The sequence below is a fragment of the Solidesulfovibrio aerotolerans genome, assembly GCF_009856865.1.
Taxonomy (GTDB): Bacteria; Desulfobacterota; Desulfovibrionia; order Desulfovibrionales; family Desulfovibrionaceae; genus Solidesulfovibrio; species Solidesulfovibrio aerotolerans.
The window spans coordinates 1-57,671 of sequence record NZ_WVUD01000020.1 but is presented as its reverse complement, the minus strand read 5'-3'; the positions used below and the strand labels follow the sequence as shown (position 1 = coordinate 57,671).

The window sequence follows — 57,671 nt, the reverse complement described above, 5'->3', positions numbered from 1 at the left end:
ACCAGGGCGTGGACAAGGCCGGCAAGCCTGACGCCGCCTACATGCCCGGCATGGACGTGCGGGCCAGATTGACCGTGGTCGGCGACGGACCGGTGGGACCGGTCGGCCGGGCCATCGACGAGGCGCGCGGCCTGCCCATGGGGCACCACCAGCGCGACTACGCCGTGGGCATGAAGTTCGTGGTCGATCTGCCCGGCAACTGCCCCTGGAAGGTCGGCACGGTCATCCACACCATCGGCTACCCCGAGCCTGAGATTTTCGGCTTCCTCTATGTGCTGCCCGGCCATGTGGCCTCCCTGGGCATCTTCGTGCCGAGCTGGTTTGATAATCCCGTGCGCACCGCCTACCGCTACCTCCAGCACTGGATGCAGCATCCCTATCTCTGGAAATACCTCAAAGGCGGCACCATCCGCTCGTTTGGGGCCAAGACGCTCCAGGAATCCGGCAAAAACGGCGAACCCTATCTCGTTGGCGACGGCTACGCCCGCATTGGCGAAGGGTCCGGCACCACCAACGTGCTGACCGGCTCGGGCGTTGACGAGGCCTGGACCTCGGGCGTGCAGCTCGGTCAGGCCGTGGTGGAACTGCTGGAAAAGGGCCTGCCCTTTACCTCGGAAAATCTCGAAAAAACCTACGTCGCCCGCCGCCGGGCCTCCTGGGTCGAGGCCGAGGCCAAAATCGCCGCCCGCTCCCGCGAGGCCTTTGCCTCCGGCTTTATCCCGGGCATCATCGGCATGGCCCTCACTGGCCTCACCAAAGGCGCACTGTGCTGGCCGGCCGATTCCGAACCCGTGCACAAACGCATCCCGTCCATCGAGGAATACTACCACGGCCGTATCTCCTGCGAGGAGATCACGCGCATCCGCCAGGAAGCCACGGCCAAGGGGCTGGCTCTGCACGACGCGCTCATGGACAAGGTCGGTTGGCCGGAAATTGAGTACGACGGCAAGCTGCTCATTTCCCACCAGGACGCACTGCTGCTCGGCGGCAAGGTGCAGGCCGCGCCGGGCTACGCCGATCACGTCACCTTCGAGTGCCCCGACACCTGCCGGGCCTGCGCCGAAAAGACCTGCATCGAAGCCTGCTCCGGTCAGGCCATCACCACCAACCCCGACGACGGCGTGCCGCTTTTCGACCGGGAAAAATGCGTGCATTGCGGTGCCTGCCTGTGGAACTGCTCCAAACCGTCCAAGGCCGATCCCGAACGCACCAACGTCCGCTTCGCCGCCGGTGCCGGCGGCCTGCATTCGGCCGAGAATTAAACCGGGGCGCTGCCCCGGACCCCGGCAGGGCTCTGCCCTGCACCCGCCGGGGGGGATAATCCCCCCCGGACCCCCTTGGGGGGGGTGCAGCAGGGACACGGACGAATGTCCCGATTGCACCCCCGAAAAGGGAAAATAAAGCCAAAGCCTTAAGACTATAAAGAGTTTTTGGGGAAGGTGGGGGTCCGGGGAGGAAACCCTTTTTTGCAAAAAAGGGTTTCCTCCCCCGGTTCCTCCTGCCGCCCAAAGGGAGTGCTTATGTTTCATATCGTCGTATGCGGCGGCATTGTGCCGGACCCGTTGCAGACGTTGGAGCCGGTCAAGGGACCGGCCGGCTGGGGCCTGAAAAACGAATTGATGCTGCCCTCCATTCTGGACCCGTGGGCGTCGCACGCCCTGTACGAGGCGGCGCATCTGGCCAAGGCCGTGCCGGGCAGCAAGGTCTGGCTGGTGTCCCTTGGTCCCAAGGCCAAGTTGCAGCAGGTGATGATGACCGTGGCCCAGAAGGCCCCATTTGAGCTGGTGGTGGCCGACGGTCCGGCCGGCGGCTTTGTGGATTCCTTTGAGGTGGCCGAGGCCCTTTTCGCCGCCATTTCCGGCATCGCCGGCCTGGACGCCTCCAAGCTGCTCCTTTTTGGCGGCTGGCAGTCGGCATCGCGCGGCTCGGGTTCCACCCTGCAGATTTTGGGCGAAAAGCTCGGCATAACAGACCAGTTCCAGGGCGTGGACAAGCTGACCGTCGGCGCTGACGGCAGCCTGGAAGTCATGGAACGCATCGAAGGCGGCGCGTACCAGATTTCCACCTGCACCGGCGCGCCGGCTGCTCTCGGCTGGGCCACGGGTGAACTGCCTGAGCCGCCGAACAATCCGCAAGTGGGCATGGCCAACATGCGCCTGGTCATGCCGGCCCTGCAAAAGGCCAAACCGGCCGCCGTCAACGCCGCTGCCATCGACTATCAGTCGGTGACCCTGCCGGCCCAGAAGCGCGAGACGCGCGTGGTCAAGGACACGCCCGTCGATGTCATCGCCCAGGAAATCATCGACTGGCTGGCCAGCTAGCGACGGAGGTTCACCCATGGAAACCATTCTTTTTTGCGCTCCCGTCGCTGCCGACGGCACCCTCGCCAAAGCGTCCCTTGAAGCCCTGAGCGCCGCCAAAACCCTGGCCGAAGGCCTGGGTGCGACCCTGGCTGTCGGCCTGTTCGGGGCCGACGTCGCCCCGGCCGCTGCTGCGGTTGCCGCCTGCGGCCCGGTGTTCGCCGTCACCGGCGAGGCCTTTGCCGTGGCCCGCTACGCCACCGACGCCGCCGCCCTGGAGGCGCTGGCCAAGGCTGCCTCGGCCACAATCATCATTGCCGCCGACGATTCCCGCGTCTCGCGGGCGCTGCCCGGCGTGGCCGCACGCCTGAATGGCCGCATCGACGCCCATGTGGTCGCCATTGCGGCCAAGGACGGTAAGCCCCTGGTCACGCGCGGCTATTACCGCCAGCGCATGACCGCCGAACTGACCCGGGCCGCCCGGCCTTGGTGCGTCACCGTCTCTGGCGGTTGCTACGCCGCCTACGACGGCGCGCCCGGTCAGGCGAGCCTCACCGACGTTTCCGTGCCCGTCACCGAGGCCATGACCCGCACGACCATAAAGGCTGTCGTCGCCCCTTCGGCCGACGAGCAGACCATCCGTCCCGACGCCAAAATGCTCTTTGTGGCCGGTGCCGGCTGGACCAAAAAACAGGGTGACGGCGCGGCCCATGTGCCCGAGGCCGGCCAGCTCATCCTGGGCTTTCTGGGCAAGGCCAAAGCGTCGCTGGGCAGCAGCAAATCCTTGGTGGATATGGGCGGCGAAGGCGAATCCGTGCTGCCGTTTCTCACCCACCTGCATCAGGTCGGCCAGACCGGCGCCACGCCGCGCCACCAAAAGGGACTGGCCACCTGCTGCCACGGCGAAGAACCCCATGTGGTCGGCTGGCGCTTTATAACGGAGCGCCGGGCCGTCAACCTCGACGCCGCCTGCGGCTGGGCGCAAGGCAAGGCCGATGTGCTCTACGTGGCCGACGCCTTCGAAGTCATGCGCAGGGTGAATGAACTGTTAGGATAGGATAAGATAAGATGCCTCCGGCGGCCGGGGGGGATAATCCCCCCCGGACCCCCTTGATTTAAGAAGTTTTTCAAGGGGTATGGGCGTTGGCTGGTAATCTGGGCCTCTATCTGCTTTACGTTCCTCGCTGATCCCTTTCCCGAATCCTCACTTTCTGGGGCGCGCTTTTTCTTGAGGCCTCGGCCTCAAGAAAAAGCGCGCCCCAGGTAGGGAGGGTCCGGGAGGGGGCTCCCCCCTCCCGGCCGCCGGAGGCACTCTTCATCTTCTTTCTTCCCTCAAACAATAATGACCTGTTTGCCGACCATGGTGCCGCTTTTTTGGCGCAGATGGGCGGCCTGGACGGTTGCGGCGGTCAGCCCCTGGCTGACGGCGCTGGCTGTGGTGCGTAGCGTTCCGGCTTCCACCATCCGGGCCAGACTGTCGAGAATAAGGCCTTGGCGCGGCATGTCGCCGGTGGTGAAAAGCGACCGGGTGAACATGAATTCCCAGCAGATTCGGGCGGATTTCTGCTTGAAAAGGGTGATATCCAGCGGCCCGGTCGGGTCGTCAATTAAGCAGACTGCGCCCTGGGGGGCGAGCACTTTGGCCATGGCTGCCCAGTGTTCTTCCATGTGGGTGGTGCAGTAGATGGCCTCGACGGCAGCGACCCCGGCCCGGGCCAGTTCTTCGGCCACGTCCCCCCGGCCGATGACTGTGGTTGCGCCCAGTTCCCGGCACCAGGCTGCTGATTCGGGCCGCCCGGCCGTGGCCGAGACTGCCAGTCCGGCCCAGGCCCCAAGCTGCACCGCCATGGAACCGACCCCGCCGGCACCGCCGATGACGAGCAGGCGTTTGCCGGCATTGGCTCCGGGGGCCGGTGTGAAGCCCAGGCGGTCAAAGAGGCCTTCCCAGGCGGTCAGGCCCGTCAGCGGCAGGGCGGCGGCCTGCCCCGGGTCCAGATTGGCCGGGGCCAGGGCGGCCAGACGTTCGTCCACGAGTTGGTATTCGGCGTTGCTGCCCGGCCGGATCGGGGTTCCGGCGTAATAGACGGTCTGGCCGACTTCGAAGCAGCGGGCTTTGGGGCCGATACCGGTCACCACGCCGCAGGCGTCAAAACCCAGGATACGTTCCTCGCCCGGGGCCAGCCGGCCAAAGACCTTGGTGTCCACGGGATTGACCCCGGCGGCGGCGATGCGCACCAGGATGTCGCGCTCTTCGGGCCGGGGCATGGGGCGCTCGGCGTCAACGAAGGCTTGGGGCGAGGCGGGATCGTGCCCGCCGACGGCGATGACGGCTTTCATGGGCGTGGCTCCTTGGGTGCAGTCGTACCGTTTACGCGGCAAGGCGTCCCCAGGCTCAGGCCAAAAGGACGGCGGCCTCGGCCATGATGGCGGCGATGCCCAGTCCACGGGGACAGGCGGCTTGGGCGGCAGCGAAATCAACGCTGCCGTCGGTCCGGCGAAGGGCCTCGGGCAGGCTGGCGTAGAGTTCCCGGGCCAGTTCGCGTTCGCCGTAGTCGCGGTAATACATCATGGCCCGCATGACATCGGCCACGGGGAGTCTCCCGCCCGCAGCCGCAGCGCAGACCGTGGCGCAGCCGGCGCAGTAGTCGGAACACGTGTCGGCGGCGTAGCGGGTGAGCGCCTCGACATCTTCGCGGGCCAGGGCGGTCGTGTCGCGGGCGGCGGCCACATTGGCTGAAAGGATGGTGAGATTGGGCATCTGCGAACAGACAGAAGCGATGGCCGGATTGTCCCACACGGCCTTGAGCTTGGCCTGCTTGTCGGTAAAGCCCTTGGCCAGAAAGCGTCCGGCCATGTCCAGTTCGGCCTGGCTGTCGGATTTGACCGGCCCGCCGCCCTGGGTCTTCATGGCCACCACGCCGATGCCGGCCTTGGTGCAGGCGTTCAGCGCCTTGACCATGGCCGGCTCGTGCATGAGCCGGAAATTGTACGAAATCATGACGGCGTCGATGAAATCGAGTTTGGCCGCGCCCTCCAGGCAGGCTTCCATGTTGGAGTGGGTGCTAAAGCCGAAGAATTTGATCTTGCCGGCCTTTTTCTGCTTGGCTGCCCAGTCCCGCCAATGCCCGCCCATCTCGTCGATGCCGGAGATGGCGTGGACGTAGAACAGATCGACGTAATTGGTTTTGAGGCGGGTAAGCGCCTCGTCCAGGCGCTCGTCGAAGCGGCCGGCCTTGGTCGTCAGCTTGGTGGTCAGGATCACCTGGGCGCGGGTTTCGGGATTGCGGGCGAAAAAGCGGCCGAAACCGTCCTCGGACTGGCCGTTGCCGTAGGCCTCGGCCGTGTCCCAGAAATTCACACCCCAGGCCAGGGCCTGTTTGAGCAGGAGCTGGCTGTTGATGGTGTCGAACATGCCGCCGAGGTTTAAGATGGAGACCTCAAGGCCGGTCTTGCCCAGTTTGCGTTTGGGCATGGTTTGCGGTTTGTCCGGGGCCGGGGGTTGCCCTGCCGGGGCCTGGGCCAGGGCAGTGGTCGCGCCAAGGCCGGCCCCGGCAGCGGCCAGACCGCCGAGGGTCAGGGTTTTAAGGGCCGTGCGGCGGGTCAGGCCGGGAAGCTTTTCCTGCGCCATGATCGTCCTCCTTGTCGGGCGGCCTCGGCCAGCATGCGGCCGGGACCGGAACGGGATTCGTTTTCGCTGGTGACGCGGATGGCACGCAGACCCGACACCGGGCATTCGTGCTCGCACATGCCGCAGCCGATGCACTGCGCCGGGTCCACATGGGGCTGTTCCAGGCGCACGACGATTTCGACCTCCCGGCCCGGGGCGGCCTCGGCCAGGGGGGCGGCCAGAGTCAGTTGCGCTGCGGCCCGGCCCAGGATGCGCTGGGGCGTGGCCTGGGGGAGGCCGGCTGGACGCAGGAAAAAGTCGCCGGCCGCCAGATTGCGGCCAACAGCCGGCAGGGCGGCCAGGGTCACGACCGTGCCCCGGCTGTCGGCTACAGCGAGGCGCGGCAGGCGCAGGGGCTCAAAGACCTCGCGCACGGTGATGGCCTTGGGGCTGACCGGGCAGACCTCCTGGCAGACCAGACACGGCCGGCCCATGGCCCAGGGCAGGCAGCGGGAGCGGTCCACAAAGGCCGTGCCCAGGCGCAGGGGACCGGCGGCGGCGAAATCCCCCAGGCCGCGCTTTTCCTCGATGGACAGGGGCCGGATGGCGGCGGTGGGGCAGACCTGGCCGCAGGCGATGCAGTTTGGCAGGCAGCCGGCCCGGCCCAGGCGGTAATCCAGGGCCGGGGTCCACAGTCCGGCCGCTCCGGCCACGGTGACCGCCGGCTGGATGACATTGGCCGGACAGACGCGCATGCACTGGCCGCAGCGGATGCACCGGGCCAGGAACCGGGCTTCGTCCAGGGACCCGGGCGGGCGGATGAGCCCCGGGTTGCGCCCGATCCCGGCCACGCCGCCAACCGACCACAACGGCGCGGCGAGCAGGCCGGCCGTGCCCGAGGCCAGGACGAGCACCGCCCCGCGCCGGGAGAAATCCGGCAGGGGTTGTTCCCCGGCGGCAGACGGGCGGCCGGCAAAGCCGATGCGGCCGGTGGGGCAGCGGTCCAGGCAGTTCAAACACAGCACGCATTCGCTGACGATCAGCTGCCCCGACGGTCGGCAACCGCCCTCGCAATATTCTTCGCATAGCCGGCACGTGCCGCAATTGCCGGTGTCTGCCTTGCCGATACGCCAGGGGGAAAAGCGGGTGAGCAGCCCGAAAAAAGCCCCCAGCGGGCAGAGGTAGCGGCAAAAAAAGCGTGGCCGCAGGGCATTGAGCGCCAGGATCGCGACCAGCAGCAGACCGACTACCCAGGCTCCGTCGTAGTGGCGGGCTTCGGCCTGTCCCAGCCCCTGGCGCGGGTCAAGAAGCGGCAGGACCGCCAGACTGGCCGAGCGGGTGAGCAGGGCCAGGGGATCAAGCAGGCCGGTCTGGACATTGCCGAGCACTGCCGCTGCCAGCAGGAAAGCGAGCAGGGCGTATTTGAGGCCCTGGGCCGGGCTGGGGTGGTTGTCCTCGGCCCGGCCGGCCCGGCCGAGGGTTTTGCGCGTCAAATAGCCGCTTAATTGGTTGAGCGTTCCCAGGGGACAGGCGAAGCCGCAGAAAAACCGGCCCAGAAAAAGGCTGGCGATGACCACGGGTACGGCCCACAGGAGCGGGGCAAAAAGGCTCCCCGTGGCCAGACCGGTGGCCAGGGCGGTCAGCGGAGCCAGGGAGAGCAGCCAGTTGACCGGCCAGCCCCGCAGCTCGAACGCCCCGTCGCCAAGCGTGGTCACCAGGCACAGCCAGCAAAAGACGAGGAGGAAAAAACCTTGGCTCAGGCGTCGGGCGGTGACGATACCCATGGCCTAGCCCGCCGCCGGTTCGACGTTAAGGGTGACGGGATTGAGACTGGTCGCATCGATGCTGCCGACCCCGGCCGCCTGGGCCAGGGCCAGATAGGGCAGATCGGCCGGGGTGAGATTGAGAAGTCCGATGCCCTGGGCGTCGGCGGCCACGGGATCGGTGGACAGGATCATGGTCCCCGTCGCCTTTAAATCCGACAGGGAGCCGCCGGTGGGACCGTTGGTCATCATGGACACAACGCCGTCCAGGACGCACAGGCTGGGGCGCACCAGGCGGCCCAGTTCGGCGATGATGCCGTTTATGTCCTGGTGGAAGATGTTTCGCCGCCCGCCAAGGAGGCCGTAGAGATTTTTGAGTGTTAAGGAGGCCACGGCCCGCTGGTGGTTTTTGACCTGGGAAAGGATGATGCATTTGGTCACGCCGGCAAAGGCCCCGGCCAGCACCGGCCAATCGGTGAGCAGGGCGGCCTTGGGCAGGCTGACGGGGCTAAAAAGGGCTTGCCTGGGCATGAGGATGGCCGCACCGGACTGCCGGGCCGCCCCGGCCAGCCCGGACACCGCAAAGCAACTGTCCGGGTTGTGGATGGGATTGTCGGTGACCAGCACTTTGGCGGCTCCGGCCAGTTTGCAGGCCTCGGCCACGGCGGCCAGCAGTTCGGGATTGGTGGTGGCCGCCAGCAGCGGCGGCGCGGCAATGACGGCATTGACCTTAATAAGCACCACGTCGCCCCGGCGGATAAAGGCCTCCATGCCGCCCAGGGCGTTTATCCCCTGATTGAACATGGCCCGGCGGTCCGTGCCGTGGACCGTGGCCAGCCGGGGCGTGGTCGGCGTTTTCGGGGCCACGGAAAAATCGCCCAGGCCGGTCAGCACCCGCCCGCCCGGGACAGCTTGGGGACCGTGCGGGTCGCGCAGGGCCAGCCCCAGCCCGCCGGCGGTGGCGGCCAGGGCCGAGGCCACGGCCAACCGGCGCAAAAACTGTCGCCGGCTGGGGCTGTCCGGCGCGCCGATGTCCCGGGGCGCGGGCGCTCCGGGCGGGATACGGGGGGGGACGGGCGTCACGGTGTCTCCTGCGCCAAGGCTTTGGCCAGCCCGGCGTCCAGTTCCCGGGCCAATTCCAGGGCGGCTTGCCGGCTGGTCGCGTCGTGGACCCCGGCCAGCATCCGGCCGCGCGTCCACAGGATTTCATACGAGCCGTCGGCAACCAGCAGCACGGCCCCGGCCGGCAGCGGCGGGCCGTTTGGCGGCAGGGGGGCGGCGGCGTAGCCGTTTTGGGTCAAAAAATCGGCAAAGGCCCGGGCCTCGGCCGTAGCCGTGGCCGGGGCGTCGCGCCAGGCGAGCAGGGCCGTGGCCGAGCCGTCGGCCAGGACGTATTCGGCGGTATAGACATTGGAAAACCCGGCCATGCCCATGGCATCGGCAGCGGCCAGCCGCAGGCTGTCGGCGGTGAGCCCGGCGGTGGGGAAGAGCGTTTTTTCGTCCACCACTGTCGGGACAGCCGGCGCGGCAACGGCGGTCGGGCCAGGGGCCGGGGGGGCTGCTGGGCCTGCCGCCGGCATCGGGGCCGGGGTCTGGGTTGGGCTCGCAGCAACAGCGGCCGCCCCGTCAGGCAGGGCGGCATAGAGGCTTGCGGCCAGCCGTTCCAGATCGGCCATGGTTGCGGCGTCGGCCCGGTCGGCCACCAGTTCCACATAGTGGTTGGCCCGGGTGAAATAGAGGGCGTTTTCGGTGGCGTAGGCGTCTGGGGCCAGGGGCAGGGGACGCGAACCGGGGCGGCGTTGGGCGCTTAAGACGGCAAAGGCATCCTTGGGCGCGGCCTGGGCGTACACGGAGGCGTCCACATGGGCACCGTTTGGCAGGATAAAGGCCCGGCAGGACATTTCCTTAAAATTGGCAGCCAGGTACAGCTCGGCCTTGCCGTCGATGCGGTCGGACAGGGTGGCCGGATCGTAGCTTTCCACTGGCGAGGCCGGGGTGACATCCGGCAGGGCTTCCAGGGGCGCAGCCGTGGCCAGGGCGCGTCCCTGGACCCCCTGGGTGGGGCCGGCGGCGGCCATGGAGCCAGTCAGTTGCGGCGGCGACAAAGCCACCAGCACAGCCGGATTGAACCGGGACTGGGTGAGCCCCAGCCAGCAGGCGACGGCGGCCAGACAGGCCAGGACCGTCAGGGCGGCCCGGCGTTGCCCACTTCCCGGGACACCGCGTGCTTTGACCATGAGGCCTCCGGTCAAAAACGGTTACTTCTCACTGCACCGTAGTCGGTGTGCCAGCTGATGGCAAGAATTGGAGCGGGGAATTGGAGCGGGGGACGCCCTGGTGTGGGCCTGCTTTACGCCCGGTGCCGGCCCGGTGTAAGCTGATCGGATAACGGCCGGCCGGGTCCGGCCCTACTGCTGCGGGAGAACACGCCATGACCACACGTTTAGCCACGTTTGAAGCCACCTGCCCGTCCTGCGGCCAGACCGTCACGGTGACGGCCGCCGAAACCGACATCCGGGGCGCGTCGGTGGCGGTTGCGGAGAAATGCCAGCGCTGCCTGAGCCAGTTCGAGGCCATCACCGATCTCGACTGCCTGGAGTGGGACGAGCAGTGTAAAATCGAGGTCGGCCGCCTGGGATAAAGCGGGCACCGAATTAATCCCGACCGGAGGGCGGCCATGGGCTATTGGTTGATCAAGTCCGAACCGGGCTGTTTTTCCATCGACGATCTGGCCGCTGCCCCGCACGGGACAACGGGCTGGGACGGGGTGCGCAACTTCCAGGCCCGCAATTACCTGCGCGACGGCATGCGCCTGGGCGATGGGCTGCTTTTTTATCACAGTGTCACCAACCCGGGCGTGGCCGGACTGGCTGAGGTGGCCCGCGAGGCCTATCCCGACGTGACGGCCCTGGACCCGGCGTGCGACCACTACGACCCCCGGGCCAGTGCTGAAAACCCGTTGTGGTTTATGGTGGACGTGCGCTTTGTGGCCAAATTCCCCCAGCTTGTGCCGCTTAGAGCCTTGCGCGCCGTGCCGGAGCTGGCCGGCATGGAACTGTTGCGCAAAGGGTCACGCCTGTCGGTCATGCCGGTGACCGAGCCGGAATTCGCCTGCATTCGCGCCCTGGGGCTGGCTGGCGGCTAAGGCCGGGCAGGCTGGCGGGCAACCAATACGCACTAGAAGATGCTTCGTGACATTTTCCTGACAAAATGACGACGTTGCCCGCCTCCGGGGATTTTCGGCTATGGCATTGCCATGCGAACGGTATTGCTGGCTTGCTGCTGTCTTATGCTCTTTGGCGCGTTGACGTCGTTTCTCTGTCCGGCCCAGGCCCAAACCCGGGACCGGCTGGGCTTTGGACTTGTGGCCACCTCTGCGCCCGGTGCTGTGCGCGACAGATGGCAACCCCTACTCGACGACATGGCCCAGGCCCTTGGCCTGACGGTGCAACCAACCATTTATGACGATTACGCCGGGGTGATCTGGGCCATGGGCAACGGCGATATCCAGGTCGCCTGTGTCGGCAACAAAGTCGCCATTGAGGCCGTGGACCGGGCCGGGGGCGAAGTCGCCTTCAAGGCCGTGGAGGCCGACGGCCGGGCCGGCTACAATTCCCTGCTCCTCGCCCGGGCCGATTCGGGTCTGCGCACGGTGGAAGACATGTTCGCCCGGGCCGGGGAATTGACCTACGGCGACGGCGACATCAATTCCACCTCGGGCCACGTGATTCCCGGCCACTACCTCTTTGCGCCCCGGGGGCTCGAACCCCGGACCGTGTTTCGCCGGGTGGTCCAAAACAACCATGAGGAAAATTTTCTGGGCGTGGCGGCCGGCCGTCTCGATGTGGCCACAGGCAACAGTCTCAATCTGGCAACCTCCACGGCCCGCCATCCCCAGGCTGCCGCCGCCGTAAAGGTCATCTGGACTTCCCCGCTCATTCCGTCCGATCCCCTCGTCTGGCGGGCCGATCTGGAACCGGCGCGCAAGGCGGCCCTGCGGGCCTTTTTGCTCGACTACGGCCGGCCTGGACCGGACAAGGCCCCCGAGCGCCTCAACCGGGAGCAGGCGGTGCTGCGGGGCATGGCCCGGGCCGGCTTTCAGGCCTGCGACAACAGCCATTTGCTGCCTGTGCGCCGCATGGAGCTTGTGCGCCAGCGCAGCCGCATTCTGGCCGACGCGGCCTTGCCCCAGGCCGAACGCCTGCGCCGGCTGGCCGCAATCGACAAAACATTGCAGGCGCTGCCGGAAGCCGTGGACTGATGCGGTCTTTTTGCGGCTTCCTTGGCCAGGCGGTCGGTCGCTCCAGACAGGGGCTGGCCGCCAAGCTCCTCCTGCCGGCCCTGTCCCTTTCGCTTGGGGTGGGCTTGCTCTTGTTCCTGTTTTTTTCAGAAAAGTTCGCCCGGCAGGCCGAAGAGGATTTGCGCAACCGGCTGGACAGCTTCCTGTCCACCCAGGCGGCGGAACTCGAAGGGCCGGTCTGGGAATTCGACCAGGCAGCCATCGACCGGCTGTTTCGCAGCTACGCCCTGATGCCTGATTTGCAGCGCGTGCGCCTCACCGACAGCCAGGGCGCGACCCTGGCCCTGGCCGGTGCGGACCCGTCCCCCAGCGACCGGACGTTTGCGGCCAGCCGGCGGCTCACGCGGCAGGCCGGCTCGGAAACCTATAACCTGGGTCGGCTGGAGGTTGTCTTTAACGACAGCCGGATACGCCAGGGCCTGGCTGCCAGCCGCAAGGCGGAGCTGCCGGCCGCCCTGGGCCTTGCGGTGTTATTTGCCGGCGTGCTTGTGGTCACGGTGCATTGGCATCTCGGGGTGCCGCTGCGCCGGTTGCGGGAATCCCTGGAACGCAACGCCGCTGCCGGGCTGCGTTCGCCGCTGCCCTGGCAAAGCCGCGACGAGCTGGGGCAGGTGGTGGACGCCTACAATGCCATGCTGGCCGAGGTGAACCAGTACACCGGCTCCCTGGAACTGGCCAACGCCGAGCTGCAGGCCGAAAATCTCCAGCGCCGTCTGGCCGAGACCCGCCTGACCCTGTTTAAGACCATGGTGGAGGCCACGGATACGGCCATGGTCATTACCGACCGTGAACTGCGGGTGCAGGAAACCAACGCCGCCTGCCTGCGCCTCACCGGCTTTGCGGCCGAGGAACTGGCCGGCCGGCCGGTCTGGGAGACGTTCCTGTTTCCCCATGACCGTGATCGGATGGCGGCCGTGCAGCGCTGCCTGGAAGCCAACGCCGCCTGGGCCGGGGAATGGCGGGGGTTGACCAGCCAGGGCGCCCGCCTGCCCCTGCGGGTCACGATCAATGCCCTGCATTTTAGCGGCGACGCCGCTGCCCATCATGTCCTCGTCTTTACCGACATCAGCGAACAAAAGGCCACCCAGAAGCTGCTCAAGAGTTTGGCCTATTCCGACAGCCTGACCGGTCTGCCCAACCGCGCCCTGTTCATGGATCGCCTGGAGCGGGAAATCTGCATCGAAACCCGGCGTGGGCGCGGTTTTGCCCTGCTTTTTGTCGATCTCGACAACTTCAAATGGATCAACGATTCCATGAGCCACGCCGTGGGCGACCGGGTGTTGGCCGCCCTGGCCGGCCGTATGCGCCAATGCTTGCGGGCCGAGGATACCCTGGCCCGGATGGGCGGCGACGAGTTCACGGTGATTTTGCGTGAAACCGGCGATGCCGTGGTGGTCGAACGCGTTGTTGCGGCGCTTTTGGCCCGCATGGCCGAGCCGTTGGAGGTGGACGGGGCCACGCTTGAGATCGGGGCCAGCATCGGCGCGGCCCTGTATCCCAACGACGGTGCCGCTTCCGAAACGCTTATGAAAAACGCCGATACCGCCATGTATGCGGCCAAGGCGGCCGGGGGCAGCCGGCTGCGCTTTTTCGAGCCGGCCATCGCCCAGAAAGCCCAGGCGCGCCTGAACCTTCGCAACAAGCTCAAAAGGGCCATTGCCAGGCGGGAATTCGTTTTGCACTTTCAGCCCATCGTGGCCATGGCCACCGGGGCCCACGTCCACTATGAGGCGCTGGTACGCTGGAATCGGCCCAAGGCGTTGGTGCAGCCGGCCCAGTTTATTGAATTTGCCGAAAACGAAGGACTCATCAATCACATCGGTCGCCAGGTCTTTGATATGGCTTTTGCCCAGTTGCGGGACTGGGCCGGGGAAGGTGTTCCCGCCACCATGGCCGTCAACGTCTCCCGCAGCCAGTTTCTGGAAGAGGATTTCGTCGAGGATCTCCTGGCCCGGGCCACACGCCATGGCGTCGCGCCCAGCCGGATGGTGCTTGAAATCACCGAATCGCTCCTGATCACCGATTCGGCCGCAGCCAAGGTGGTGCTGGCCCGGCTCATCGCCAGCGGCTTTCGCATCGCCGTGGACGACTTTGGCGTGGGGTATTCTTCGCTCAGCGTATTGGTGGAATACCCGGTGCAAATCGTTAAGCTCGACAAGTCGCTCATCCGCCCCCTGGAGTGCGACCCCCGGGCCAGGGCCATGGTGTCGGGCTTTATCGCCCTGTTTCAGAGCCTGGGCCTCGAGGTCGTGGCCGAGGGCGTGGAAACCGCCGTGCAGCATGAGTTCCTGGCCGCCGCCGGCTGCAACCTGGGCCAGGGCTGGCTTTACGGCAAACCGATGCCGGCGACGCCTGCCCTGGCCGCTGCCAGCGCCATGGAGTCGCGTCTGGTTGTCAGCCGCCTGCGCGACAAGGACCGGCCCGTGGCCCAATAGCCACCCCGAAAGACGCGGGTTCCTCTGCCCGGCCACAGGCAGGAGCACACCCTTGGCGGGAACACAATTCATTGACGCTCCACCTCGTCGGTCGTATCAAGGAGTATGCGATGCTATCCTCCAAGCGGCTCGGCTGGGCGATCTAGGACTGTACTGCAGTGCCGGAAAAGGGCGCGGTTGCTTGGCGTAATTGCTTTGTGCCGCTTTGGACCAGGACTGTGTCGGCGACGTTTTCGAGCGTTGTGTCTGGCCCTCTTTCTCCTCATTCCGCTCAGCTGGCCAACAACAGCCGGGGCTGGCACGGCCAAAGATGTTTTGTTGGTCTTGTCCTACGATGTCCAGGATGCCTGGTCTGTTTCAGTGCTCGAAGGCTTGCGCGCCTCTTTGGAGCAAGCCGAGGCCACGTTGCATGTGGAATGGCTCGACGCCAGACGCAAGGAAGGTGTTGGGAGCGTCGCAGCCTTTGAACGCTTTTTGTTGGAAAAATACGGCCGCAGCCACCTGGATATGCTGGTGGCGGCGGACAATGCGGCCTTTGACTCCCTGCGCCGTTTCCGGGCCGCCCTCGATCCGGCCTTGCCGCTGGTCTTTTGCGGCGTCAACAACGCCACCCCGGCCATGTTGGCCGGCGAGTCCGACCTTGTCGGCGTGAGCGAGACCGTGGACATTACGGCCACGGTCAACCTGGGCCTGGGTCTTTTCCCAAAAACATCCCATCTGGCCGTCATCGCCGATTCGACCCGCGGCGGCCTGGCCAATCTCGACGTCCTGCGCCAGGTAACGCCCGGTTTTCCCCGGTCCCTGGCCGTGCCGGAGTTTGTTGACGTCAAGTACGGCGACTTGGCAGGGATACTGGGAGGGTTGCCCCGGGACACGCTGTTGCTGGTCCTGGGCGTTGTCCAGGGGCCTGACGGGGTGCCGCTGCCCGTTGCGGACAGCATGGCCGCGTTATCGGCGGCGTCCCCATTTCCGGTCCTGACCTGCTGGGATTTCGAAGTCGGTGCCGGAGCCCTTGGCGGCGTGGTGGTCAGCGGCCTGGAGCAGGGCCGGGCAGCCGGCGGGCTGGTCCGACGCATCCTGGCCGGTGAAGCAGTGGAGAGTCTGCCCCGCATCCTCAAAAGCCCTGACGTGCCCATGATCGATGCCGTCCAACTGCGACGCTTTGGCCGCAGCCTCAGCGATCTGCCCCCGGGCGTTGTGGTCGTCAACCGGCAGGAGACCCTGTATACCCGCTACCGGGGGCTGGTCTGGACGGCCCTGGCCGTCTTTGCGGTCATGGCCGGGTGCATCCTGGCCCTGGCCCTGGCCCTGGCCGCCAGGAAACGGGCGGTCACGGCGCTGGTGGCCAGCGAGGCGCGCTACCGGACCTCTGTCGACAGCGCACCCACCGCCATCTTTATCGCCGACACCGCCGGCTGGCTGCGCGATGTCAACCCCGCCGCCTGCCACATGACCGGCTGGTCGCGCGAGGAACTGCTGGCCAAAAATATCGCCGATGTGCTGGACCCCGCCAGCCGGGAAGAGGGCATGCGGGGATTTGCCGCCATCGACGCCCAGGCCAGGACAGCCGAGGTGCTTGGCCGCACAAAGGACGGCACGCCGCGCTGGTGGTCCATTGCCGCCGTGCAGCTGGCACCGGATCGCGTCCTTGGCTTTGTCGCCGACGTCACCGAGCGCAAGGCCGCCGAAGCCCGGCTGCGCGACAGCGAGACGCGGTACAAGCTGCTGGCCGAGCAGGCCCCCATTTCCATCATGGCCTTTGACGCCAAAGGTGTAATCACCTTTGTGAACAAGCGGCATCTGGATGTCTTCGCCGGGGGGCGCAAAGCACCGGAATTTTTCCTGGGTCGTGGGCTGCTCGAACTGCCGGGCATTGTGGGGGCCGGCATCGCCGACAAGCTGGAACCCCTCCTGCGCGGCGTGCCCATCGATCTGGAGGCCGTTTATTTCCCGGAGTTCACCGGCGGCCACGCCGGCTACGTCAACCTGCGCGGCGTGCCGCTGCACCACGAGGACGGCACCTTTGCCGGCGGTATCCTCATCCGCGAGGACGTCACGGCGCGCATCGGGATGGAGCGCTCGCTCACTGCCGCGCGCAACGCAGCCGAGGCCGCCAGTCTGGCCAAATCCGCCTTCCTGGCCAATATGAGCCACGAAATACGCACGCCCTTAAACGGCGTCCTGGGCATGCTCCAACTGCTGGCAGCCTCGCCCCTAAGCAGCGAACAGGCCGAATATGCCGCCCTGGCCATCCAGTCGAGCAAGCGTTTGACCCGATTGCTCTCCGACATCCTGGACCTGTCCCGGGTGGAGGCCGGCAAGATGCAGATACAGGCCGAACCGTTTCAACTGTCTGAGGCCTTGCGCCAGGTGTTGGCGCTTTTTAACCCCATTTCCCAGCAGACCGGCGTATTTCTGACCAGCCATATCGATGTCGCCCTGCCGGCCATGGTGGTGGGGGATGCCGCGCGTTTGCAACAAGTGCTGACCAATTTGATCGGTAACGCGTTTAAATTCACCACCACTGGAAGTGTCGTCGTGGAAGCCTATCCGCTGCCGTCGCGTCGGGCCGGCGAGGTGCGGATTCTGTTTTCGGTGGCCGACACCGGCTGCGGCATCCCGGACGCAGATCTTAAAAAATTGTTTGAGCCTTTCACCCAGGCCAGCCAGGGCTTGCAGCGAAACGTCCAGGGGGCCGGCCTTGGCCTGTCCATCTGCCAGCATCTGATCAGCCTCATGGGCGGCAGCATTGCCGTGGACAGCGAGCCGGGCCAAGGCACGACCTTTCTGTTCTGCGTCACCCTGGGCCGCGTCCAGGCCCTGGCCGGCCAACTCCGCCCAGCCGGCGGCCCTGCCGACCAGCTCCGGCCCCTGCGCGTGCTCCTGGTCGAGGATGATCGGGTGACCCGGCTGGTGGCCACCCGCCTGCTGGAGAAATTCGGCCATGGCGTCACCGTCGCCGAGAACGGCCGGCGGGCCTTGGACGTCCTGGCCGAGGGGGAATACGATCTCGTGCTCATGGATATCCAGATGCCCGAGATGGACGGGCTGGAGGCCACGGCAACCATTCGCAACGCCCCCCGGTTTGCGGCCAAGGCCGCCATACCCATCGTGGCCATGACCGCCTACGCCATGGCCGGCGACCGGGAACGGTTCCTGGCTTCCGGCATGGACGACTATGTGGCCAAGCCGGTCTCCATCGAAGACCTGCGGGCGGCCATCGAACGGGCCATGACCAAGGCCTCGGCAGCCTGACCGGCCGGGCCAAGCGACGGGGAGGGGGGCCACATTGGCCTACTCCTTGCCTCGGCTCCGTGCTAACGAACCTGTCCATGCAACTCGTCACACGCTGTGCCCTGGCCCTAACGAACCTGTCCATGCAACTCGTCACACGCTGTGCCCTGGCCCTCACGAACCTGTCCATGCCAGCCATCACACGCTGTGTCCTGGCCCTGTGGCTGCTGTTTGGCCTGGGCGTCCAGGCTTCGGCCCAGGCCATCCCCGGCATCACCCGGCCGGTGGTCGTTGGCGGGGACCGCGATTACCCACCCTACGAATTTTTGGACGGGAGCGGCCAGCCGGCCGGCTTTAACGTGGACCTCAGCCGGGCCATCGGGGAAGTCATGGGGCTTCGCGTCGAATTCCGCCTGGGCTCCTGGGCCGAGATGCGCCAGGCCCTGCTCGACGGCGAGGTGGACATCCTGGAGGGCATGAGCTTTTCCGAGGAGCGCGCCGCCGGCGAAGTGGATTTCGCCCCGCCAAGTGCCGTGGTCAACCATGCCATCTTCGCCCGAAAAGGCGAGCGCGTAGTCAGAAACCTCGACGATCTGGCCGGGTCCAAGGTCATCGTCCATCGGCGCGGCTACATGCACGATCTGTTGGCCGGAAAAGGCTTTGAACAGGACTTGCTCCTGGTCGATACGCCGGCCGACGGCCTGCGCCTGCTGGCCTCGGGCCAGGGCGATTTCGCCGTGGTGGCCATGCTGCCCGGCAACTATATCATAAAAGACAATAAGCTTGACAACCTCGCGGTGGTGGCCCGGTCCGTCGCCACCCTGCGCTACGGGTTTGCGGTCAAAAAAGGCAACGAAGCCTTGCTGGCCCGGTTTAGCGAAGGTTTGGCCATCCTGCGCGGCACGGGCCAGTACGAGGCGCTGTATAACAAGTGGCTGGGCGTGCTGGAAGACCGGCCGCTGCCCTGGACGACCGTTGCCCGCTACGCCGCTGCCGTGGCCGTGCCGTTATTGGCGCTGCTTGGCGGCACGGTCTTGTGGAGCCGCTCCCTGCGCCGGCAGGTGGCCCAGCGCACGGCCTCGCTGACCCGCGCCCTGGACGAACTGTCGCGCAACCAGCGCCAGCTCGTCCAGGCCGACAAGATGGCCGCCCTGGGCATTCTGGTCTCTGGCGTGGCCCATGAGATCAATAATCCCAACGGCTTGATTTTGCTCAATATCCCCATCCTGCGCAAGGCCCAGGCCGATTGCGCCCGCATCCTGGAGCGCCGGTTTGAGGCCGAGGGCGATTTTTTACTCGGCGGCATTCCCTATTCCCGCATGCGCCACGAACTGCCGCGGTTGCTCGAAGAGATGCAGGAGGGGGCGCTGCGCATCAAACGCATCGTCAATGATCTCAAAGATTTTGCCCGCCGCGAGGAAGGTTCTGGCCGGGCGCTGATTGACGTGGCCGATGCCTCGCGCAAGGCCGTGCGCCTGCTCGACGCCGCCATCCGCAAGGCCACCGACCATTTTTGCGCCGACTACGACCCCGATCTGCCGCTGGTCTGGGGCCATTCCCAGCGCATCGAGCAGGTCATCGTCAATCTGGTCTTAAACGCCTGCCAGGCCTTGCCGGACCGGTCAAAGGCCGTCACCGTGACTGTTGGCCACAACGAGGCCGCCGGGCAGGTCGTCCTGACTGTGCGCGACGAAGGCTCCGGCATCGCCCCCGAACATCTGCCCCATGTGACCGATCCCTTTTTCACCACCAAGCGCGAAACCGGCGGCACCGGGCTGGGACTGTCCGTCTCGGCCGGTATCCTCAAGGAATACGGGGCCGTCCTCAGCTTCACCTCGGCCCCGGGCCAGGGAACCACGGCCGTCGTCGTCTTCCCCGTGGCCCGGGAGGAGGGCACCCCATGAACGACACACCCTTTCCCGCTTTCGGCATCCTGCTAGTGGACGACGAGCCGGCCTGGCTGCGCTCCCTGTCCCTGACCCTGGAATCCTCGGCCGGGATCACCAATCTGTTCCTGTGCCAGGACAGCCGCGAGGTGTTGTCGCTTGTGGAAAAAGGCGGCATCGGGCTGGCCTTGCTCGACCTGACCATGCCGGGCCTGTCCGGCGAGGAACTGCTGGGCCGCTTAGCCGAGCGCCACCCGGAAGTGGCGGTCATAATCGTCAGCGGTGTCAACCAGATCGACGCCGCCGTGCGCTGCATGAAGCTTGGGGCCTTTGATTATTACGTCAAGACCGACGAAGAGGATCGTATTGTCGGCGGCGTCATGCGGGCCATCCGCATGATCGAACTGCGCGAGGAAAACCGGGCCGTCTCCAGCAGCCTGACCAGTCAGGCCCTGGCCCATCCCGAAGCCTTTGCCGGCATCATCACCCGCTCCCGGGCCATGTTTTCCGTTTTCGCCTATATCGAGGCCGTGGCCCGCAGCAGCCAGCCCTTGCTGGTCACCGGCGAATCGGGCGTTGGCAAGGAAAACGTCGTGCGCGCCGTCCATGCCGTGAGCGGCCGGGAAGGCCCCTTTGTGGCCGTCAACGTGGCCGGCCTGGACGACACGGTCTTTGCCGACACGCTCTTTGGCCATGTGCGCGGGGCCTACACCGGGGCCGAGGCCCCGCGAAAGGGCATGATCGAAGAGGCAGCCGGGGGGACGCTGTTTCTCGACGAAATCGGCGATCTGTCCGTGGCCTGTCAGGTCAAGTTGCTGCGCCTGCTCCAGGAAGGCGAATATTTTGCCCTGGGCAGCGATCTGCCCAAGCGGCTGCGCGCCCGGGTGGTGGTGGCCACCCACTGCGATCTGGGGGCGCAGGAGGCGGCCGGCCGCTTTCGCCGCGACCTCTATTACCGCCTGCGCACCCACCAGACCCGCATCCCGCCCCTGCGCGAACGGCGGGAGGATATCGAACCGCTGGTCCGCCATTTCGTTACGCAGGCCGCCAAAGCCATGGACAAGCCCGTGCCGGCCCTGCCCCGGGAACTCATCGCCTGCCTGGCCGGCTACGCCTTCCCCGGCAACATCCGGGAATTGCGGGCCATGATTTTCGACGCCGTGAGCGTCACCACCGGCCCGACCCTGGCCCTGGCCGGCATCGAGGCTGTCGTTGGTGGCTGCGCGACCTGCCGGGAGTCGGCCCCGGCCAATCTTTTTGCCGGCTGCGACCGGCTGCCCACCTTTATCGAAGCCGCCGATCTGCTCGTCACCGAAGCCATGGCCCGCGCCGGCGGCAACCAGACCCTGGCCGCCCGACTGCTGGGCATCTCCCAGCCAGCCCTGTCCAAACGCCTCAAATCCCGCCGTGCTAGCGATGTTACGTAGGGGGAGCGAGAAGGGGAGAAGACAGAAGAATGCCTCCGGCGGCCAAAGGGCTGAGCCCTTTGGAATCCCACCTGAAGGCAAGGGGTTAAGGGGGAACGGCGTTGCCGTGACGGTGGGTGGGAACGGGAAAAGTATTTCCATCGAGCGGGCAATGCCGCTGGGCAAACTTGACGGGAACCACCGTTGCTCCGGCGGCCGGGGGGGATAATCCCCCCCCGGACCCCCTTGATAGGAGAAGTTTTTCAAGGGGTTATTGACTTTTGCTGGTAGGCCGGTCGCCGGCAACGGGGCGAGGGCATAACTTTGGGAATGGTTGGGATATTTGCGTTATGATTCAGTAACTTATTAAAATAATAGTATAATATCCATAAGCGCCGGGGTCGGCCATAACGCAGGTTATGGCCGGCCCCGGCGCTTGTCGTTTGCTTGTGACAAATTGCACTTTGATTGTGGCGGGTTAGCGACGGCGGTCAGCCTTGGCATTGTCCCTGCTTAAGCAGTTGTGCCTGTACCCACGGCCGGTTTGCCGGCGGTGGCGGTCCGCCCCAGGGCCGCCGCCGCCGGCAGGAAACCGCTGCCACCTTCGGTGGCGGGCCGGGCCGGGCGAGTCCGGGCTTGGGAAGCGGTGACGCGACGGCTGCCGGTCGCGCCCGGGATATCGGAACCGAGCAAAAGGAGAGTGCGTCATGCTCACCCTGCAATTGTGCGTCATCCTGGCTTGCTTGCTGCTGGGCACCCGCTACGGCGGCATGGGCCTGGGTCTTATCAGCGGCATTGGCCTGTTTGTGTTGTGCTTCGTCTTTGGCGTGCAGCCCGGCAAGCCGCCCATAGACGTCATGCTCACCATTCTGGCCGTCATCGGCTGCGCCGCCACCTTGCAGACGGCCGGCGGCCTTGATGTCCTCATGCGGGTGGCCGAGCGGGTTTTGCGCAAGCATCCCGAGCATATCACCCTGCTGGCCCCCATCACCACCTGGTCGCTCACCGTCATGTGCGGCACCGGGCACGTGGCCTACACCATGTTCCCCATCATCTACGACATCGCCATTAATAAGGGCATCCGTCCCGAACGCCCCATGGCCGTGGCCTCGGTGTCGGCCCAGATTGGCGTGTGCGCTTCCCCGGTGTCGGTTGCCGCCGTGTCCATGGTGTCCATGCTGGCCCAGGCCCACGGCATCGGCAAGGCCATCAGCATTGTCGATCTGCTGTGCATCTCCATCCCGGCCACCTTTGCCGGCGTGCTGTGCGCGGGCCTTTGGAGCATGCACCGGGGCAAGGATCTGGACAAGGACCCGGAATTTCAGGCCAAGCTGGCCGATCCCGAACAAAAGGCCTACATCTACGGCGGCGGGACCACCCTGCTCGACAAGGTCTTTACCAAGGAATCCTACCGGGCCGTGTGGTTTTTCTTTGCCGCCATCGCCACGGTGGTCCTGCTTGGCGCATTTTCCGAGCTGCGTCCCTCCTTTGGCGTGCCGGGCAAGCTCAAGCCCTTGTCCATGAATCTGGTCATCCAGATGGTCATGCTCATGGCTGGCGCGTTCATCCTCATTTTTTGCAAGGTCAAGCAGCAGGCCATTGCCAACAGCGCGGTTTTTAAGGCCGGCATGGTGGCTATCTTCTCGGTCTTTGGCGTGGCCTGGATGACGGACAGTTTTTTTGAAGCCCACTACGCGATGCTCAAGGAAAGCCTTTCCGCCGTGGTGGTGGCCTATCCCTGGACCTACGCCATCGTGCTGGTGGTGGTGTCCAAGCTGGTCAACAGCCAGGCTGCGGCCCTGGCCGCCGTGGTGCCGCTCGGGTTGTCGCTGGGCCTGGAACCCAAGATCCTGCTGGCCTTTCTGCCCATGTGCTACGGCTACTTCATTTTGCCCACCTACCCAAGCGATCTGGCCTGTATCAACTTCGATCGCTCGGGCACGACGCGCATTGGCAAGTACATCCTCAATCACAGCTTTATCATCCCGGGTGCCATTGGCGTGGGCTGCGGCACCATCGTCAGCTACACCCTGGTCAAGCTGTTCATGTAGCGTTCGGGCGACGACGGTTTGCGTCCTGGACTGCCAGGGCGCAGCGGGGCGAGCATCCGCAGGGCAAAGGGGCGACGGCGACGTTGCCCCTTTGGCGTAGCCGGCAGGGTTTGATCGAGAGGCCGTTTTGACGGTATTGTAACACCGCTTCGCCGCAACCAGTCCGCCGCCCCGGCCAATCCGCCGCCAAGGGCCGCGACAGGCCGGTTTTTGGCGTGCAAGCCTTGACAGAACCGCTGCCATTGCCCAAGAGACATTTTTCACCATGACGCAATCGTCATAAACGTCCCTGCCCGGAGGCTCCATGAAGCGTCTCGCTCCTGCTTTGGCCTTGGTATTGTGCGCCGCCATCCCGGCCCTGGCCGACAAGGTGGCCACTCCCATCCCCATCGGCATTGCCGTGGGCCAGACCAGCAACGTGGCCCTTTTTGGCCAGGAGCAGGTCAACGGCGCGAAAATCGCCGAAGAACGGTTAAACGCCGCTGGCGGCGTAAACGGCACGAAAATCACCCTGGTCTTCCAGGATACCGCCGGTGACGAGGCCGGGGCCGTCAATGCCTTCCAGAATCTGATCAACCGCGACAAGGTTGTGGCCATCATCGGCCCCACCCTGTCCCAGCAGGCTTTTGCCGCCAACCCCATTGCCGAGCGGGCCAAGACCCCGGTGGTCGGCCCGTCCAATACGGCCAAGGGCGTTCCCGAGATCGGCGAATTTATCGGCCGCATCTCCGCCCCCATGACCCAGGTGGCCCCGTACTCGGTCAAGCAGGCCATGAAGCTCAATCCGGACATCAAGCGCGTGGCCGTGCTCTATGCCCAAAACGACGCTTTTTCCTCCTCCGAGACGGTCACCTTCCAGGACGCCGTTAAAAATCTCGGCCTGGAGACCGTCACCGTCCAGAAGTTTCAGACCACGGACAACGACTTCACCACCCAGGTGACGGCCGTCCTTGGGGCCAAGGCTGATCTGGTCATCATCTCCGGTCTGGCCGCCGATTCCGGCAATCTGGTCAAGCAGTTGCGCCAGCTCGGCTACAAGGGCCTCATTGTTGGCGGCAATGGGCTCAATTCCCCCAACATGTTCCCGGTGTGCGGGGCGCTGTGTTCCGACATCCTGGTGGCCCAGGCCTACAGCCCGGCCACGGTGGACAAGAATCCGGTCAACAAGGACTTTGCCACCGCCTTTGAGGCTGCCTACAAAAAAGGCCCGGCCCAGTTCTCGGCCCAGGCCTATACCGCCGTCCAGGTGGTCACCGAGGCCCTGGCCAAGATCGAGAAGGAAACCGGCAAGAAGATTGCCGACTTCGAGCTGGCCGAACTGCGCGAGATGCTCAACAAATCCCTGCGCACCGGCTCGTATATGACCCCGATTGGCGAGATCAGCATCCAGCCCTCGGGCGAAGTGGAGCAAAAGGACTTCTACGTCTCCAAGATCGTCATGAATCCCGACGGCAAGACCGGCTCTTTCGTGCTGGTCTCCGAATAAACCGCCCGATCCCGACGTCGGCCGGGGACGGTGCTCTGCCGTTCCCGGTCGCCCAAAAAAAGCAGTTCCCATGGATTTTGCCTGGCTCCTCCAAAGCCTGCTCAACGGCTTAAGCATCGGTTCGGTCTATGCCGTTTTTGCCCTGGGCTACACCCTGGTCTTTTCCATCCTCGGCATCATCAATTTCGCCCATGGCGCGGTTTTTACGCTGGGGGCGTATCTCACTTACGCCCTGGCCGTGGGGCGCTTTGGCATCAACGGTCTGCTGTCTGACCTCAGCCTGCCGCTGACCCTGCCCTTTCCGGCGGCACTGCTTGTCGGGGCGCTGCTTTCGGGCCTGGCCGGCATGGCTGTTGAGCGGCTGGCCTTTAAGCCGCTGCGCCGGCGCGGGGCTGATCCGCTGCTGGCCCTGGTCAGCAGCCTCGGCGTGGCCCTTATTGTCGTCAATCTGATCCAATATCTCGTTGGCGCGGAGATCTATTCCTTCCCCTCCGACATCTTCGGCGATCTGCCCATGGCCGTCATTTTCTCGGTTGGCGGTAAGCCCGTGGCCGTGCGCACCATCCAGATCATCTTGTTTGCGGCCAGTATGGTCATGCTGGCTGGCCTGGGGTGGTTTATCGGGCGCACCCGGGGTGGCAAGGCCTTGCGGGCCACGGCCGAAAACGCCGATACGGCCAGCTTGCTAGGCATCAGCGTCAACCGCTTCATTCTCGGCACGTTTTTCATTTCGGGCCTGCTCGGCGGCCTGTCCGGCACGCTCATCGGCGTGTCCTTTGGCATTGCCGGGCCGTATTTCGGCGTGTCCTACGGCTTAAAAGGTCTGGCCGTTATTGTCCTTGGCGGCCTTGGCAGCATCCCCGGGGCTGTGCTTGGCGGGCTGGTCATCGGGCTTGGCGAGGCTTTTTTGCCGCCGGATATGAGCTCGTATAAGGAAGCCGTGGCTTTTGTCCTGCTGTTTGCCATTTTGCTGGTGCGTCCCCAGGGCCTGCTCGGCGGCCGACTGGAGCAGAAGGTTTAATATGTCCGGCTTTTTTGAAAACTACGGCTTCCTCATCGTCACCATCGTGCAGCAGGCACTTTTGGGGCTCAGCATCTATTTCCCGCTCATGGCCGGCCAGCTCTCCCTGGCCAGCATCGGGTTTTATTCCCTTGGCGGCTATGTGGCCGCCATTATGGGCACGCATCCGTACTTCGCCCCCTGGCGCGCGGCCCTGGGGTTCTTCATGTTCCCGCTGGAATGGCTGTTCGCCTTGATCCTTGGCGTGGTGCTGGGCATCGCCGTCGGCTATCCGGCCTTGCGCCTGCGCGGCATCTATCTGGCCCTGGCCACCATCGCCTTTGTCCAGGTGGTCAACGTGGCTGTGCTCAACATGCCCGTGGCCGGCGGCGCGGTGGGCATTTTCGGCATCCCGCAGGCCTTTGAATCGCGCCTGGACTACATCTGGTTTTTCGGGCCGCTGTTTGCGCTGGCCATGTTCGTTGTCTATCGCATCACCGCCATCGGCCGGGGACTGGCCTTTTTCGCCGTGCGCGAGGACGAACTGGCGGCCGGGGCCATGGGTGTTCGCACCACGGCCAACAAGGTCACGGCCTTTGTCCTGGGCTGCGCCCTGGCCGCTGTCACCGGGGCCATGTCTGCGCCGTTTTTAAATACCTGGAACGCCCGGCAGGGCACCTTCGACGCTTCGGTTACCTGTCTGGCCTATGTGCTCATCGGCGGTTCGCGTTCGCTCTGGGGACCGCTTTTCGGTGCGGCCCTGCTGGTCAGCCTGCCTGAGGTGCTGCGGCCGCTCAAGGATTCGCGCATGATTTTAAACGGCGTGGTGCTGGTCGCCGTGTGCGTCTATCTGCCCCAGGGCCTTATGGGCGGTCTGGCCGCGTTGCGCACCCGGCTGGCCGCCGGCCGGGGAGGGGTGGCATGAGCGCGCTTTTAAAGGCTTCCGATCTGCGCCGCAGCTTCGGCGGTCTTATGGCTGTGTGCGATGTCTCCCTGGCGGTGCTCCCGGGCGAGATCATGGGCCTTATTGGTCCCAACGGTGCCGGCAAGACCACTTTTTTCAATCTGCTCACCGGCATGACCCGGGCCGACACCGGCACCGTGATCTTTGACGGCCACGACATCACCAGCGCCAAACCTGAGGCCATCGCCTCGTTGGGGTTGGCGCGTACGTTCCAAAACATCCGGCTCTTTGGCGGCCTGACGCTTATGGACAACGTGCGCGTGGCCGGCCGGGTCCATGCCCGCACCGGCCTTTTGGGCGGCATCCTGGGCACCCCGGCCAGCCGCCGCGAGGATCGGGACAATACCGAGCGCGCCTACGAATTGCTGCGCCTGGTCGGGCTTGCCGACCGGGTCGAGCATCTGGCCGCCTCGCTGCCCTACGGCGACCGCCGGCGGTTGGAGATTGCCCGGGCCTTGGCTCTTTCCCCAAAGCTTTTGCTGCTCGACGAACCGGCTGCCGGGCTCAATCCTTCCGAAAAGCTCGGGCTGGCCGATTTTATCCGCGACATCAAAGAGCGTTTTGATTTGACCGTCCTTTTGATCGAACACAACGTCCCCATGGTCATGGGTCTGTGCGACCGGGTGATGGTGCTCAGCTTCGGCCAGATGATCGCCATGGGCACGCCCGAAGCGGTGCAGCGCGACCCGGCCGTCATCGAAGCCTATCTTGGAGGGGACACCCATGGCGCTGCTTGAAGTTGAGGGCCTGTGCGTCAATTACGGTGCCGTTTCCGCCGTGCGCGACGTGTCCCTGTCGGTTGCGGCCGGCGAGATTGTCACGCTCATTGGTGCCAATGGTGCTGGCAAGACGTCCATTTTGCGCGCCGTGTCCAAGCTGGTCACCCCCCGCGCCGGGGTGCTGCGCTTTGACGGCCGCGACGTGACCGGCTTGCCGCCCGAAGTGCTCGTGCGCCTGGGCATGGCCCATTCCCCGGAGGGGCGGCAAGTGCTGGCCCGCCAGAGCGTTGGCGATAATCTGGAGCTTGGGGCTTACGTTCGCAACGACCGGGCGGCGATTGCCAAGGACATGGAGCGCATGTTCGAGCTTTTCCCGCGCCTCTCCGAGCGGCGCAAGCAGTCGGCCGGCACCCTTTCCGGCGGCGAGCAGCAGATGCTGGCCATCGCCCGGGCGCTCATGAGCCGGCCGCGCCTGCTGCTCCTGGACGAACCGAGCCTTGGGCTGGCCCCGATTCTCGTCTCGGAAATCTTTGAGATCATCGCCGGCCTGGGGGCCATGGGCACGACGATATTACTCGTCGAGCAAAACGCCCGTCTGGCCATGCGGGTGGCGGCGCGCACCTACGTGGTGGAGTCCGGCGGCATCGTCCTGGAGGGGCCGTCGGCGGAATTGGCGGCGGATGAGCGGGTGACGAAGGCGTATTTGGGCTGACGCATTTTCGATTTGAAAGGGAAAGCCCCCTATCCGGCGAGAACCGGGTAGGGGGCAAGAGATAGCCATGTGTTTTATACTTGGTGTAGAAGCCAGGATTTTTCCACGCGGCAGCAGTTGTTGCAACGATGCCTGCAAAGGAAACCGGCGTGGCGCTTGATGGTCTGCGCCACGCTACGAAAGCAGAGACTTCCGTAGCGTGACACAGCCTGCACGCTATTTAGTCAAGTGACGCAACAGCCGTCAAACTATTTCGGCAGCGCCTTCCATTCCTCAATAGCCTTTTTGCATGCCGGGGTGGCTTTCTCTATGTTTTCTGGCTTGGCCACGCATCCCCGCCGGCCGCCCCCGCCTTTTTGCACGTCGGCGCAAGGTCCGCCCGGAGCAATCAGCGCCGCACACTCTTTTTCAAACGAAGCCCTGTTCGCGGTGTCAGCAGCTTCATCGGCAGCAAAGGCACTAACACTGAGCAGCATCAACGAAATCGCAAGCAGAAAGATCCTCATCTCCTTACCTCCTGATCATGTTGAAGTTCACAAGAGTCAGTCCCGTCGAGCAGCCAATCATCGGACGCGAAATTCGTCCTTTTGAGCATGGCAGTCTGCCATAAAGTTAAAAAAATCACAAAACATTGCCTTTGTCCAGCGCAAAGAGACTTCACGGCTACCCCCCACCCCCGCCCCGAACAATCGCCATAATTGTGACCTTTTTCCCAAACGTCTCCGAAACCTCCCTGTAACCTTTGACAGCCGCCGCGACTCCGGGTATCACACTTTCGGTCCGCCTGTTCCGCCAGTCGGAACGGCGGTTCACATTTTTAGCAATCGGAGCCGATTTCGTGTCAGGAAAGGCCAATATCTCCGAATCACTGGCCAAAGGGCTGCTCATCCTCGATCTGTTCGGCATCGAGGACGCCGGCTTTACCCTAAGCGAAATCGCCGCCCGGGTGGGCATCAGCAAAACCTCCGCCCACCGCTACGTCACCACCTACTGCGAACAGGGCTATCTGGCCCGCGACCCCCGCTCGGGCCTCTACCGCCTGGGCGTGCGAACACTGGCCCTGGCCCAGTCCATGATCGAACAAAGCGAACTGGTGCGCCTGCTGCGACCGCTGGTTGACGAAGCCGCCGCCCGCCATGGCCTGCATATCGACGTCGGCATCCTGGCCAACGACGCCATCTATCTGATCTATCGCCGCGATTCCGTCGACACCCATGCCTTCCGTTCGTTTAGCTACGCCTCGGCCCTGCACTATCTGGCCGCCGGCAAAGCTGCCATGGCCTTTATCGAGCCGCGCGCCTTGGCCGAACTCATGGCCCGCCTGGAGCTGGTCGCCAAGACCGACCGCACCATCACCGATACGGCCGTCCTGGAAGCCGAACTGGGGCAAGTGCGCGAACTGGGCTATGCCCGCAATAACGAAGAATCCCTGCCGGGGCTTATAGCCATCGGCGCGCCGCTTTTTTCCCTGCGCACCGGAGCCGTGGTCGGCGCGGTGAGCTTTGACTCGTCCACCGCCACCTATTCCATGCAGGAGTTCGAACGCCTCTTCGCCGGCTATCTGGTGGAGTTGGCCAAGAAGATATCGGCTGTTGTTTCACTGTAAGCGCCGCAGCGGCCCGAGACCCCGGCGGTAACATGTAAACGTGGAGGAATCCTCATGCGCAAAATGATGCTTTTGTGCCTGGCCCTGGTTTTCGCCTTTGCCAACACGGCCTTTAGCGCCGAAGAAACCATCAAAATCGGCGTGTTCCTGCCGCTGACCGGCCAGAACGCCTTCGGCGGCCAGTTGGAACTGGAAGGCGTGCAGTTGGCCGCCAAAGAGAATCCGACCGTGCTTGGCAAAAAGGTCGAACTGTTTGTCGTGGACAACAAATCCGATAAGGTCGAGTCGGCCAACGCCGTCAAACGCCTGATCGAGAAAGAAAAAGTCCAGGCCATCATCGGCACCTACGGCTCCTCCCTGGCCATGGCCGGTGGCGAAGTCTCGGAAAAGGCCGGCATCCCCCAGGTCGGCACCAGCTGCACCAACCCGCTGGTCACCCAGGGCAAGAAGTACATCTTCCGCGTGTGCTTTATCGACCCCTACCAGGGCGCTGGCGCGGCCACCTATGCTTTCAAGACCCTGGGCCTGAAAAAGGCCGCCATGCTGGTTGACGTGGCCAACGACTATTCCGTCGGCCTGTCGAAGTACTTCAACAAGTCTTTCACCAAGCTCGGCGGACAGGTCGTCTCCACGCTCAACTACCAGTCCGGCGACCAGGACTTCACCGCCCAGTTGACCAAGATCATCTCCGAAAAGCCCGATGTCCTGTTCATCCCCTCCTACTTTGCCGAGGGTGCCATCATCATGAAGCAGGCCAAGGAGCTGGGCGCCACCTTTAAGATCATGGGCGGCGACGCCATGGACAACCCCAAGATCACCGACATCGGTGGTTCCGCTGTGGAAGGCTTCGTCCACACCACCTTCCCCTACGATCCGTCCATGAAGAACATGACCCCCATGGCCAAGAAGTTCACCGAAGGTTGGATGAAGCAGTACCCGGGCAAAGAGCCCAACGTGAACGCAGCGCTTGGCTATGACGCCTACATGATCATCCTCGACGCCATCACCCGCGCCGGCAAGGCCGATCCCGAGTCCATTGCCAAGGCGCTGGCCGCCACCAAGGGCTTCCAGGGTGTTACCGGAGCCACGTCCATCAACGAGACCCACGACGCCGAAAAGCCCGTCGGTCTGGTCATCATCAAGGACGGCAAGAAGGTCTACGAAGGCGAGATCACCCCTGACCTCTAAACCGTAGATCGTTAATAGCGCAGGGACGGGGTGCCGATACGGCCTCTCGTCCCTCGCACCGCCCGGACGGCCGGCGGCCAAGACGCAAGCAAGGATTCCCGCATGAACTCGGCAATGTTCATCCAACATATGCTTAACAGCCTGACCTTGGGCAGTCTCTATGCCCTGGTCGCCATCGGCTACACGATGGTCTATGGCATCCTGCGCCTGATCAATTTCGCCCACAGCGAAATGTTCATGCTCGGGGCGTATTTCGTTTTCTGGGGCATAACCCTTGGCCAACTGCCCTGGCCCGTGGCCATGGCCCTGGCCATTGCCGTCACGGCGAGCCTGGGCGTTTTGGTCGATCAGGTGGCCTACCGGCCCCTGCGCGACGCCCCCCGCATTTCGGCGCTTATTAGCTCCATCGGCGTGTCCTTTTTCCTGCAAAACGTGGCCATCGTCTTTTTCCAGGCCATCCCCCGCGAGGTCTACCGGCCCCAGTGGCTCGAAGACCCCATCATCACCCACGGCGTGCGCATTTTGCCGCTGACCCTTTTCGTGCCGTTTCTCTCCTTGCTGTTCATGCTTGTTCTCCTGTGGATCGTCTACCGCACCAAGGCCGGCCTTGGCATGCGGGCCATCAGCAAGGACATCGAGACGAGCTATTTGATGGGCGTGCCGGTCAACCGCATCATCGCCCTGACCTTTGGCATCGGCACAGCCCTGGCCGCCGCCAGCGGCATCATGTGGGCCTTGCGCTATCCGCAGCTCCAGCCCATGATGGGCACCATCCCGGGCTTTAAGGCCTTTATCGCGGCCGTGTTCGGCGGCATCGGCTCCATCCCGGGCGCGGTCATCGGCGGGCTGGCCCTGGGATTCATCGAGATCATGACCGTGGCCTTTTTTCCCGATCTGGCCGGCTACCGGGACGCCTTTGCCTTTGTGCTGCTCATCATGGTCCTGATGTTCAAGCCGACCGGCCTTATGGGCGAACGTCTGGAGGATAAAGTCTGATGCGACGCGGGCAAATTATACTGTTTAATTGTCTGGCCATGATCGCTGCCGGGCTGTTTCTGTGGCTGGCCAAGGATACCTTTGACGGCTACAAGATTCAGATTCTAAACCTCATCGCCATCAATATTATTCTGGCCCTGTCGCTGAACCTTATCTACGGCTTCACCGGCCTTTTCAGCCTCGGCCACGCCGGATTCATGGCCATCGGAGCCTATGTCTGCTCCATCCTCATCATGACCCCGGACCAAAAAGACATGCTGTTTATTCTGGAGCCGGCTTATGACTGGGTGCAAAACGCCCAGGCCCCGTTCCTGGCGGCCGTCATTGCCGGCGGGCTGGCCGCGGCCCTGGCCGGCATCATCGTCGGCTATCCGCTGCTGCGCCTGGGTGATGACTATCTTGGCATCGCCACCCTTGGGTTTGCCGAAATCGTGCGCGTGCTGGCCAACAACTTCCCGCGCCTGACCAACGGGGCGCTGGGCTTTAAAGGGATCCCGGACTATGCCAACCTGTGGTGGAACTTCGGCTGGTGTCTGGTCACCCTCTACGTCATCGTGCGTCTGCTGCAGAGCAACACCGGCAATGTGCTCAAAGCCATCCGCGACGACGAGGCCGCAGCCCGGGCCATGGGCGTCAACGTATTTCGCTACAAGCTCCTTTCCTTTACCGTGGGCGCGTTTTTCGCCGGCGTCGGCGGGGCGCTTTTAGCCAGTCTACTCACCACCATTGACCCCAAAATGTTTCTGTTCACCCTCACCTTTAATATCCTCATGATCGTGGTGGCCGGGGGCCTTGGGTCTTTAAGCGGCACGGTCATGGCCGGCATCGGCATCACCGTTTTGCTCGAATGGCTGCGGGTGGTGGAAAATCCGGTTGATCTCTTCGGCTTTGAGCTGCCGGGCGTGCCGGGCATGCGGATGGTGGTGTTTTCCCTGGCCCTGATCATCATCATTCTCTTTCGGCGCGAGGGACTTATGGGCATGCGCGAACTGAGCTGGCAATCCGTTGCCAGGGTCTTTTCCCGGGGGAAGGCGTAATGGCTGACGACATCATCCTGGCCACGGACGACGTGACCATGCGCTTTGGCGGGCTGGCCGCCGTGACCGACTTCTCCATAGCGGTCAAACGCGGCTCCATCGCCGGGCTTATCGGCCCCAACGGCGCGGGCAAGACCACCTGCTTTAATATGATCACCGGCTTTTACAAGCCGACCGAAGGCCGCATTCTCTACGAGGGGCGTGAGGTCACGGGGCTAGCCCCGCATAAGGTCTGCAAGGCCGGCATCGCCCGCACGTTTCAAAACATTCGGCTGTTTGGCAACGAGACGGTGCTGGAAAACGTCATGATCGGCCGCCATCTGCGCCAAAAGACCGGCTGGCTGCAAGCCGTGCTCTTTACCCCGGCCTATCTGCGCGAAGATAAAGCCATGCGCAGCCATTGCCTGGAACTGCTCGACGCGGTGGGGCTGGCCGATCTGGCCGACGATAAGGCCAACAGCCTGGCCTACGGTGCCCAGCGCCGCCTGGAAATCGCCCGGGCTTTGGCTACGGACCCCGGTTTCCTGCTGCTGGACGAACCGGCCGCCGGCATGAATCCGCACGAGTCGCAAGATCTCATGGGCTTTGTGCGCACCATCCGCGACGACTTCAACCTGACCATCCTGCTCATTGAGCACGACATGAAGGTGGTCATGGGCATCTGCGAACATATCTGGGTTCTGGACTACGGCGTCACCATCGCCCAGGGCAACCCCGAGGCCATCCGCCGCGATCCCAAGGTGATCCTGGCCTACCTCGGCGAGGAGGCGCTCGACCATGCTTGAGATTCGCGATCTGCATGTCCATTACGGCGGCATCCATGCCTTAAAGGGCATCTCCCTGGATGTCCCCAAAGGCTCGGTGGTCACGCTCATTGGGGCTAACGGTGCCGGCAAGAGCAGCACCCTGCGGGCCATTGCGGGCCTTTTAAAAAACAAGCGCGGCCACATCAGCTGGAAAGGGACGGACATCTCCGGGAAAACCCCGGTGGATATCGTCAAGGCCGGTATCGTCATGTCGCCCGAAGGCCGGCGCATCTTCGCCCACTTGACCGTGCTCGAAAATCTTCAGCTCGGGGCCTACAGCCGCAGCGACAAGGCGGCCATCGCCAAAGATATGGACTGGGTCTTTGAACTCTTTCCGCGCCTGTCCGAACGCCGCAACCAAAAGGGCGGCACCCTCTCCGGCGGCGAACAGCAGATGCTGGCCGTGGCCCGGGCCCTTATGAGCGCGCCCGAACTGGTCATGCTCGACGAGCCAAGCCTGGGGCTGGCCCCGCTGCTCGTCAAAGAAGTCTTCTCGATTATCCGCATGATCAACGACCGGGGCATGACAGTGCTTTTGGTCGAGCAAAACGCCTACGCGGCGCTCAAAGTCGCCCATCAGGCCTACGTGCTGGAAACCGGGACCATCACCCTGTCCGGCACCGGCGAATCGCTCATCGCCGACGCCCGGGTACGCGAAGCGTACCTGGGAGGATAAGTGCGAGAAGAGTGATAAGAGAGATAAGAGGGACGAGAGAAGATAGAAGAGGAAGAGGCCTCCGGCGGCCGGGGGGATGATCCCCCCGGACCCCCCAGCGGGAGAAGTTATTGAAGGGGTTTGTGGCGCGGGCTGGCAATCCAGTCGGCTACGGACCGGGATGGCCGGCCTTTGTGCGTAACGGAAACCGCCGTTGCTCCGGCGGCCGGCGTGCTGCCGCAGGCCGCAATCAGCACACGCGAGGAACAAAGTGAAATTAGCCGTCTATTCCATGGGCGGGACCATCGACAAGGTCTACTTCGATGACCTGTCCAATTACAGCGTGGGCGAACCGCAAGTCCGGGCCATCCTGACCCAGGCCGGGGTGGATTTCGATTTTAGTGTCACGGAAGTGGCCCGCAAGGACAGCCTCTACGTCACCAAGACCGAACGCGAGGAGTTGCGCTGGCTCATTGCCGCCGACCCCTGCCCCCATGTGCTCGTCACCCACGGCACCGACACCATGACCGAGACAGCGGCCGTGCTGGCCAACGTGCCCGGCAAGACCATCGTCCTGACCGGGGCCATGAGTCCGGCCCGGTTCGCGTCCTCGGATGCGGCCTTTAACATCGGCTGCGCTGTGGGCGCGGTCTGGTCGCAGCCGCCCGGGGTCTATATCGCCATGAGCGGCCGGGTGTTTGCCGCCGGGGCCGTGCGCAAAAACCGGGAGCGGGGCCGTTTCGAAGCCATGGAACCAGCCCGCGAGGATAAATGAGCATGATCGAACTTGCCGATGTCTGGGCTGCCGAGGCCCGGCTGTCCCCCCGGCTGCGGGTCACGCCGTTTCTGCATTCCCAGGTGCTCTCGGCCATGACCGGAGCCTATGTCCTGGTCAAATTCGAGAACCACCAATTTACGGCGTCGTTTAAGGAACGCGGGGCGCTCAATAAACTTTTGACGCTCACCGACGACGAACGCGCCCGTGGGGTGTCGGCCATGTCCGCCGGCAACCATGCCCAGGGCGTGGCCTATCACGCCAAACAGCTCGGCATCCCGGCCACCATCATCATGCCGGCCCACACCCCGTCGGTCAAAGTGGAGCATACCCGGGCTCACGGGGCCGAGGTGGTCCTGGCCGGTGAGACGCTGGTGGAAGCCAATGCCGAGGCCCAGCGCCTCACCGCCGAGCGCGGTCTGACCTTTATCCATCCCTTTGACGACGCCATGGTCATGGCCGGCCAGGGCACGGTGGCGTTGGAAATGCTGGCCGCCCAGCCGGACCTGGACGTCATCGTTACGCCCATCGGCGGCGGCGGGCTTATTTCCGGCGTGGCCACTGCCGCCAAGGGATTGCGGCCCGGCATTGAAATCTTCGGCGTCCAGGCCGCCTGCTATCCGTCCATGCTGTGCGCCATGCGCGGTGAACCGCCGACCGGCACGGGCAACACCATCGCCGAAGGCATTGCGGTCAAATATCCGGGCGAACTGACCACGGAAGTGGTGCGGGCCAGGGTGGACGACGTGCTGGTGGTGGATGAGTCACGGTTGGAGCAGGCTGTTGCCCTCTATCTCTTTATTGAAAAGACCGTGGCCGAAGGGGCCGGGGCCGCGCCTCTGGCGGCGTTGCTCGAATATCCCGAGCGCTTTGCCGGCAAAAAGGTCGGGCTGGTCCTAAGCGGCGGCAACATCGACCCCAGGCTCTTGGCTTCGGTCATCATGCGCGAACTCATCCGCGAGGGCCGGGTGGTGACTCTGCGCCTGCCCATTTCCGACCGTCCGGGGACCCTGGCCCAGGTGACGGCGGTTTTGCGCGACTGCGGGGCCAATATCATGGAAATCCAGCATCACCGCACCTTGCTGGCCTTGCCGGCCAAGGAGGCCAGCCTGGAAATCTCCTTTGAAGCCCGCGACCGCCCCCACGGCGAGTCGGTGGTGGCGGCGCTGGTGGCAGCCGGATTCGCGCCGCAAGTACTCTAAGCGGTTTTTCTTAAGCTGCGGCTGGAAGCCGAAAGCGCCTTGACTTGGGGCCTGATTGGTACGACTGGTGATTTATGGCGCTTCGCTTCGACGATCCCACAAGGCTGGAAAAGGCTCTTGGCGAGGAAGCGGCCGGTGTCCTTATAAACATCCTTGAAAAGCAGGATGAAGAGGCCAAGCGCGAGATTGCCACCAAGCACGATCTGCGCGAGACGGAGCTTCGTCTTTTGGCTGAGATGTCCAAGCTCAATGCCGACACCAAGGCCGACATCCTCAAATGGGTCGCGGCCATGCTGATTGGTCAGGCCGCGCTTATTGCCGCGCTCATGAAGCTGTTCACCAAGTAGCCAGCCCACGCACGACGTTATGCCCCCTGGGAAACCGGGGGGCTTTTTTGTTGGTGCGCCCGGCCGGGCACAGATCCATCACAGTGCGCCGCTTGTAGCAACGATCATCTCGGCAAAGGCGAAGCTGCCGGTAAAGGCCGGGGAGATGGCGTTTAAGACATGCAGCGACCGGGCGTCGCCTTCCAGAATATAGTCCATTTCCAGGCGGTTTGCCGCCAGATTGACGAGTTGGGGCCGGATGCCGGCCTTGGTCGTGGGCACCAGGTCGTCGGGACGCAGCGACGGCATGAGCCGCTTGGCGCACTGGTAAAAATGCGCTTTGCCGTATTTGCGCAGTTCGGTTGCGGCCAAGGCCCGGAAATGGTCGGTGTCGGCCAGCCAGAGCCGGGCCAGCCGGGCCAGGATGGCGGCTGCCTCCAGTGGGCGCGCTCCGGCCAGCAGGCCATAGTTCTCGCGGCCAAGGGCCGGGATGGCCGTGGGGCCGACGTAGACGTCGCCGCTGATGCTGCGCGTTAAATGAACGCCCAGAAACGGCATGGCGATGTCGGGCACGGGATAGATGTTGCCGTGAATGCGGGCGGCGCTGGCCGGAGTCAGCTTCCAGTAGAGGCCCTTAAACGGCACCAGGGCGTAGTTTTGGGCAAAGCCGTAGGCCCGGGCCAGCACGTCGGCATAGGCTCCGGCGCAGTTGAATAAAAAGCCGGCGGCAATGGGACCGGCGGTGGTGGCGATGGCCCCGTCCGGTCCTGGGCCGGCCACCCGGCGCTGGAAGAAAAACCGCGCCCCGGCCTCGGTCAGACGGGTCGTGAGCGTCGCCATGACGGCCTGCACATCGATGACCGCCGTGTCCGGGCAGTGGATGGCGGCCACAGCCTCGGGCGGGGCGGCCGGTTCCAGGGCAAGGAGCGTCTGGGTGTCGATGCGCTCGGCCCGGATGCCGCCGTCCCGGGCGTTGGTGAGGAGTTTTTCCACCACCGGCAACTGCGCCGGGTCGGTGGCCACCAGCACCTTGCCGTTGCGGTGCAAGCGTATGCCGTGTTCGGCGGCGAACTGGGCCATGAGCCGCCCGCCTGTGGCGCAGACTTTGGCTTTTTTCGTGTCGCTGCCGTAGTACAGGCCGCAGTGGAGCACGCCGCTGTTGCGGCCGCTGGCGTGGCGACCGGGGCCGGGTTCTTTTTCGATAACGGCGAGGCGGGCGGTCGGGGCGCGGTGCAGCAGGGCCAGGGCCGTGGTCAGGCCGACGACGCCGGCACCGGCGATGACGAAATCGAAGTGTTCCACAACGGGTGCGCTCCTTGCTGCGGTCGGGTGTTGCGCCGCCGGCCAAAGGGCCGGGGCCTGCAACGGTAGGGGCGCGGGGGCGGTCCTGTCAAACCCGGCTGGATGATACGGTTGTCGGCCGCTTCGCAGTGGAGTAGGGCTGGCAGGGCGGCGGTCCGGCAGATCGGGCCGGCACAGAAGGAGGCGGCAGCATGGCCAGATGGTTCCCCGAGGTTTTGGCGGCGACGTTCCTGGTCTTTTTCGCCATTCTCGGCGTTTCGCCGGCCTCGCGCGCAGTCTGGTGGGCGGAAAACATCCCGGTCATGGCCGTATTTCTTTTTTTCGTGGTGGCCAGCCGGTGGTTTCGCTTCTCCAACCCGGGCTATGCCCTGATGGCGGTCTGGCTCTTTTTGCACACCATCGGCGGCCATTATACCTTTGCCAACGTGCCCTTTGGCTTTGTCACCGACTTGTTCGGTTTTTCCCGCAACCACTTTGATCGTATGGCCCATTTTGCCGTGGGCTTTTATGCCTTTGCCCTGGCCGAATACCTCTGGCGCCGGCGGCTGGCCCATCCGGTCGTTATTGCCGTTTTTAGCGTCACCGTGATCATGGCCGTGGCCTGCGCCTACGAGATCATCGAGTGGTGGTACGCCGTGGCCGAGGGCGGCGAGGCCGGGGTGGAGTTTCTGGGCAGCCAGGGCGATGTCTGGGATGCCCAGAAGGACATGCTGGCCGACACCCTGGGCGCGCTGTTGGCCGTGGGGCTGTTTTGGCCGTACCGCCACCGCCTGCCGGTGACCGCTGCCGCCCCGACCCGTCCTGCCTGAGCGCCGCCAGCCCCAACCCTCCCGGCCAAGACCCTGGCGTTGGCAGCAGCCAGCGTCACAATGCACCAGTCCCCCTCCCTGTTTGCTGGTTTTTCGGGCAGTCGGCACCACTGTCTGCTCGCTTTACCCATGTTATAATTAGCCTAATAGCCGCCCGCTTGGTGCGTCGTCGCGCACCTGTCGCTTTTTGACCCATTTGCCGCCCCAAATTGACCCAAATGTCCCTGTTTTTAAAAAACAGTGTTATTTTGATGTATTAACACCCATTTGAGGGCAGCCGCCCTCGGCCGTGCCCACGAGGCAGGGTCACCATGTCTGCCGGGGAAGGGGCAACGCAAGGACAACGCCTGTCGCAAGCCGCCTGGGCAATGAAGAAGTATCATTGGCCTGTATATTGCTATTTGAGTGTGAGTGCATTTGTTATGTTTCGCAAAACACAGTGTAAGGATGATGTTAATAATAGCATGAGAAGTGAAGATGCTTTCTGACGCACTGCTAAAAGCAAGGCATATATTGCGTACTTTATGTTTTTGTTAACATAGATTTTCTTGCACACGTATGACAGGAACAGGCAGATTCTGTTCAGACAGCCTCTGTTAGAAAGAACATATTCTGCCGGCCGACCGCGACAGCCTGTGGACGGCAGGTCGGATTGCGGGGCTGATCAAAGCGCGCCCCTCCGAGTCGAGGGAGAGCCTCATTCCCGGCCCCCGGCCGCACCCCTCCCGCCGCCTGGGCCGGGGGGAGACGCACAACCAGCAACCGCAAGGGAAGCACAACGCGCCATGAACGCCACACACGCCGCACCCCTCCATAAAAACGCCCCCATGCGCAGCATCCCCGTCCATCATGCCGCCGGCATGGTGCTGTGCCACGACATCACCCGGATCGTGCCGGGTGAAGGCAAGGGGCCGGCCTTTCGCAAGGGGCATGTCATCGAGACGGGCGACATCGACGATCTGCTGCGTCTGGGCAAGGAACATATCTACGTTTGGGATCTGGCCGAAGGCTTCCTGCATGAGGATGACGCCGCCCACCGCATGGCCGTGGCCGTGGCCGGGGAAGGTATTGTCTTCAGTCAGCCCTGCGAGGGTCGCATCAATCTGCTGGCCGCCCATGCCGGCCTGCTGTGCATCGACGCCGCCAACCTGCGTCGGCTCAATATGATTGAGGAAGTGACCATAGCCACCCTGCACGGCAACGTGGTGGTGGAGCCGGGGCAGATGCTGGCCGGCACGCGGGTGGTGCCGCTGGTGGTGGACGCGGCCAAGATCGACGCCGTGGAAGCCTGCTGCGCCCAATACGGCCCGGTGGTCAGTGTGCGGCCGTTTAAGCCCCTGCGTATCGGCGTGGTCACCACCGGCGGCGAAGTCTACCACGGCCGCATCAAGGACGCCTTCGGCCCCATCCTGCGCCGCAAATTCGAGGCGCTCTCCTGCACCGTCATGCGTCAGGTGTTCGTCCCCGACGACCAGGCCATGACGGTACGGGCCATACGCCGCCTCATTGAAGAGGGGGCCGACATGATCGCCGTCACCGGCGGCATGTCCGTCGATCCCGACGATCTGACCCCGTCGTCCATCCGGGCGGCCGGCGGCGAAGTCGTCACCTACGGTTCTCCCACTTTTCCCGGGGCCATGTTCATGCTGGCCTATCTCGGCGAGATCCCCGTGGTCGGGCTGCCCGGCTGCGTCATGTACCACAAGGCCAGTATTTTCGATTTGACGGTGCCCAGGCTTGTGGCCGGGGAGCGGCTCAACCGGGCCGACATCGTGGAGCTTGGACATGGCGGCCTGTGCGCCATGTGTCCCGAATGCCGCTATCCCGCATGCGGCTTCGGCAAAGGCTAGGGTGGCGTTCACACAAAACATTTATGTTTTGTGTGAATAAAAATAATAAATTCAGTATGTTAGTGCTGGATAAGCCAGAGTAGCAATTGCCGAACGCGACACAAGCGGGCGGTTCAGGATCAAAGGCTGCGCCGCCGGGAACCTTTCCAGGCGTGCAGCATCGGCAACGCAACAAACCCTCAACCCGAAACGGAGCGAGACAACATGCTGGAAAAAATTCTCATCGTAAACGGCTTTGAGCGCAAACTCATCGTCGACCCCGAAGCGTTTCTGTCCGATGTGCTGCGCGACCAGCTGCACCTGATCGGCGTCAAAGTCGGCTGCGCCCAGGGCCAGTGCGGCGCCTGCTCGGTCATCATCGACGGCAAGGTCACCCGGGCCTGTATCACCAAGATCCGTCGCGTGGCCGATTACGCCAACGTGACCACCATCGAAGGCATTGGAACCAAGGAAAGCCTGCATCCCCTGCAGACCGCCTGGGTTGTCCACGGTGCGGCCCAGTGTGGTTTTTGCTCCCCGGGCTTTATCCTGTCCGCCAAGGGCCTGCTCGATCAGAACGCCAAGCCCAGCCGCGAAGACGTGCGTAATTGGTTCCAGAAGCACAAAAACGTGTGCCGTTGCACCGGCTACATCCCCCTGGTGGACGCCGTCATGGACGCTGCCAAGGTGCTGCGCGGTGAAATGACCCTTTGCATCAACCACAACATGCCGGCCGACGGCAACGTGTTCGGTTCCCGTGCCCCGCGTCCCACGGGCGTGGCCAAGGTCACCGGCCAGTGGCTGTTTGGCGACGACCAGAAGAGCATGCTGCCCCCGGGCACGCTGCATCTGGCCATTGTCGAAGCCCGCGTTTCCCATGCCAACCTCAAGGGCGTGGACACCTCCGAAGCCCTGAAGATGCCCGGTGTGCACAGCGTCATCACGGCCAAGGACGTCAAGGGCAAAAACCGCATCACCGGTCTGATCACCTTCCCCACCAACAAGGGTGACGGTTGGGATCGTCCGATCCTGTGCGACGACAAGGTGTTCCAGTACGGCGACGCCATCGCCCTGGTCGCGGCCGACTCCGAAGCCAATGCCCGCGCTGCGGCCGAGAAGGTCAAAGTGGACCTGGAAGTCCTGCCGGCCTACATGAGCGCCCCGGCGGCCATGGCCGACGACGCCATCGAAATCCACCCCGGCACCCCCAACACCTACTACGAGCAAAACCACGCCAAGGGCGCGGACGTGGCTCCGTTCTTTGCCGATGCGGCCAAGTACGAAGTCGTGGGCGGCGACTACTACACCCAGCGCCAGCCCCACCTGCCCATCGAGCCTGACGTAGGATTTGCCTACACCAACGACGCCGGCAAGCTGGTCATCCACTCCAAGTCCATCGGCCTGTACCTGCACCTGTACATGATCGCCCCGGGCCTGGGCGTTGAGCCGGAGAACATGGTTCTCGTGCAGAACCCCACCGGCGGCACCTTCGGCTACAAGTTCAGCCCCACCATGGAAGCCCTGGTCGGCGTTGCCGCCCTGGCCACCGGCCGCCCGGTGCATCTGCGCTACAACTACGCCCAGCAGCAGTACTACACCGGCAAGCGCTCCCCGTTCTGGACCAAGGGCAAGATCGCCGTGGACAAGGCCACCAAAAAGATCGTTGCCTCCGAAATGGAATGGATCGTTGACCACGGCCCCTATTCCGAGTTCGGCGATCTGCTGACCCTTCGCGGTTCCCAGTACTGGATGGCCGGTTACGGCATCCCCAACATGCGCGCCAAGGGCTACTGCGTGGCCACCAACCATGGTTGGGGCTCGGCCTTCCGCGGCTACGGTTCGCCGGAAATCATGTTCCCGTCCGAGTCGCTCATGGACGAAATGGCCGAAAAGCTCGGCATGGACCCCTTGGAATTCCGCTATGTCAACGTCTACCGTCCGGGCGACACCACCCCGACGGCCCAGGTGCCCGATTCCTGGACCCTGCCGGAGATGATCGACATCCTGCGTCCCAAGTACAAGGAAGCTTTGGCCAACGCCAAAAAGAACTCCACCGCTACGCATAAAAAGGGTGTTGGCGTGGCTATCGGTATCTACGGTTCCGGCCTTGACGGCCCGGACTCCGCCGGTGCCGATGCCGAGCTCAATGCCGACGGCACCGTGACCATCTACAACACCTGGCAGGATCACGGCCAGGGCTCCGACGCCGGTACGGTCGGCTTTGCCCACGAGACCTTAAAGCCCATGGGCATCTGCGCCAGCAAGATCAAGCTGGTTCTGAATGACACGAGCAAGTGCCCCAACTCCGGCCCGGCCGGCGGCTCGCGCTCCAACGTCGTGGTCGGACAGGCCATCATTAACGCCTGTCAGCAGCTCGTGGCCGCCTGCAAAAAGGCCGACGGCACCTATCGCACCTACGACGAGATGGTCAAAGAAGGCCTCAAGACCCGCTACAACGGCACCTGGACCGCTCCGGCCAAGGATTGCGACGCCAACGGCCTGGGTTCCCCGTTCTGCTGCTACATGTACGGCCTGTTCCTGGCCGAAGTGACCGTCGAGCTGGCCACCGGCAAGACCGTGGTCGACAAGATGGTCCTGGTCGAAGACATCGGCACCATCAACAACCGCCAGACCGTCGACGGCCAGAACTGGGGCGGCTTGGCCCAGGGCATCGGCCTGGCCCTGTCCGAGGACTTCGAGGACATCAAGAAGCATTCCTCCATTGCCGGCGCGGGCGTCCCCTACATCAAGGACATCCCCGACGCGCTGGAACTGATCTATGTTGAGTCGCCGCGCGAGCACGGCCCCTACGGCAACTCCGGTGTTGGCGAAGTGCCGCTGTGCGGCCCGCACCCGGCCATCATCAACGCTATCTACAACGCCTGCGGCGTGCGCATCCGCCACCTGCCGGCCTACCCCGAAAAGGTGCTGGCTGGTCTTAAGGCCCTTGGCAAATAAGACCGTTTCACGCATCCTGATGTGACCCCGACGGGGCGGGCGGTTGCCGTCCGCCCCGTCTTTGTAACCAGGAGGGGAGGCATGGACCAGCAGGGTTTGCACGATATCGAGTACCGCTGCATCCAGGAGGAACAGCCGGCCTGCCAGGCCGCCTGCCCGCTCCACGTGGATGTGCGCAAGGTGATGACCCTGGTCCGGGTAGGCGATTTGGCCGGCGCGCGAAAGCTCCTCGACCGCACCCTGCCGTTGCCGACGGTCCTTGGGCGGGTGTGCGACCATCTGTGCCAGGGCCCCTGCGTCCGAGGCTCCATCGACACCTCGTTGGCCATGGGCGCTGTGGAGCGCACCATCATAAACGCCACCGGTGCGGCCACCAAACCGCTCGCCATGCCCGGCAAGGGCAAACGCGCGGCAGTCATGGGCGGCGATGTCAGCGCCCTGACCGTGGCCTGGGATCTCGGCAAAAAAGGCTACGGCGTGGACGTGTATGTGGCCGGCGAGGCCGTGGGCGGCCATCTGCTCGGTCTTTCCGAACTGCTGCCGGCAGGCGCCCTTGCTGCCGAACTCGAAATCATGGGGCGGCTCAACGTGGTCTTTCGGGCGGGCCAAACCCTCAATGCCGCACTGTTGGACCGCTTGGGCGGCGAATACGACGCTGTCTACGTCGAAATGCTCGACGCAAATTTCCTGTCTGTGGGCCGCGAGGCCGTGGACGCCGTGACCCTGGCCCTGCTGGGTCGCGACGGCGTTTTCTGCGGTGGCTTTGTCACCCCCGGACAGCCGCTTTCCGTCATTGCCCTGGCCGGCGAAGGCCGCAAGGCTGCCGTGTCCATGGACCGGCACATGGCCGGCGTGTCCATCACCGCCTCCCGGGAGCGCGAGGGGGCCTGCCCCACGCGGCTTTTCACCAATACCCAGGGGGTTATTCCCCTGCCGGGCGTTGTCCCGGCCGATCCGGGGGCCGGCCTGACCCCGGCCGAGGCCCAGGCCGAAGCCGCCCGGTGCCTGGAATGCCAGTGTCTGGAATGTGTCAAATCCTGCACCTATCTGGCGAAATATAAGGGCTATCCCAAGGTTTACGCCCGCCAGATCTATAATAATCTTTCCATTGTGCAGGGCGCGCGGTCCTATAATCAGATGATTAATTCCTGCACCCTGTGCGGCCAGTGCGAGGAATTGTGCCCGTCGGGCTTCTCCATGCCCGATCTCATTGTGGCTGCCCGGCGCGATATGGTGTCGCGCGGCAAGATGCCGCTTTGGGCCCATGAGTTCGTGCTGGAGGACATGGCCTTTTCGCAGTCGGCCGCTTTTCGCCTGGTGCGGGCCGCACCGGGCGAGGCGTCGTGCTCCCACCTCTTTTTCCCGGGCTGCCAGCTCGGCGGCGATCCGGCCGCGTCCGTGCCGGCCGTCTATGCCCATCTGCGGGCCGGGCTGGCCGGCGGCGTGGGGTTGGGGTTGGCCTGCTGCGGCGCGCCGGCCTGGTGGGCCGGCCGGCAGGAGCTGGCCGAGGCGGCCATGGCCGCTTTTCGCGCCGACTGGGAGGCCCTTGGCCAGCCCCGGGTCATTGCCGCCTGCGCCTCCTGCCAGGCCACCTTCGCCCGTCTGGCCCCCGAAATCCCCGTGGTTTCCTTGTGGCGCGTTCTTTTGGACGAAACCGGTCTGCCCCAGGTGGGTGTTTCGCTGCCATCCGGCCCGGTGGCCGGCGTGAGGCTGCCGGCCGGCCCCGTGGCCGTCCACGACGCCTGCACCGGCCGCCACGACGTGGCCGGACTGGCGGCGGTGCGCGAAATCCTCGGCAGGATCGGCGTCGCCGTGGAGGAACTGCCTGCTTCGGGCCGGCTGGCCTCCTGCTGTGGCTTCGGGGGACTGCAAGCCAACGCCAACCCGGAACTGGCCGCCGCGACCCTGGCCCGCCGGGTGGCCGAAAGCCCGCGCGATTTCGTGGCCACCTGCTCCATGTGCCGCGACCGGCTGGCCGGGGCTGGCAAGCGGACCTATCATCTGCTCGATCTGCTCTTTCCCGGTGGATCGGATGACCCGGCCGAGCGGCCCGATCCGGGCTTTTCCTACCGCCACGAGGCCCGGGCGCGCCTGAAGCGCCAGATGCTCGAAACCGTGTGGCACGAGCCGCAACCACCCGAAACGCCGCCGGCCCTGCCGCTGGTCATCCCCGACGTCGTGCGCCAAGTCATGGAGGCGCGCCACATCCTTGATACCGACGTGGCCCGCACCGTGGCCCGGGCCGAGGCCACCGGGCGCAAATTCACCGACACGGCCACCGGCCGCCATCTGGCCGGGTTTGCCACGGCGCGCGTCACCTATTGGGCGCTCTACGAACTGATCGACGGCGCGGCCCACATTCACGCCGCCTACAGCCACCGCATGAACGTCTCCGGCGTGGACCGGCAGGAGGGCTAACGGCCATGAACGACACGCCAACCTATCTGCCCGAATCCGGTTCGTGGCTGTGCGCCGCCTGCAACCAGCCGCTGGTTGCCGCACCCGTCGGCGTCACCTATCTCCAGGGCGGCTTCACCATTACACTTTTGACTTGTCCCGCCTGCGGCCTGTCGCTGGTCCCCGAGTTTCTGGCCGTGGGCAAGATGTTTGAAGTGGAGCAGCTCCTGGAGGACAAGTAGTGGCCGCCCCGGCTGCCCGCGCGGCGGCAGGGGACGGGGTGCCGCCCCCCCGGCGCGACTTCGCCCGGGCCGGCCCGGGTGCCGGCGGGCGGCTCTCTGAGCGACCCGTGGTGTGGTGCGACGAGCGGCCTTACGGACGCCCCGAGGTGTCGCCCCCTGAGCGGCCCTATGAACGGGCCGACGTGCGCCGGGCCACGGGCGGGGCCATCCGGCCCGGCGGGCTGACACTGACCGAGCGGGCCTTGGACATGCTCCCCTTTGCCGCCGGCTCGGTGCTGCTCGATTGCGGCTGCGGTGCCGGGGCCAGTCTGGCCCGCTTTGACGAGGCTGGTTTTTGCGCCGTGGGCATCGATTTTTCCGCCACACTGCTGGCCGAGGCCGCCGGCCGCGTCCCGGGCCGGGCGCTGCGGGCCGATGCCGGGCGGCTGCCCCTTGGCGCTGCCTCCTGCGACGGCGTTTTTTGCGAATGCGTGCTCTCGGCCCTGCCGCAGCCCGAGGCCGCCCTGGCCGAGATCGCCCGGGTGCTTGTTCCCGGCGGCTTTCTCATCGTGTCCGATCTGTACTTGCAGGCCGGTGCTCCGGGGGCGGGCGGTTGCGGTTCGGGCTGCGCCGCCGGAGCCGTGCCCCGCGACGTGGCCGAAGCGCGTTTGCTGCGCCAGGGGATCACCCCGATCATTTTCGAGGACCACACCAAACTCCTCATCGATCTTTCCTGTCGCCTCGTCCTCGAACTCGGCTCGGCCCGGGAAGTGATGGTCGTCCTGACCGGCCGCGAGCCGAGTTGCGACGCAACCGGTGCCAAACCCCGTCTGGGCTACGGCCTGTGGATCAGCCGCAAGGAGGTGTCTGCATGAATCCCACGCTGCTCGAAATTTTGCCCCTGGCCCATGTGGGCTACTGCTGTAGCCAGATTCTGGTGCTTTTGGCCTTAAAGGCCCAGGGCCGCGAAAATCCCGAACTGGTGCGCGCCGCCAGAGGCCTGTGCCACGGCATGGGCGGCTGCGGCGGCGAATGCGGCATCCTGACCGGCGGCTGTCTGGTGCTGGGCCTTTACACCGGCAAAGGACGCGACGAGGAAACGCCCTTTACGCAGGCCGACGCCGTGGTGGCCGATTTCGTGGAGTGGTTCACCGCACGCGTCAAAGATGACTACGGGGCCACCACCTGCGCCGCCATCTTAAACGACGGCAAGCCCGATCCCACCCGCTGCGGCGGACTTATGGCCGATGCCTGGAATCATATCCTCGAATTGCTGGTCAGTTACGGTATAGACCCTGCCGAAGGCAGGGAGTAAGACGAACCGGGGGAAAACCTTTCTGAAGAAAGGTTTTCCCCCGGACCCCCTTTCCAAAGACTTTCAACGGGGGGGAGATCATCCCCCCACCCATCGTCGCGGCAACGCCGTTCCCCTTTAACCCCTTGCCTTCCAGGAGGGATTCCAAAGGGGTCACCCCTTTGGCCGCCGGAGGCACTCTTCTGCCTTCCCCTTCGATTTTTTTGGGAGAAAAATGTGACGGTGACAGAGAGTTTGTGTCCGGTGTGTTTGGCCCGGCTGCCGGCACGCCGAGAAATTGTTGGAGAGGACGGCTGGCTGGTGCGGACCTGCCCGCAGCACGGCGAATTTCGCAGCCGCTTCTGGCATGGTCCGCCGGGGCTTGCGGGCTGGGAGCGGCCCAAGACGCCGCGCTTGGGAAGCACCCCGGCCGGCACCGCCCCTGGCGAGGGCTGTCCTTTTGTCTGCGGCCTGTGCCCGGAACATACCCAACGCACCTGTACCGTCGTTTTTGAGATCACCGGCCGCTGCAACCTCGGCTGCCCGGTCTGCTTTGCCGATGCCGGGACCGGTTTTGCCGCCGATCCCACCCTGGCTGCTGTGGAAACCCGGCTTATGCGGGCCAGACGCGCTGCCGGGCCGGCCAATCTCCAGCTTTCCGGCGGCGAACCGACGCTCCGCACCGATTTGCCCGAAATCGTGGCCCTGGCCAAAAAGGCCGGGTTCCCGTTTGTCCAGCTCAATACCAATGGTCTGGCCCTGGCGGCCGATCCCGCTTTGGCCGGGCGTCTGGCCGGGGCGGGGCTGGATTCGGTCTTTTTGCAGTGCGACGGGGTCAGCGACGCCGTCCATGTGGCCCTGCGCGGCCGGTCCCTGGCCCGGGAGAAGCGTGCTGCCATAGATGCCTGCGCCGCTGCGAACCTGGGCGTGGTGCTGGTGGCCACCCTGGTTCCCGGGGTCAACGACGGCGAGGTTGGTGCCCTTATCCGGCTGGCCGCGACACTGGCCCCGGCGGTGCGCGGCGTCCATTTCCAGCCCGCCGCCCATTTTGGCCGCTATCCCGGCAACGGGGCCAACGCCCCGCGCCTGACCCTGCCTGAGGTCATGGCCGCCCTGGAAGGGCAGACCGAGGGCATGGTCCGGGCGGCGGATCTGCATCCGCCGTGCTGCGAGCATTCCCTGTGCTCGTTTTCCGCCACCTACCGGGTTGCGCCCGGCGGCCGGCTGACCCTGGCCGGGGGCGGCGGCTGCTGCGACAAATCGGCCATCCCGGCCGAGGAAGGGGCGCGCCAGTCCATGGCCTTTGTGGCCCGGCAGTGGGGCGCGGCCAAGGCCGCTCCGGCCGGCGAGCAGATTAAAGATGATTTCGACCGTTTCCTGGCCGCAGCAGCCGCAGCGCCCAGCCTCAGTATTTCGGCCATGGCCTTTATGGACGCCTGGACCCTGGATCTGGAGCGGGCGCGGGGCTGCTGCATCCATGTGGCCGCGCCGGATGACCGGCTCATTCCATTTTGCCTGTACAATCTCACAGCCGCCGACGGCACGGCGCTCTATCGCCGCAAAACATGCGCCTGAGTCCTTTTGACGCCTGGATCGCTGGGGCCATCGGTCAGGCTGGCGAAACCCTTGATCCCGCCCGGCTGGCCGACTGGCAGCTCGCGGCCCTGAAGCGAGCCGTGGCTTACGCCCGCACCGCCCCGTTTTACCGCGACCGGTTGGCCCATCTGCCGCCCGGGTTCCCGGACAGTGTGCCAGCCTTTGCAACGCTCCCGACCACCACGCCGGCCGAACTGGCCGCGTCGTTTCCCCGGTTTCTCACCGTCCCCCAGGACGCCATCGCCCGGCTGGTCACCGTGGCCACCTCCGGCACCACCGGCCCGCCCAAGCGCATGGCCTTAACCGATGCCGATATCGAGGAAACGCTCGACTGCTTCCGGGTCGTTATGGCCGTGACCCTTGATCCCGGCGACACGGTGCTGATCCTTTTCCCGGCGGCAAAACCCGACAGCGTGGGCGATCTGATCGGGCGCGGCATGGCCCGGCTTGGGGCCGTTCCGGTTTTTGGCGACCCCTCCGGCAATCCGGCGCGTCTGGCCGAGGCCCTGGCCAGCCATCGCCCCCAAAGCCTTATTGCCGCGCCGTCGCAGCTTGTCGCCGCCCTGGACGACCCTGCCGTTATGGATGCCGCCCGGGGCACCTTGCGTTCGGTGGTCTACGCTTCTGATTTCCTTTCTCCCGAGTTGCGGGAGAAAACCGCCGCCCGCTTCGGCTGCCGGGTTTTCGACTATTACAGCGCCACGGAAATGGCCTATGGCGGCGGCATGGAATGTGCGGCCGGCTGCGGCTACCATCTGCGCGAGGCCCAACTGTATTTTGAAGTCCTTGAGCCGCTTGGCGATGCGCCGGTTGCCGCCGGTGCCGTGGGGGAGGTGGTCTTTACCACGCTCACCCCGCGTGGCCTGCCGCTTATCCGCTACCGCACCGGCGACGCGGCCCGTATGCTGCCCGGACCGTGTCCGTGCGGCAGTCGGCTGCGCCGGCTGGGGCCGATTCTCGGCCGTATTGAGCGAACCGAAGCCGGCTGGACCGTCGGCAATCCCGATAAAGGAAGGAGTGCTCCATGAACGAACTGATTGTCGCCATCAATGATCGTCTGGCCCGGGGCGAGTCCCTGGCCGTGGCCACCATCGTCACCAACGAAGGTTCGACGCCGCGCACTGCCGGCTCCAAGATGCTGGTCTTTGCCGATGGCTCCATCGCCGGCACCGTGGGCGGGGGACTGGGCGAAGGCATGGTCATTACCGCCGCCAAGGAGACGCTGGCCATCGGTGAGTCCCGGCTCATGGGCATCGATATGACCGGGCAGGCGGCGGCCGGGGCCGATCTCATCTGCGGCGGGCGCATGCGGGTGTTTCTGGAACGCATTGAGGCCGACGCAGCCAACCAGGAGCTGTATGCCGCCCTGGCCGGGAGTCTGGCCGCCGGGCGCAGCGCCTTGATACTGACCCGGGTCGGCGGCGAGGCCTGGGGTGGCGCACGCTGTCTGCTCACCCCGGACGGCGTGGTCGGCATCTGCCCCGAGCAGGCCGTGCTCATGGCCGCCCGGGCCCAGGGCCGGGGTATCGTTGCGCCGATTCTGCTGGATGCCGACGGCAGCCAGTGGGTGCTGGAACCGGCGCTGGCTCTTGATCCGCTTTATATTTTCGGCGGCGGCCATGTGTCGCGCCCCACCTGCCACATGGCGGCCATGGTGGGCTTTGGCGTGACGGTCTTTGACGACCGGCCGGAGTTCGCCAATGCCGTGCGGTTCCCGGACGCCGCCAAAACCGTGGTTTTCTCCAGCCTGCCCGACTGCTTTGCCAGTCTGGTCATCGAAAAAAACGCCTCGGTGGTCATTGTCACGCGCGGCCACGCCCAGGATAAGGACGTGCTGGCCCTGGCTCTCAAAACCCAGGCCGGCTATATCGGCATGATCGGCAGCCTTCGCAAACGCGACGCCCTGTACGACAAGCTCTTGGCCGAGGGCTACACCAAAGAGGATCTGGCCCGCTGCCATTCGCCCATCGGCCTTGGAATCGCAGCCGAGACGCCGGAAGAAATCGCCGTCAGCATAGTGGCCGAGCTTATAGAGGCGAGGGCGGCGCGGCGGGGGTAAGGGCCTCCGGCGGCCGGGGGGGATAATCCCCCCGGACCCCCTTGATTAGAAAAGTATTTCAAGGGGTTCTGGATGTTGGCTGGTCATTGGGTAAGCTGTGGACCGGGATAAGCAGATCTTCCCGGTCAAGTTGGAATTATTGCGCCCACGCTCCATAATCGACTGGAGCTTCCATACGGGCAACCAACCCCTTTAAAAATTTCCCCTTTGCGGGGGTCCGGGGGCCTCAGGCCCCCGGCCGCCGGAGGCATCTTCTGCCTTCTCTTCTTCTATTTTTCTCCTCACTCCTTCGAAAACTCTCCCACCTTCACCTCTCCCAGCATCTCAACCAACTCCCCCGGCGCAATCTCCAGCGTCCGGTCGGGCCTGCCAAAGCCGCAGTAGAGCGATGGCGCGATGGTCAGCACGTCGGCGTCCAGGCACAGCGTCATGCCGTCGCCGGCCAAGAGCGGCGAGACGCTGCCGGGCGCGACGCCGAGTCGGGCCAGGACTTCGTCTGGCGACAGTGGCGCGATATCGCGCCGGCCAACGCCGAGCAGCCCTGCCAGGGCCGGATAGACCACCCGCCGCGTGCCGCGAAGGGCAGCCAGCACCAGCCCGCCGTCGCGAAGCGCAAAGGCGATGGTCTTTACGATGCGCGAGACATCAAACGTGAGCGCCGTTGCTTCGGCCATGGTGCGCACCGGGGCGTGGACGTGGATGCCATGCGCCCGGCCGCTTTGGGCCATGACGCTAGCCAGCCGGGCGAAGGCGGCCTGTTCCTGATCCGAAATTGTGGCTGTTGGGCACTGTTCCATGGCCGGACTTGTGCCCTGGTCGCAACGCCTTGGCAAGGGACGTGTCGCCTTTTGCTTTACGACGCGCCCGCCCTGGGCTACATCCTATACGATTCAAATCCGTAGTGCGGGAGGGCAGACATGCCATCGCAGACAAAAGGCTGGAGTCCGTATCTGGCCGGAGCGCTTTCAGGGCTGGTGTCGGTGGGTTCGGTGCTGGTGGCCGGCAAATATCTGGGCGCATCCACCACGTTTGTGCGTGGAGCGGGCATGGCCGAACAGCTCTACGCCCCGGACGTGGTTGCAACATTATCCTATTATCTCAAGGAAAAGCCGGTTTTTGACTGGCAGTTCCTGTTCGTGTGCGGCATCGCCTTGGGCGCGTATCTGGCGGCCCAGTTGTCCGGCGATTTCAAGGTGCAGCTTGTGCCCGACTCCTGGAAAGCGCGTTTCGGCCCCAGCCCCTGGCTGCGCGGCGTGGCCGCGTTTGCGGGCGGGGCGGTGGCCATGTTCGGGGCGCGGCTGGCCGACGGCTGTCCCAGCGGCCACGGACTGTCGGGCATGTCCCAGATGGCGATTTCGGGCTATGTGGCCGGGGCCTGTTTTTTTGCCGGCGGCATTGTCATGGCCCGGCTGCTCTACCGGGGGAAATGACATGGAACTTTTTTTCGGCCTTATCACAGGCGTGCTGTTCGGCTTCTTGCTCCAGCGCGGCCAGGTGTTGCGCTACGACAAGCAGCTTGGGGCGTTGCGCCTCAAAGATATGACTATCGTCAAGTTCATGCTGTCCCACATCATGGTGGCCATGGTCGGCATCTATCTTTTAAACGATCTGGGGCTGGTCAAACTGTCACTCAAAGCCACCATACTGGGGGCCAATATTCTGGGCGGGCTCATTTTCGGCCTGGGCTGGGGGCTGGTGGGCTATTGTCCGGGCACCTCCGTTGGGGCGGTGGGCGAGGGGCGGTTGGACGCCCTCTGGGCCATAGCCGGCATGCTGGCCGGGGCGGCGATTTTCGCCCGGTGCTACGACGCCCTGCTGGGGACGGTCTACACCTGGGGCGTTTACGGCAAGCTGACGTTGCCGGGGGTGCTGGGCGTCAGCCACTGGCTGGTCATTATGGTGCTCCTGGCGGTGTTTGCGGCCGTGCTGCGGTTTATCGAGCGCAAGGGCTTGTAACGCGTGCGGGGCGCAACGCCACCCTGGGTGTCCTGGCGGCCGGCGGCATGGGCTTGTACCATGCGTGGGGCGTAACGACACGTTGGTCCAGCGCCGCCCTGTCCCAGCCGCCTGTGCCTTGCCCGGTGCGCAACGTCTTGATTTGAGGCAGTAAATAGGCCAAGAGAGGGGCTTGCGCCTGGGTGATGCGTGTCGCGCCCGGGCCGGCCGCATTCCTGCGCCAACCTGCAAACGGAGGATATGCCAGATGGCGGTCTTTAACTGCAAAAACGCCGACGACGTGCTGCGGGCCGTCAAGGATTATAACGTCTCGTTTATCCAGTTCTGGTTTATCGACGTGCTGGGCGTGCTCAAAAGCTTTCAAATTTCGCCTCGGGAACTGGAAAACGCCTTTGAAGAGGGCATGGGCTTTGACGGCTCGTCCATCACCGGTTTTACCAAGATCCAGGAATCGGACATGGTGGCCTTTCCCGACCCGTCCACCTTCCAGCTTGTGGCCTGGCGGCCGTCCGACCGGCCGGTGGCGCGGCTTTTTTGCGATGTCAAAAATCCCGACGGCACGCCCTTTGCGGCGGATTCGCGCTATGTGTTAAAGCGCATGCTCAAAAAGGCTGCAGACCTCGGCTATACCTATTACGTCGGCCCGGAACTGGAATTTTTCCTGTTTGCCAATTCCACCGAGCCGAAAATCCTCGACCACGGCGGGTATTTCGATGCACCGCCGCGCGATCTGGCCAACGATGTGCGCCGCGACATCAACTTCGCCCTGGAATCCATGGGCGTGGCCGTGGAATACAGCCACCACGAAGTGGCCCCCAGCCAGCACGAGATCGATCTGCGCTACCAGGAAGGACTGGTCATGGCCGACTACGCCCAGACCTACCGGGTGGTGGTCAAGGAAGTGGCCCGCAAACACGGCTGCTACGCCACGTTTATGCCCAAGCCCCTTTTTGGCGAGAACGGCTCGGGCATGCACTGCCACCAGTCGCTGTTTCGCGGTTCCAAAAACGCCTTTTACGATGTGACCGATCCCTACCATCTCTCGGCCGAGGGCAAGAGCTTTATCGCCGGTCTGTTGCGCCACGCCCCGGAATTTACGCTGATAACCAACCAGTGGGTCAATTCGTACAAGCGGCTGGTGCCGGGCTACGAAGCCCCGGTGTATATCGCCTGGGCCAGGCGCAACCGCTCGGCCCTGGTGCGGGTGCCCATGTACAAGCCCGGCAAGGAGTCGGCCACCCGCATCGAGTTGCGCAGTCCTGATCCGGCCTGCAACCTCTATTTGTCCTTTGCCGCCATGCTCGGGGCGGGCCTTAAGGGCATCGAGGAAGGCTACACGCTGGAGGAGCCCATCGAAGAGAACATCTTCAAGATGACCGACGAGGAGATGTTGGAAAAGGGCGTCACCTCGCTGCCGGGCAGTCTGCGCGAAGCCGTGGACCATCTGGAAAAAAGCGAATTCATGCGGGAAGTGCTGGGCGATCATCTCCACGCCGCCCTGGTTGAGAACAAAAAGGCCGAGTGGGACGCGTATCGCACCCAGGTCACGGAATGGGAGATCGAGCGGTATTTGCCGATTCTGTAGTTTTGCACCACGAGGCCAGAGCCCTTGGCTTTATGCGGCCAGAGTGAGCGCTCTGTGCCGGTCCTGGCATTGTAAGCTGCCATGCTGTGCGCAGGCCGCCTTCGGGCGGCCTTTTTTTTTGCCCGCAGGGAAGCGACAGTGTTTGAGTTGACTTGTCCTGTGGCCCGGCGCGCGGGGAACCGGCAGCGGTGGCGCAGGCTTGCCGGGAGTTCTTCGGACCGATCCATTTTTGCGGGTGGCCCCCCTGTTTTGGGCAGTTTGTCAATTTTGTGGCAGGGCTGTCATCTCTGCCGCTGTTACGCGCAGTGGCTTCCTGATCTTAGTATTTTGTCAAATATTCTTGGCTCCTTCCCGGCGACACCTTGCTCAGGCTTGCGTGGGTCTTTGCCGCGTTGCGGCCACGGCGGCGCGGACCGGGCGAACAGCCGGGCAGGTGCGGTAGCCGCAGTTCGGCGGCGCGGCGAGTAAATGTCAAAATTGTTAATGTTACGCTTGCCTATCGGAGCGTACTGTGCCAGAAATTTTTTGTTTGGCTGTTTTTATGCAGAAAAATGCAGACTGTCTGTCTCTCTCAAAAATGTAACATCAGTGCATCTTTGTAGCACATTTTTGTAGGTAGCTATTGTTCTCTTAAAAAAACAATAATAAAAAAAGGGTGTTACATTTTGGTCCCGGATTTGCTTTTACTCGGGTGGGGCCGAGGAGAGCGGCCCCGCCTGGTCACAAGGCCTGCGGCGGCAGTCCGGCCGAGATAAATCAATAACCAGAGAGTGAAGGGGGTTTTATGAACCATCGACGAGGTTTCCGGACAATCGGCATGGTGCTGGCCCTGGCCGTCCTGGCCTTGCCCGCCCTGGCCCTGGCCCAGGAAGAGGCGGCCAAGCCCGAATTTCTTTCCATCTTAAACGGCAACACGGTTTGGACGCTGCTGGCCGGCGTACTCGTCATGTTCATGCAGGCCGGTTTCGCCATGGTCGAAACGGGTCTGACCCGCGCCAAAAACGCCGGCAACATTCTCATGAAGAACATGTTCGACTTTGCCGCCGGCTCCATCGCCTTTTTCTTTTTCGGCTATGCCCTGATGTTTGGTTCCGACATCGGCGGCTTCATCGGCTTTTCCAATTTCGGCCTGTCCGAGGCCACCCCGGCCACGCCGGACGGCTTGTGGGCTTACACCTACTGGTTCTTCCAGTGCGTGTTTGCCGCCACCGCCGTCACCATCGTCTCCGGGGCCATTGCCGAACGCACCAAGTTCGTGGCCTACCTGATTCTCAGCTTCGTGGTCACGGCGCTCATATATCCCGTCTCCGGCCACTGGATATGGGGCGGCGGCTGGCTGTCCAAGCTTGACGCACCCATGATCGACTTCGCCGGTTCCACCGTGGTCCACTCGGTTGGCGGCTGGATTTCCCTGGCCGGAGCCATGCTGATCGGGCCGCGCCTGGGCAAGTACGCCCCGGACGGTGCCTCCAAGGCCATTCTCGGCCACAACCTACCCCTGGTGGCCCTGGGCGTTTTTATCCTCTGGTTCGGCTGGTTCGGTTTCAACCCCGGCTCCACCACCACCGCCACCGGCAACATCGGCCTGATCGCCGTCACCACCAACCTGGCCGGCTGCGCTGCCGCGCTCACCGCCATGCTCACCACCTGGATGCGCTACGGCAAGCCCGACGTGTCCATGTCGCTTAACGGCGTCCTGGCCGGCCTGGTCGCCATCACTGCCGGCTGCGCCAACGTCTCGCCCATGGGTGCCATCATCATCGGCCTGTGCGCCGGTATCCTGGTCGTTATCTCCGTGGAATTCGTGGACAAGGTGCTCAAGATCGATGATCCGGTCGGTGCCATCTCCGTCCATGGCGTCTGCGGCTCCTTTGGCACCCTGATGGTCGGCCTGTTCGCCAGCCCGGATTTCGGCGGCGTGTCCGGCCTGCTCTACGGCGGCGGCATGGGCCAGTTGATCAGCCAGTGCATCGGTGTCGGTGCGGTGTTTCTCTGGGCCTTCGGCACTGGCTACATTGCCTTTCTCCTGCTCAAGATCACCGTGGGCATCCGGGTGACGGAAGAAGAGGAACTCAAGGGCCTCGACATCACCGAGCATGGTTCCGAGGCCTACAGCGGCTTCCAGATCTTTATCACCGAGTAACGACCGGAAAGCGGGAGAAACCGATATGAAACTCGTCATTGCCTACTTTCGGCCCGAACAGCTCAACGGTGTCAAGCAGGCGCTCTACGCCAAGGGCATCCACGGCATGTCCGTGACCAACATCGCCGGTTGCGGCCGCCAGAAAGGCTTCACCGAGCAGTACCGGGGCGTGGTCGTCGAAGTGAATCTGCTCAAAAAAGTCCGTCTCGAAGTGGCCGTGTCTGATACCAAGGTCGATATGGTCATGGACGCCATTGTCGAAGGCGCGAAAACCGGCAAAGAAGGCGACGGCATGATCTTTGTCATGGACATCGCCAACGGCCGCCGCATCCGCACCGGCGAAACCGGGACCGACATCCTGGGCTAAACGCCTGCATTGCGCGAAAAGCAAAGCCCCGTCCGGTTCGCCGGGCGGGGCTTTTTTGCATGATATGGTCTGGGTTACGGCATTTTGACGAGCGGCCACTGCTCGGGCGGCAGATACTTGGCGGCGTTTTTCGGACAGTCGCGAGCCCGGATTTGCAACGGTTGGGGGTCGCCGTTGGCGGCAAAGGCGTAGACCGCAAACGTGCCGCAGTCGCCAACCCCCCGGGCCTTGGTCAGATTGGCCAGGGTTTTGGCCGTGTTGTTAAATTCCGGATTGCCCACCAGCGATTCCTCCACCGAACGCGTGATCCGGCCGCCATCGGCGTCGGCGGTGGGGAAGCGTAACAACCGGGCCGGACTTCCTTCGCTAGCGGTGGCCATGGCCACATACACGCTCTGGTAGGCGGCCTGATCGCACTGGATGAGATACAGCGCGCGCCCCTGGCCCAGATCGTAACGGTCCACGCCGTTGGTGAGCAGCTCAAGGCCGACACCGTCAGGCGCATACGTCTCCTGGAAACTGGCCTCGCAGTCGGCCGGCCAGTTGAGACGCGCTTTGAAGGCAGCCCGCTGGGCCAGCAGGGTTTTGCGGGCGCTGCCGGCCCCGGCGGGATGTGGAGCGGCGGACGGTGCCGCCCCGGCAGGCGGCGCAGCCACGGCGGCCTTGACGGATGCGCCGGATGCGGCAGGCGCGGCGACTCC

49 protein-coding genes (1 of these 49 running past the window's edge) are annotated in these 57,671 nt (G+C 64.4%); 40 read left to right on the top strand and 9 right to left on the bottom strand.

Features of this window, described 5'->3' with window-relative positions; genetic code table 11:
- The 3 genes from GTA51_RS11895 to GTA51_RS11885 form a co-directional block, all read left to right on the top strand.
- Positions 1–1,262: the 3' portion of a 4Fe-4S ferredoxin gene (locus tag GTA51_RS11895; protein WP_160961352.1), read on the top strand. 595 nt of this gene lie to the left of the window's left edge; only the last 1,262 of its 1,857 coding nucleotides appear in the window; its start codon lies beyond the left edge, outside the window; its stop codon occupies positions 1,260–1,262.
- 258 nt (positions 1,263–1,520) lie between these two features.
- Complete coding sequence (locus GTA51_RS11890) at positions 1,521–2,321, top strand: electron transfer flavoprotein subunit beta/FixA family protein (protein ID WP_160961350.1); 801 nt, start codon at positions 1,521–1,523, stop codon at positions 2,319–2,321.
- A gap of 16 nt (positions 2,322–2,337) precedes the next feature.
- Positions 2,338–3,357: an electron transfer flavoprotein subunit alpha gene (locus tag GTA51_RS11885; protein ID WP_160961349.1), complete on the top strand. Its 1,020-nt coding sequence runs from the start codon at positions 2,338–2,340 to the stop codon at positions 3,355–3,357.
- Positions 3,358–3,632: 275 nt separating this feature from the next.
- On the opposite strand, the gene GTA51_RS11880 is transcribed toward GTA51_RS11885, so the two are convergent.
- From GTA51_RS11880 to GTA51_RS11860, 5 genes are read right to left on the bottom strand one after another with little or no spacing between them, the layout of a single operon-like run.
- The gene (locus tag GTA51_RS11880) at positions 3,633–4,637 is read right to left on the bottom strand and encodes a zinc-binding alcohol dehydrogenase family protein (RefSeq protein WP_160961347.1); all 1,005 of its coding nucleotides are present in this window, start codon (positions 4,635–4,637) and stop codon (positions 3,633–3,635) included.
- A 55-nt stretch (positions 4,638–4,692) separates the two neighbouring features.
- Entirely contained in the window at positions 4,693–5,928 is a 1,236-nt protein-coding gene (locus GTA51_RS11875) for an aldo/keto reductase (RefSeq protein WP_160961346.1), read from the bottom strand.
- Positions 5,901–7,691, bottom strand: a complete 1,791-nt coding sequence (locus tag GTA51_RS11870) for a 4Fe-4S binding protein (protein WP_160961344.1) — start codon at positions 7,689–7,691, stop codon at positions 5,901–5,903. The genes GTA51_RS11875 and GTA51_RS11870 overlap by 28 nt, the downstream gene beginning before the upstream one ends.
- A gap of 3 nt (positions 7,692–7,694) precedes the next feature.
- Positions 7,695–8,753, bottom strand: a complete 1,059-nt coding sequence (locus tag GTA51_RS11865) for a DUF362 domain-containing protein (RefSeq protein WP_343039509.1) — start codon at positions 8,751–8,753, stop codon at positions 7,695–7,697.
- Entirely contained in the window at positions 8,750–9,907 is a 1,158-nt protein-coding gene (locus GTA51_RS11860) for a DUF6599 family protein (RefSeq protein WP_160961343.1), read from the bottom strand. Before GTA51_RS11860 ends, GTA51_RS11865 begins: the two co-directional genes overlap by 4 nt.
- A 194-nt stretch (positions 9,908–10,101) precedes the next feature.
- Between GTA51_RS11860 and GTA51_RS11855 the strand changes: the two genes are divergently transcribed.
- The 13 genes from GTA51_RS11855 (at position 10,102) to GTA51_RS11795 (ending at position 27,863) form a co-directional block, all read left to right on the top strand.
- Positions 10,102–10,311, top strand: coding sequence for a hypothetical protein (locus GTA51_RS11855; protein WP_160961341.1), 210 nt, complete (start codon positions 10,102–10,104; stop codon positions 10,309–10,311).
- 36 nt (positions 10,312–10,347) lie between these two features.
- On the top strand, positions 10,348–10,815 hold the full coding sequence (locus tag GTA51_RS11850; protein ID WP_160961340.1) for an EVE domain-containing protein: 468 nt from the start codon (positions 10,348–10,350) through the stop codon (positions 10,813–10,815).
- 111 nt (positions 10,816–10,926) lie between these two features.
- Complete coding sequence (gene phnD, locus GTA51_RS11845; RefSeq protein ID WP_160961338.1) at positions 10,927–11,931, top strand: phosphate/phosphite/phosphonate ABC transporter substrate-binding protein; 1,005 nt, start codon at positions 10,927–10,929, stop codon at positions 11,929–11,931.
- A complete protein-coding gene (locus tag GTA51_RS11840; protein ID WP_160961336.1) occupies positions 11,931–14,405 on the top strand; it encodes an EAL domain-containing protein in 2,475 nt (824 codons plus the stop codon). Before phnD ends, GTA51_RS11840 begins: the two co-directional genes overlap by 1 nt.
- Positions 14,406–14,723: 318 nt before the next feature.
- Positions 14,724–17,660, top strand: coding sequence for an ATP-binding protein (locus GTA51_RS11835; RefSeq protein WP_246198107.1), 2,937 nt, complete (start codon positions 14,724–14,726; stop codon positions 17,658–17,660).
- Between the two features lie 77 nt (positions 17,661–17,737).
- Complete coding sequence (locus tag GTA51_RS11830) at positions 17,738–19,543, top strand: transporter substrate-binding domain-containing protein (protein ID WP_246198106.1); 1,806 nt, start codon at positions 17,738–17,740, stop codon at positions 19,541–19,543.
- Positions 19,540–20,952, top strand: a complete 1,413-nt coding sequence (locus tag GTA51_RS11825; protein ID WP_160961335.1) for a sigma-54-dependent transcriptional regulator — start codon at positions 19,540–19,542, stop codon at positions 20,950–20,952. Before GTA51_RS11830 ends, GTA51_RS11825 begins: the two co-directional genes overlap by 4 nt.
- Positions 20,953–21,638: 686 nt before the next feature.
- Positions 21,639–22,982 carry an anaerobic C4-dicarboxylate transporter gene (locus GTA51_RS11820; RefSeq protein ID WP_160961333.1) on the top strand — a complete coding sequence of 448 codons (1,344 nt, stop codon included), beginning with the start codon at positions 21,639–21,641 and terminating at the stop codon, positions 22,980–22,982.
- A gap of 304 nt (positions 22,983–23,286) precedes the next feature.
- Positions 23,287–24,468 carry an ABC transporter substrate-binding protein gene (locus tag GTA51_RS11815; protein ID WP_160961332.1) on the top strand — a complete coding sequence of 394 codons (1,182 nt, stop codon included), beginning with the start codon at positions 23,287–23,289 and terminating at the stop codon, positions 24,466–24,468.
- Positions 24,469–24,538: 70 nt separating this feature from the next.
- Positions 24,539–25,489, top strand: coding sequence for a branched-chain amino acid ABC transporter permease (locus GTA51_RS11810; protein ID WP_160961330.1), 951 nt, complete (start codon positions 24,539–24,541; stop codon positions 25,487–25,489).
- A gap of 1 nt (position 25,490) precedes the next feature.
- A complete protein-coding gene (locus GTA51_RS11805; RefSeq protein ID WP_160961329.1) occupies positions 25,491–26,393 on the top strand; it encodes a branched-chain amino acid ABC transporter permease in 903 nt (300 codons plus the stop codon).
- Positions 26,390–27,169 (top strand): ABC transporter ATP-binding protein, encoded by a 780-nt coding sequence (locus GTA51_RS11800; protein ID WP_160961327.1) that lies wholly within the window; start codon positions 26,390–26,392, stop codon positions 27,167–27,169. The genes GTA51_RS11805 and GTA51_RS11800 overlap by 4 nt, the downstream gene beginning before the upstream one ends.
- Positions 27,156–27,863 carry an ABC transporter ATP-binding protein gene (locus GTA51_RS11795; protein ID WP_160961326.1) on the top strand — a complete coding sequence of 236 codons (708 nt, stop codon included), beginning with the start codon at positions 27,156–27,158 and terminating at the stop codon, positions 27,861–27,863. Before GTA51_RS11800 ends, GTA51_RS11795 begins: the two co-directional genes overlap by 14 nt.
- 248 nt (positions 27,864–28,111) lie before the next feature.
- Here the strand turns inward: GTA51_RS11795 and GTA51_RS11790 are convergent, their stop codons facing one another.
- Positions 28,112–28,369, bottom strand: coding sequence for a hypothetical protein (locus GTA51_RS11790; protein WP_160961324.1), 258 nt, complete (start codon positions 28,367–28,369; stop codon positions 28,112–28,114).
- A gap of 332 nt (positions 28,370–28,701) precedes the next feature.
- On the opposite strand from GTA51_RS11790, the gene GTA51_RS11785 reads away from it, so the two are divergent.
- The 9 genes from GTA51_RS11785 to GTA51_RS11745 all read left to right on the top strand — a co-directional run bounded on the left by GTA51_RS11785 (position 28,702) and on the right by GTA51_RS11745 (position 36,475).
- Positions 28,702–29,469 carry an IclR family transcriptional regulator domain-containing protein gene (locus GTA51_RS11785; protein ID WP_160961323.1) on the top strand — a complete coding sequence of 256 codons (768 nt, stop codon included), beginning with the start codon at positions 28,702–28,704 and terminating at the stop codon, positions 29,467–29,469.
- 54 nt (positions 29,470–29,523) lie between these two features.
- A complete protein-coding gene (locus GTA51_RS11780; protein ID WP_160961321.1) occupies positions 29,524–30,657 on the top strand; it encodes an ABC transporter substrate-binding protein in 1,134 nt (377 codons plus the stop codon).
- A gap of 102 nt (positions 30,658–30,759) precedes the next feature.
- Positions 30,760–31,653: a branched-chain amino acid ABC transporter permease gene (locus tag GTA51_RS11775; RefSeq protein WP_160961320.1), complete on the top strand. Its 894-nt coding sequence runs from the start codon at positions 30,760–30,762 to the stop codon at positions 31,651–31,653.
- A complete protein-coding gene (locus GTA51_RS11770; protein WP_160961318.1) occupies positions 31,653–32,690 on the top strand; it encodes a branched-chain amino acid ABC transporter permease in 1,038 nt (345 codons plus the stop codon). Before GTA51_RS11775 ends, GTA51_RS11770 begins: the two co-directional genes overlap by 1 nt.
- Positions 32,690–33,475 carry an ABC transporter ATP-binding protein gene (locus GTA51_RS11765; RefSeq protein WP_160961316.1) on the top strand — a complete coding sequence of 262 codons (786 nt, stop codon included), beginning with the start codon at positions 32,690–32,692 and terminating at the stop codon, positions 33,473–33,475. Before GTA51_RS11770 ends, GTA51_RS11765 begins: the two co-directional genes overlap by 1 nt.
- Positions 33,468–34,172 carry an ABC transporter ATP-binding protein gene (locus tag GTA51_RS11760; RefSeq protein WP_160961315.1) on the top strand — a complete coding sequence of 235 codons (705 nt, stop codon included), beginning with the start codon at positions 33,468–33,470 and terminating at the stop codon, positions 34,170–34,172. Before GTA51_RS11765 ends, GTA51_RS11760 begins: the two co-directional genes overlap by 8 nt.
- Positions 34,173–34,422: 250 nt before the next feature.
- Positions 34,423–34,926, top strand: coding sequence for an asparaginase domain-containing protein (locus tag GTA51_RS11755; RefSeq protein ID WP_160961313.1), 504 nt, complete (start codon positions 34,423–34,425; stop codon positions 34,924–34,926).
- Positions 34,927–34,928: 2 nt separating this feature from the next.
- On the top strand, positions 34,929–36,128 hold the full coding sequence (locus GTA51_RS11750) for a threonine ammonia-lyase (protein ID WP_160961312.1): 1,200 nt from the start codon (positions 34,929–34,931) through the stop codon (positions 36,126–36,128).
- 74 nt (positions 36,129–36,202) lie between these two features.
- Positions 36,203–36,475 (top strand): hypothetical protein, encoded by a 273-nt coding sequence (locus GTA51_RS11745; RefSeq protein WP_160961310.1) that lies wholly within the window; start codon positions 36,203–36,205, stop codon positions 36,473–36,475.
- A gap of 78 nt (positions 36,476–36,553) precedes the next feature.
- Here GTA51_RS11745 and lhgD read toward each other — a convergent pair whose 3' ends face one another.
- Positions 36,554–37,756 (bottom strand): L-2-hydroxyglutarate dehydrogenase, encoded by a 1,203-nt coding sequence (gene lhgD, locus GTA51_RS11740; protein WP_160961308.1) that lies wholly within the window; start codon positions 37,754–37,756, stop codon positions 36,554–36,556.
- 191 nt (positions 37,757–37,947) lie between these two features.
- On the opposite strand from lhgD, the gene GTA51_RS11735 reads away from it, so the two are divergent.
- From GTA51_RS11735 to GTA51_RS11690, 10 genes are all read left to right on the top strand, one after another.
- Positions 37,948–38,565 carry a DUF2238 domain-containing protein gene (locus tag GTA51_RS11735; RefSeq protein WP_160961307.1) on the top strand — a complete coding sequence of 206 codons (618 nt, stop codon included), beginning with the start codon at positions 37,948–37,950 and terminating at the stop codon, positions 38,563–38,565.
- An 827-nt stretch (positions 38,566–39,392) separates the two neighbouring features.
- Positions 39,393–40,415 (top strand): molybdopterin-binding protein, encoded by a 1,023-nt coding sequence (locus GTA51_RS11730; RefSeq protein WP_160961382.1) that lies wholly within the window; start codon positions 39,393–39,395, stop codon positions 40,413–40,415.
- A gap of 204 nt (positions 40,416–40,619) precedes the next feature.
- Complete coding sequence (locus GTA51_RS11725; protein ID WP_160961305.1) at positions 40,620–43,352, top strand: molybdopterin-dependent aldehyde oxidoreductase; 2,733 nt, start codon at positions 40,620–40,622, stop codon at positions 43,350–43,352.
- An 81-nt stretch (positions 43,353–43,433) separates the two neighbouring features.
- Entirely contained in the window at positions 43,434–45,770 is a 2,337-nt protein-coding gene (locus GTA51_RS11720; protein WP_160961304.1) for a pyridine nucleotide-disulfide oxidoreductase/dicluster-binding protein, read from the top strand.
- Positions 45,771–45,775: 5 nt separating this feature from the next.
- On the top strand, positions 45,776–45,991 hold the full coding sequence (locus GTA51_RS11715) for a DVU_1557 family redox protein (protein ID WP_160961302.1): 216 nt from the start codon (positions 45,776–45,778) through the stop codon (positions 45,989–45,991).
- Complete coding sequence (gene trsM, locus GTA51_RS11710) at positions 45,991–46,845, top strand: DVU_1556 family methyltransferase (protein WP_343039508.1); 855 nt, start codon at positions 45,991–45,993, stop codon at positions 46,843–46,845. Before GTA51_RS11715 ends, trsM begins: the two co-directional genes overlap by 1 nt.
- A complete protein-coding gene (locus GTA51_RS11705; RefSeq protein ID WP_160961300.1) occupies positions 46,842–47,285 on the top strand; it encodes a DVU_1555 family C-GCAxxG-C-C protein in 444 nt (147 codons plus the stop codon). The genes trsM and GTA51_RS11705 overlap by 4 nt, the downstream gene beginning before the upstream one ends.
- A gap of 216 nt (positions 47,286–47,501) precedes the next feature.
- On the top strand, positions 47,502–48,839 hold the full coding sequence (trsS, locus tag GTA51_RS11700; protein ID WP_160961299.1) for a radical SAM (seleno)protein TrsS: 1,338 nt from the start codon (positions 47,502–47,504) through the stop codon (positions 48,837–48,839).
- Entirely contained in the window at positions 48,830–49,888 is a 1,059-nt protein-coding gene (locus GTA51_RS11695; RefSeq protein WP_160961297.1) for a DVU_1553 family AMP-dependent CoA ligase, read from the top strand. The genes trsS and GTA51_RS11695 overlap by 10 nt, the downstream gene beginning before the upstream one ends.
- Positions 49,885–50,919, top strand: a complete 1,035-nt coding sequence (locus tag GTA51_RS11690; RefSeq protein ID WP_160961296.1) for an XdhC family aldehyde oxidoreductase maturation factor — start codon at positions 49,885–49,887, stop codon at positions 50,917–50,919. The genes GTA51_RS11695 and GTA51_RS11690 overlap by 4 nt, the downstream gene beginning before the upstream one ends.
- A 281-nt stretch (positions 50,920–51,200) precedes the next feature.
- Here GTA51_RS11690 and GTA51_RS11685 read toward each other — a convergent pair whose 3' ends face one another.
- Entirely contained in the window at positions 51,201–51,752 is a 552-nt protein-coding gene (locus GTA51_RS11685; RefSeq protein ID WP_246198105.1) for a YbaK/EbsC family protein, read from the bottom strand.
- A gap of 84 nt (positions 51,753–51,836) precedes the next feature.
- Here GTA51_RS11685 and GTA51_RS11680 point away from each other — a divergent pair, with 84 nt between their 5' ends.
- From GTA51_RS11680 to GTA51_RS11660, 5 genes are all read left to right on the top strand, one after another.
- Complete coding sequence (locus GTA51_RS11680) at positions 51,837–52,349, top strand: YeeE/YedE thiosulfate transporter family protein (protein WP_160961294.1); 513 nt, start codon at positions 51,837–51,839, stop codon at positions 52,347–52,349.
- 1 nt (position 52,350) lies between these two features.
- On the top strand, positions 52,351–52,875 hold the full coding sequence (locus GTA51_RS11675) for a DUF6691 family protein (protein ID WP_160961293.1): 525 nt from the start codon (positions 52,351–52,353) through the stop codon (positions 52,873–52,875).
- A 247-nt stretch (positions 52,876–53,122) separates the two neighbouring features.
- Positions 53,123–54,460 (top strand): glutamine synthetase family protein, encoded by a 1,338-nt coding sequence (locus tag GTA51_RS11670; RefSeq protein ID WP_160961291.1) that lies wholly within the window; start codon positions 53,123–53,125, stop codon positions 54,458–54,460.
- A gap of 784 nt (positions 54,461–55,244) precedes the next feature.
- Positions 55,245–56,603, top strand: a complete 1,359-nt coding sequence (locus GTA51_RS11665; protein ID WP_160961289.1) for an ammonium transporter — start codon at positions 55,245–55,247, stop codon at positions 56,601–56,603.
- Positions 56,604–56,628: 25 nt separating this feature from the next.
- Complete coding sequence (locus tag GTA51_RS11660; RefSeq protein ID WP_160961288.1) at positions 56,629–56,970, top strand: P-II family nitrogen regulator; 342 nt, start codon at positions 56,629–56,631, stop codon at positions 56,968–56,970.
- A 74-nt stretch (positions 56,971–57,044) separates the two neighbouring features.
- On the opposite strand, the gene GTA51_RS11655 is transcribed toward GTA51_RS11660, so the two are convergent.
- Positions 57,045–57,671 (bottom strand): DUF1176 domain-containing protein (locus GTA51_RS11655; protein ID WP_160961286.1); only part of this gene is annotated, 627 nt, incomplete at its 5' end.

Excerpts from the sequence above, each read along its gene's own strand:
- GTA51_RS11890 (WP_160961350.1), top strand. The coding sequence starts at position 1,521 with ATGTTTCATATCGTCGTATGCGGCGGCATTGTGCCGGACCCGTTGCAG.
- GTA51_RS11885 (WP_160961349.1), top strand. The coding sequence starts at position 2,338 with ATGGAAACCATTCTTTTTTGCGCTCCCGTCGCTGCCGACGGCACCCTC.
- GTA51_RS11880 (WP_160961347.1), bottom strand. The coding sequence starts at position 4,637 with ATGAAAGCCGTCATCGCCGTCGGCGGGCACGATCCCGCCTCGCCCCAA.
- GTA51_RS11875 (WP_160961346.1), bottom strand. The coding sequence starts at position 5,928 with ATGGCGCAGGAAAAGCTTCCCGGCCTGACCCGCCGCACGGCCCTTAAA.
- GTA51_RS11870 (WP_160961344.1), bottom strand. The coding sequence starts at position 7,691 with ATGGGTATCGTCACCGCCCGACGCCTGAGCCAAGGTTTTTTCCTCCTC.
- GTA51_RS11860 (WP_160961343.1), bottom strand. The coding sequence starts at position 9,907 with ATGGTCAAAGCACGCGGTGTCCCGGGAAGTGGGCAACGCCGGGCCGCC.
- GTA51_RS11855 (WP_160961341.1), top strand. The coding sequence starts at position 10,102 with ATGACCACACGTTTAGCCACGTTTGAAGCCACCTGCCCGTCCTGCGGC.
- GTA51_RS11850 (WP_160961340.1), top strand. The coding sequence starts at position 10,348 with ATGGGCTATTGGTTGATCAAGTCCGAACCGGGCTGTTTTTCCATCGAC.
- phnD (WP_160961338.1), top strand. The coding sequence starts at position 10,927 with ATGCGAACGGTATTGCTGGCTTGCTGCTGTCTTATGCTCTTTGGCGCG.
- GTA51_RS11840 (WP_160961336.1), top strand. The coding sequence starts at position 11,931 with ATGCGGTCTTTTTGCGGCTTCCTTGGCCAGGCGGTCGGTCGCTCCAGA.
- GTA51_RS11830 (WP_246198106.1), top strand. The coding sequence starts at position 17,738 with ATGCAACTCGTCACACGCTGTGCCCTGGCCCTAACGAACCTGTCCATG.
- GTA51_RS11825 (WP_160961335.1), top strand. The coding sequence starts at position 19,540 with ATGAACGACACACCCTTTCCCGCTTTCGGCATCCTGCTAGTGGACGAC.
- GTA51_RS11820 (WP_160961333.1), top strand. The coding sequence starts at position 21,639 with ATGCTCACCCTGCAATTGTGCGTCATCCTGGCTTGCTTGCTGCTGGGC.
- GTA51_RS11815 (WP_160961332.1), top strand. The coding sequence starts at position 23,287 with ATGAAGCGTCTCGCTCCTGCTTTGGCCTTGGTATTGTGCGCCGCCATC.
- GTA51_RS11810 (WP_160961330.1), top strand. The coding sequence starts at position 24,539 with ATGGATTTTGCCTGGCTCCTCCAAAGCCTGCTCAACGGCTTAAGCATC.
- GTA51_RS11805 (WP_160961329.1), top strand. The coding sequence starts at position 25,491 with ATGTCCGGCTTTTTTGAAAACTACGGCTTCCTCATCGTCACCATCGTG.
- GTA51_RS11800 (WP_160961327.1), top strand. The coding sequence starts at position 26,390 with ATGAGCGCGCTTTTAAAGGCTTCCGATCTGCGCCGCAGCTTCGGCGGT.
- GTA51_RS11795 (WP_160961326.1), top strand. The coding sequence starts at position 27,156 with ATGGCGCTGCTTGAAGTTGAGGGCCTGTGCGTCAATTACGGTGCCGTT.
- GTA51_RS11790 (WP_160961324.1), bottom strand. The coding sequence starts at position 28,369 with ATGAGGATCTTTCTGCTTGCGATTTCGTTGATGCTGCTCAGTGTTAGT.
- GTA51_RS11780 (WP_160961321.1), top strand. The coding sequence starts at position 29,524 with ATGCGCAAAATGATGCTTTTGTGCCTGGCCCTGGTTTTCGCCTTTGCC.
- GTA51_RS11775 (WP_160961320.1), top strand. The coding sequence starts at position 30,760 with ATGAACTCGGCAATGTTCATCCAACATATGCTTAACAGCCTGACCTTG.
- GTA51_RS11770 (WP_160961318.1), top strand. The coding sequence starts at position 31,653 with ATGCGACGCGGGCAAATTATACTGTTTAATTGTCTGGCCATGATCGCT.
- GTA51_RS11765 (WP_160961316.1), top strand. The coding sequence starts at position 32,690 with ATGGCTGACGACATCATCCTGGCCACGGACGACGTGACCATGCGCTTT.
- GTA51_RS11760 (WP_160961315.1), top strand. The coding sequence starts at position 33,468 with ATGCTTGAGATTCGCGATCTGCATGTCCATTACGGCGGCATCCATGCC.
- GTA51_RS11750 (WP_160961312.1), top strand. The coding sequence starts at position 34,929 with ATGATCGAACTTGCCGATGTCTGGGCTGCCGAGGCCCGGCTGTCCCCC.
- GTA51_RS11745 (WP_160961310.1), top strand. The coding sequence starts at position 36,203 with ATGGCGCTTCGCTTCGACGATCCCACAAGGCTGGAAAAGGCTCTTGGC.
- GTA51_RS11735 (WP_160961307.1), top strand. The coding sequence starts at position 37,948 with ATGGCCAGATGGTTCCCCGAGGTTTTGGCGGCGACGTTCCTGGTCTTT.
- GTA51_RS11730 (WP_160961382.1), top strand. The coding sequence starts at position 39,393 with ATGCGCAGCATCCCCGTCCATCATGCCGCCGGCATGGTGCTGTGCCAC.
- GTA51_RS11725 (WP_160961305.1), top strand. The coding sequence starts at position 40,620 with ATGCTGGAAAAAATTCTCATCGTAAACGGCTTTGAGCGCAAACTCATC.
- GTA51_RS11720 (WP_160961304.1), top strand. The coding sequence starts at position 43,434 with ATGGACCAGCAGGGTTTGCACGATATCGAGTACCGCTGCATCCAGGAG.
- GTA51_RS11715 (WP_160961302.1), top strand. The coding sequence starts at position 45,776 with ATGAACGACACGCCAACCTATCTGCCCGAATCCGGTTCGTGGCTGTGC.
- GTA51_RS11705 (WP_160961300.1), top strand. The coding sequence starts at position 46,842 with ATGAATCCCACGCTGCTCGAAATTTTGCCCCTGGCCCATGTGGGCTAC.
- GTA51_RS11695 (WP_160961297.1), top strand. The coding sequence starts at position 48,830 with ATGCGCCTGAGTCCTTTTGACGCCTGGATCGCTGGGGCCATCGGTCAG.
- GTA51_RS11690 (WP_160961296.1), top strand. The coding sequence starts at position 49,885 with ATGAACGAACTGATTGTCGCCATCAATGATCGTCTGGCCCGGGGCGAG.
- GTA51_RS11680 (WP_160961294.1), top strand. The coding sequence starts at position 51,837 with ATGCCATCGCAGACAAAAGGCTGGAGTCCGTATCTGGCCGGAGCGCTT.
- GTA51_RS11675 (WP_160961293.1), top strand. The coding sequence starts at position 52,351 with ATGGAACTTTTTTTCGGCCTTATCACAGGCGTGCTGTTCGGCTTCTTG.
- GTA51_RS11670 (WP_160961291.1), top strand. The coding sequence starts at position 53,123 with ATGGCGGTCTTTAACTGCAAAAACGCCGACGACGTGCTGCGGGCCGTC.
- GTA51_RS11665 (WP_160961289.1), top strand. The coding sequence starts at position 55,245 with ATGAACCATCGACGAGGTTTCCGGACAATCGGCATGGTGCTGGCCCTG.
- GTA51_RS11660 (WP_160961288.1), top strand. The coding sequence starts at position 56,629 with ATGAAACTCGTCATTGCCTACTTTCGGCCCGAACAGCTCAACGGTGTC.